Raw genomic sequence first — 57,187 nt, forward strand, 5'->3', positions numbered from 1 at the left:
CGTCTCGATGAGGCAGCAGCGCGGTGAACTGGTCCCACAACGGCTCGGTCAGCCATGATGGCAGGGTGGGCACGCGGCCTCCAGACGATCACGAAGCGTAGATAACTTCATGATCGGCAGGCCCGTACCCGCCCTCGCCCCCAGACACTCGACCGCGGCCAAGCTGTGACCAATCCGCGCGACCTCTAACTTCATGATCGGCAGGCCCGTACCCGCCCTCGCCCCCAGACACTCGACCGCGGCCAAGCTGTGACCAATCCGCGCGACCTCTTAGACGTCGTTTCAGAAGTGGTGGGCCCGGTTCTGCCGGTGACGGCGGGGCTGGCAGCATCGGCTGATGGTCGCGCCTCGTGTGTCTGAGAAGACGAAGATTTTCGAGTTGGAGATCGTCCTGACCGAGGTGGTGCCGGCGGTCCGGCGTCGGGTGCAGGTGCCGGGCGAGGTCGACTTGGCGGTGTTGCACGAGGTGGTGCAGTCAGTGATGGGCTGGACGAACTCTCATCTGCACGAGTTCGAGATCGTCGGGCGCCGCTACGGGATCCCAGACCCGGACTGGCCCGGACAGGATGTCGCCGACGAGACGAAAGAGAAGCTGTTTCGGCTGGTCAAGGCTGGTGACCGGTTCGGTTACGTCTACGACTTCGGTGACAACTGGGCCCACGAGATCACCGTCGAGGCGGTCGCGGCCGTCGAGCCGGGAGTGTGCTATCCGCGATGCGTCGCCGGGCAGGGGGCGTGCCCGCCCGAGGACGTCGGCGGGATCGGGGGGTATGAGGACTTCCAGGCCGTGCTCGCCGACCCTGACCATCCCGACCGCGCCGAGCGCCTGGAGTGGGCGGGCGGGCCGTTCGACCCGCACCGCTTCGACCCTGACGAGGCCGACCGGGCCTTGGAGTGGCTGGCCTGGCGGCCGCTGGCCCCGACCTCGTAGGCGAGTGCCTCAGCGAGGGCTGGGTCGACCATCACTTCGGCTTCGGCTTCGGCTTGGTGAGGCGGCGGTGGCAGATCAGGGCGCAGGCCAGCGATAACAGCGCGGTGATCGTGGATTCGGCGCGGTCGTAGCGCAGCGCGAGGCGGCGGAAGTCCAGCAGCCAGGACATGGTGCGCTCGACGACCCAGCGGACCCGCCCGAGCCGGGTGGAGTCCTCGATCCCGCGCCGGGCGATCCGCACCCCGATCCCACGCCCACTCAGGTAGCGGCGGCAGCGGGGATAGTCGTAGCCCTTGTCGGCGTGCACCTTGTCCGGCCGACGTCGCGGACGCCCCGGCTGTCCCGCCCGTTCGCGGACGCCGGGGTTGGTGTCCAGCAGCGGGGCGAGCATCCGACTGTCGTGGGTGTTCGCCCCGGTGACCAGCGCATGCAGCGGGAGCCCGCCTCGGTCGCAGAGCACGTGGTACTTGCTGCCCGCCTTCCCGCGATCGGTCGGCGAGGGCCCGGTGGCCTCGCCGCGGCGCTTGGCCCGCACGCTCACGCTGTCCACCGCCGCCCGCGACCAGTCCAGCAGGCCCTGCTGGGCGAGGCGGTCGAGCATCACCCGGTGCAGCTGGGCCCAGACCCCGGCCTGCTGCCACTGCCGTAGCCGCCGCCAGCAGGTCACTCCGGACCCACAGCCGAGCTCGGCGGGCAGCGCGTTCCAGCTGATCCCGGTCTTGAGCACGAACACGATCCCGGCCAGAGCGGCCCGATCCGGCACCCGCGGACGGCCTGTCCGTCCCCGCTTGTGCTTGCGCGGCTTGGGCAGCAGCGGCTCCACCAGCGCCCACAGCTCGTCGCTCACCAATCGCTCGACACAAGATCGCCGCGCCACGACCGGACATGATCAGCTACCAGCGCCGATCCACACAGGACCGACACGCCGACTTCTGAAACGACCTCTTAGAGGTCGCGCGGATTGGTTGGTGATCATGGACGTCGTGCAGGTCGGGCGTTCCAGCGGTGTGTGGTCCAGGCCTGCCGAATCAAGCTACGGAGTGTGACGATCGTGTCGGCGAGGTCGAAGAACGCGTCGACGACGATTTCTCGTCGTTCGTAGCAGCGCTGCAGCCGGTTGAAGCTGTTGTGCCAAGCGTTGGTCCGCTCGACGTGCCAGCGGCGGGTGGCCTGGATCGGCGCTTTCTCACCCTTGTGCGCGATCTCGCCGTGCAGGCCTCGTTCGGCCAGCGTGTCGCGGGTCTTGCCGGAGTCATAGCCGGCGTCGAGGTGCACGGTGATGTCGTCGGGCAGCGGGCCGAGAGCATCGAGGCGGTCGAGGGTGGGGCCCAGTAGCGGGGAGTCGTGCCGGTTGGCTCCGGCCAGGACTCGGCCCAGCGGGATGCCGTATCCCTCGACGAGCACCGAACGTTTCATACCCTGTTTGCGCCGGTCCACCGGCGACGGACCGGCGACCTCGCCGCCGCCGGGGGCCTTGGTGATGGCGCCATCGACGGCGATGTCGTGCAGCAGCAGACCGACGATGCGGTCGTAGGCGTCCAGGACGATCCGACGCAACTGGGCGAAGACCCCGAGCCTGATCCACTCGTCACGACGATCGCGGATGGTGGTCGCCGAGCAGGTGCTGTCAGCGATGCCCTCATACGAGCAGCCGAACCGCAGTACCTGCAGGAGCTTGTCGAACACGATCCGATCCGCGATCCGGCGGCGATGGCAGCCCAGCGGATGGGTGGGATCGAACTCGTCTCGATGAGGCAGCAGCGCGGTGAACTGGTCCCACAACGGCTCGGTCAGCCATGATGGCAGGGTGGGCACGCGGCCTCCAGACGATCACGAAGCGTAGATAACTTCATGATCGGCAGGCCCGTACCCGCCCTCGCCCCCAGACACTCGACCGCGGCCAAGCTGTGACCAATCCGCGCGACCTCTTAGAGGTCGTTTCAGAACGACTTGTCGAGTTTCCATTGACCCCTCGACGACAGATCAAACGGCAGGTCAGATAGCCGCTTGTCGTCTACAACAGACACGTCGACCTCGTTCTGAAATGACCTCTTATCCGCATAGGTGCCCAGCGGAATCGCCGCGCGCAGCGGGTCCGTCCACTCACCGCGTACCATCTGCGACTCGACCACGACCAGCCACTGCTCGGCGTCCCTCCTGCTCGGGAACGTCCGAGGAGCTGACCGCATCCGACCGTCCGGACCGTGGAAACGAGCCTGCCACCGCCCCGACGAGCGTTCACGGACGTTGCCGAAACGTCGGCGACCAGACTTGCCCGCCACCTACGCAACCCCGCCCAGGTTGCGCCGGATGCTGGCCACGGTGATCGCCTCAACCCGTCCGGCCCGCACGAAGTGCTCCAGGTCGACGACCGCAATCCGGACGTGGCTGCCGACCTTGTGGAAGGCGATACGTCGCTCGGCGACGAGGCGCCGGACGAACCGGACCGAGGTGTTCAGGTACTCCGCCGCCTCGACGACGGTCAGGTATCCGCTCACAGCCGGGGCTCCTCACGCTGCCTGGTCGGTAGTTGCCGAACGTTCGCCGTCGAGTGGTGAATTACCAGTTGCCATCAACGCCGCGTCGTAGTCGGCGCGCCATCGTTGGCGTTGATGGATCGCGTGTAGCAGTAGCACGGGGCGGGGTGGGACGTCGTTGTCGCCGGGGCGGACGGGTTCCCAGTCGAAGGGGCCGTCATCGACCGGGTAGGCGGGTGTCACTCCGGCGTGGTCGAGGAGTTGTCGAACGAACGCGCTCCGGTCGGCGCGGTGATCGGAGAGGGACTTGTTGGACCATTTACGCGACACGAGGACGCGGCGTCCGGCGATGCCGAGGTGTTCGGGCTTGTGCGCTTTGCCGGTGCAGTGACCGGGTGTCATCTCCGGGCGGGCGCCCTTCGGCTGAATGCCGTAGAGCAGCCAGATCGGGCAGCGCGGCGAACACGGTGTGATCGCCAGTTCGGCGGTGAGGCGGCGGGCGTGCTCGCGCTGGCGGGCGGTGGCCGACTCGTCGAGTCCAGCGGCGTGGCCGACGGACTTGGTCAAATATTTGGTCAGGTAGCCGATATGGCGTCCGGCTTCTTCGGTGCCGCCGAGGATGCCTTTGACGTGGACCTGGGGGCCGAAGACCACGGTGTGGGCAGGGGTGGTCAGGGCCTCGGGGTCGGTGGCCTCGTCCCAGGTGGGCAGGGGCTCGCGTGTCTGCGGGTCGACGAAGGCTTTGCGGTGGTGGTCCCAGCGGGGGAGCTGGTCCCCGCTGTAGACGAGTTCGTCGTGGGGCGGCCACCAGACCTGGTGGTAGGTGGCGGCGGTGATCGCGCGCAGCTCCGTGCGGGGGATGGTGCCGCGGATCGCGGCGTGGAAGTGCGGCGCACCCCGTTTCTGCGGCTCGACGGTCCCGAAGTACTGCACGTCCCAACCCACACAGCGCCGCGTGTTCTGCCAGAACCGATCCAGCAACTTCGGGAAGTGGATCGCATCCCGGGCAGCGCGGCGGTAGTCGTAGGTATCGGGGTCGAGGGCGGCGCCGTTGCCGTCGACACGCCCGTAGCTGTCGAGCGTGAGGGTGAGGAATGTGGAGGGCCGGTACTTGCCGCCGAACACCCGCCCGATCGTGCGGTCTTCGACTGGGCGGCGGGGAAGATTGGGGGCGTCTTGGCGACGGCGGGTGGTCCGGCGGACAGTCTGGGGTCGCGGGTCGAGCGGTGCCAACCGTCCCCGGACACCGAGGGCACGGAGTTCGGTGTCGATGTCCTCGACGATCTCGCGGATCTCGTCACACTCGGCCTGGTCGTTCTCGGACAGGGCGGCGGTGTAGGCGGTGTGGAAGTCCGCGCGGGCGGCCATCAACTCTTTCTGCGCGACGGTGGGGTCAGCGGGAGCAACGCTCGGTTCGTTCTCCAGGTGCCAGCCTTCGCGGCACTGGGTCATCCGCAATCGTCGGGCCTTGTCTGAGCACGGGCGGCACTGATCTTCCCGGGTCGACCCGCACGGGACGGGGACGACGTCGACCCGGCCGCTGCACTGGTCGATGCGCCGCATGGCCAGAGGGCGGACACACACCCCGTGGTCCTCGGCGAGCTGGACCGCGACGTCATCGGACAGGGCGAGCATCGCCTTCTGCGCCCGGGTGAGTGTGTCCTGATCGACCGGCTCCCGCACCGTCACGCTGTCGGTCACGGTGTCGGCGCTGTCGGTGTGAGTGTCGGTGGTGGTCATGCGGCATCCCCGATCTCGCGGTGGTTGACGGTCGGGTCGGGGAGGGCCAGGACCGGCGCCACCCCGGTGGTCGGGGAAGTGCGGGTGACGGTGTGGGTGACGAAGGCTTCCAGGTCTTTGACTGCGCCGTCAGACACCCACCCGGCCCGGATACGGAGGGGTTCGCGGATGCCGTCGCCGAACAGGTAACCGACCCCTGCCTCGTCTTCGCCGATCCGGTTCGCCCACGCACCCCGGTCGTAGGCGTGATCACCGAGGACCATCGACACATGAGACTTCGACACCACGCGCAGGCAGACCCGGCGGGGGAACAGCTCCCGCACCGGCACGGTGTCCTTCGTCGGCTCCTGCACATAGCCGCGCACGGTGTAGCCCAACGCCCGACCCTGGGTGGTCAACAGGGCGACGCGGTCGGTGATCGCCTCGCGGGTCTTGCGGTCCCCGCCGTAACGCAGCAGCGCACCGATCTCGTCGAACTCCACGATCTCCAACGGAGTCTCGGCCGTGACCGGAACGAGGCGGGTCGCCCCAGCATGAGCGCGCTTGCGGGCCTCCATCCCCTCGATGAGGTCATCGAGGAGGGCGAGGGCGTCCTTGGAGGTGACGGCGTAGCGGTGGAACACTCCGCGCCCGTAGGCCAGCTCCATGCCCTTGGGGTCGATCCCGTTGACCCGGACCAGACCGTCACGGATCGCCGGGGCCACCGACACCAGCGGCGCCCACATCAACGAGCCTTTCCCCGCACCGGTCGCCCCCGCAGCTAGGGTGTGTCCGCCGATCAACGACTGGTGCCAGTCGGTGCCGTACTCGGTACGACCCGACCACACCCGCGACAGATCAATCGCCGACCCGTCCAGGTCGGACAGGGTGTCCAGGCCTGGGGCGCGGACGATCCCGGCCAGCAGGTTGCGGCGCTGGAAATCGATCGACACCACATTCGGGGACAACTCCCGGACCTGGCACCGCCGCACTCCGCGTGCGACCGCGAGGGCGCGGGTGGCGGTGTCGAACTCTTCCGGGGTCTGCCCGGGCACCAGCCGGAGGCGGACCTCGTCCCACGACGGCCCCGACCGCACCCCCAGAATCCGGGGAAGCTGATCAGCCACCGGCCGTGACCGCGACACCGTTGGGATACGGCGCAACGGATTCACCGCCATGACCGTCGTCCCCACCCGGTCGGGGACTGTCAGGTTGCAGGAGCGCAGCCAGCGCGGCATCCGAGGCGCATACAGCGCCCAGCGCAGCCACCACCCCCGAAGACGACGCCCGGCGTGACGATCGAACGACAGCATCGATGTCCACCGCCACACTCCCAACACGGCGGCGACCGTCGCGATGGTGATCACGAGTGAGGGCCACCCGAGCAGCGAGCACCACACCACAGCGACCGCAGCGGTGATCGTGGTGCGCCAATGCCTGACCACCCACACCACGAGGATCACCGTGGCCTTGCCCGCCAGCCAGACGGTGACGAACACGATCGCGATCGTCGCCGCGCCTTCGGCGATGCGGCCGAGGAACTGCCCCAGCCAATGCAGACCGGCGAGCACCAGCACCGTCGCCAGACCGGCAACAACGAGAGACCCTGTCGTGCTCATCACCGGTCTCCGCGCTGTTCCGGGGAACGACGCGGCCCTACGACGACGGGTACGGGAACCAACACGAGCTGCCCACGATGATCACCACACCGCCGCACGCCCTCACCAGAGGTCTCGCTCAGCGGGATCAGGCACACCTCGCACCACACCGTGTCCTCCCCGGTAACGACACCGGTGGTCGTGTCGGGGCTCATGCCGCCCACCCCGACACCTGCGACGCCGGAGCCGCAGCCCGGCGGGCAGCGCGATACAGGCGGTACCGCTCCACCGGAGTCGTCGCGCCGACCACCCCGAATCGGCGTACCGGGTCCTCGACGACCAGAGCCTCCGCGAGACACTCCCGGCGGACCCGGCAACCAGCGCACACCCGCAGGGCAGGCTCAGCGGCCTCCGGACGAGTGCCAGCAGGGAAGAACAACTCGGTGTCCATCCCGCGGCACGCCGCCGTCTCGCGCCACCGGTGATCTTCAGTAGCCGCAGCGAGCCGGAGCCGCGCAGCAGGGGATAGAGAAATCTCGGTGTTCATCTATGCTCGGTGTCCTTCCGAGTCGATCGAGTGCCTGACAGGGCCACAACACAAGGCGAGGAAGACCGGTGGGGGAACCCGGAGCCAACGGGCTCCCCCACCAAACACAGCCGGTCAGGCAGCGTCCTGGTTCTTGCTCGCATGCCCACGCTGCGGACCCGGCGCGCGCATCCCCGCCGCGCGAAAGCTGTAGGCCACACGCGGACGGCCCCCCGTCTCCTGCACGTACGGGGTCACCGTGAGCTCGTCGAACTCCACCGGACGAAACGGCAACCCCGCAGCGATCTTCACCACCACCGTCTTCTCCGACCGCCGCGCCTCCGGGTCAGCGTCCAGCACCGACACCGACCACACCGGCAACCCCGACTCCTTAGAGGTCGTTTCAGAAGTCGGCGTGTCGGTCCTGTGTGGATCGGCGCTGGTAGCTGATCATGTCCGGTCGTGGCGCGGCGATCTTGTGTCGAGCGATTGGTGAGCGACGAGCTGTGGGCGCTGGTGGAGCCGCTGCTGCCCAAGCCGCGCAAGCACAAGCGGGGACGGACAGGCCGTCCGCGGGTGCCGGATCGGGCCGCTCTGGCCGGGATCGTGTTCGTGCTCAAGACCGGGATCAGCTGGAACGCGCTGCCCGCCGAGCTCGGCTGTGGGTCCGGAGTGACCTGCTGGCGGCGGCTACGGCAGTGGCAGCAGGCCGGGGTCTGGGCCCAGCTGCACCGGGTGATGCTCGACCGCCTCGCCCAGCAGGGCCTGCTGGACTGGTCGCGGGCGGCGGTGGACAGCGTGAGCGTGCGGGCCAAGCGCCGCGGCGAGGCCACCGGGCCCTCGCCGACCGATCGCGGGAAGGCGGGCAGCAAGTACCACGTGCTCTGCGACCGAGGCGGGCTCCCGCTGCATGCGCTGGTCACCGGGGCGAACGCCCACGACAGTCGGATGCTCGCCCCGCTGCTGGACACCAACCCCGGCGTCCGCGAACGGGCGGGACAGCCGGGGCGTCCGCGACGTCGGCCGGACAAGGTGCACGCCGACAAGGGCTACGACTATCCCCGCTGCCGCCGCTACCTGAGTGGGCGTGGGATCGGGGTGCGGATCGCCCGGCGCGGGATCGAGGACTCCACCCGGCTCGGGCGGGTCCGCTGGGTCGTCGAGCGCACCATGTCCTGGCTGCTGGACTTCCGCCGCCTCGCGCTGCGCTACGACCGCGCCGAATCCACGATCACCGCGCTGTTATCGCTGGCCTGCGCCCTGATCTGCCACCGCCGCCTCACCAAGCCGAAGCCGAAGTGATGGTCGACCCAGCCCTCGCTGAGGCACTCGCCTACGAGGTCGGGGCCAGCGGCCGCCAGGCCAGCCACTCCAAGGCCCGGTCGGCCTCGTCAGGGTCGAAGCGGTGCGGGTCGAACGGCCCGCCCGCCCACTCCAGGCGCTCGGCGCGGTCGGGATGGTCAGGGTCGGCGAGCACGGCCTGGAAGTCCTCATACCCCCCGATCCCGCCGACGTCCTCGGGCGGGCACGCCCCCTGCCCGGCGACGCATCGCGGATAGCACACTCCCGGCTCGACGGCCGCGACCGCCTCGACGGTGATCTCGTGGGCCCAGTTGTCACCGAAGTCGTAGACGTAACCGAACCGGTCACCAGCCTTGACCAGCCGAAACAGCTTCTCTTTCGTCTCGTCGGCGACATCCTGTCCGGGCCAGTCCGGGTCTGGGATCCCGTAGCGGCGCCCGACGATCTCGAACTCGTGCAGATGAGAGTTCGTCCAGCCCATCACTGACTGCACCACCTCGTGTAACACCGCCAAGTCGACCTCGCCCGGCACCTGCACCCGACGCCGGACCGCCGGCACCACCTCGGTCAGGACGATCTCCAACTCGAAAATCTTCGTCTTCTCAGACACACGAGGCGCGACCATCAGCCGATGCTGCCAGCCCCGCCGTCACCGGCAGAACCGGGCCCACCACTTCTGAAACGACGTCTTAGAGGTCGCGCGGATTGGTTGGTGATCATGGACGTCGTGCAGGTCGGGCGTTCCAGCGGTGTGTGGTCCAGGCCTGCCGAATCAAGCTACGGAGTGTGACGATCGTGTCGGCGAGGTCGAAGAACGCGTCGACGACGATTTCTCGTCGTTCGTAGCAGCGCTGCAGCCGGTTGAAGCTGTTGTGCCAAGCGTTGGTCCGCTCGACGTGCCAGCGGCGGGTGGCCTGGATCGGCGCTTTCTCACCCTTGTGCGCGATCTCGCCGTGCAGGCCTCGTTCGGCCAGCGTGTCGCGGGTCTTGCCGGAGTCATAGCCGGCGTCGAGGTGCACGGTGATGTCGTCGGGCAGCGGGCCGAGAGCATCGAGGCGGTCGAGGGTGGGGCCCAGTAGCGGGGAGTCGTGCCGGTTGGCTCCGGCCAGGACTCGGCCCAGCGGGATGCCGTATCCCTCGACGAGCACCGAACGTTTCATACCCTGTTTGCGCCGGTCCACCGGCGACGGACCGGCGACCTCGCCGCCGCCGGGGGCCTTGGTGATGGCGCCATCGACGGCGATGTCGTGCAGCAGCAGACCGACGATGCGGTCGTAGGCGTCCAGGACGATCCGACGCAGCTGGGCGAAGACCCCGAGCCTGATCCACTCGTCACGACGATCGCGGATGGTGGTCGCCGAGCAGGTGCTGTCAGCGATGCCCTCATACGAGCAGCCGAACCGCAGTACCTGCAGGAGCTTGTCGAACACGATCCGATCCGCGATCCGGCGGCGATGGCAGCCCAGCGGATGGGTGGGATCGAACTCGTCTCGATGAGGCAGCAGCGCGGTGAACTGGTCCCACAACGGCTCGGTCAGCCATGATGGCAGGGTGGGCACGCGGCCTCCAGACGATCACGAAGCGTAGATAACTTCATGATCGGCAGGCCCGTACCCGCCCTCGCCCCCAGACACTCGACCGCGGCCAAGCTGTGACCAATCCGCGCGACCTCTAAGACGTCGTTTCAGAAGTGGTGGGCCCGGTTCTGCCGGTGACGGCGGGGCTGGCAGCATCGGCTGATGGTCGCGCCTCGTGTGTCTGAGAAGACGAAGATTTTCGAGTTGGAGATCGTCCTGACCGAGGTGGTGCCGGCGGTCCGGCGTCGGGTGCAGGTGCCGGGCGAGGTCGACTTGGCGGTGTTGCACGAGGTGGTGCAGTCAGTGATGGGCTGGACGAACTCTCATCTGCACGAGTTCGAGATCGTCGGGCGCCGCTACGGGATCCCAGACCCGGACTGGCCCGGACAGGATGTCGCCGACGAGACGAAAGAGAAGCTGTTTCGGCTGGTCAAGGCTGGTGACCGGTTCGGTTACGTCTACGACTTCGGTGACAACTGGGCCCACGAGATCACCGTCGAGGCGGTCGCGGCCGTCGAGCCGGGAGTGTGCTATCCGCGATGCGTCGCCGGGCAGGGGGCGTGCCCGCCCGAGGACGTCGGCGGGATCGGGGGTATGAGGACTTCCAGGCCGTGCTCGCCGACCCTGACCATCCCGACCGCGCCGAGCGCCTGGAGTGGGCGGGCGGGCCGTTCGACCCGCACCGCTTCGACCCTGACGAGGCCGACCGGGCCTTGGAGTGGCTGGCCTGGCGGCCGCTGGCCCCGACCTCGTAGGCGAGTGCCTCAGCGAGGGCTGGGTCGACCATCACTTCGGCTTCGGCTTGGTGAGGCGGCGGTGGCAGATCAGGGCGCAGGCCAGCGATAACAGCGCGGTGATCGTGGATTCGGCGCGGTCGTAGCGCAGCGCGAGGCGGCGGAAGTCCAGCAGCCAGGACATGGTGCGCTCGACGACCCAGCGGACCCGCCCGAGCCGGGTGGAGTCCTCGATCCCGCGCCGGGCGATCCGCACCCCGATCCCACGCCCACTCAGGTAGCGGCGGCAGCGGGGATAGTCGTAGCCCTTGTCGGCGTGCACCTTGTCCGGCCGACGTCGCGGACGCCCCGGCTGTCCCGCCCGTTCGCGGACGCCGGGGTTGGTGTCCAGCAGCGGGGCGAGCATCCGACTGTCGTGGGTGTTCGCCCCGGTGACCAGCGCATGCAGCGGGAGCCCGCCTCGGTCGCAGAGCACGTGGTACTTGCTGCCCGCCTTCCCGCGATCGGTCGGCGAGGGCCCGGTGGCCTCGCCGCGGCGCTTGGCCCGCACGCTCACGCTGTCCACCGCCGCCCGCGACCAGTCCAGCAGGCCCTGCTGGGCGAGGCGGTCGAGCATCACCCGGTGCAGCTGGGCCCAGACCCCGGCCTGCTGCCACTGCCGTAGCCGCCGCCAGCAGGTCACTCCGGACCCACAGCCGAGCTCGGCGGGCAGCGCGTTCCAGCTGATCCCGGTCTTGAGCACGAACACGATCCCGGCCAGAGCGGCCCGATCCGGCACCCGCGGACGGCCTGTCCGTCCCCGCTTGTGCTTGCGCGGCTTGGGCAGCAGCGGCTCCACCAGCGCCCACAGCTCGTCGCTCACCAATCGCTCGACACAAGATCGCCGCGCCACGACCGGACATGATCAGCTACCAGCGCCGATCCACACAGGACCGACACGCCGACTTCTGAAACGACCTCTAATACTCCAGCCGCACTTCGTTAGCTGAGCTGTCTTCGTCGTCGATAGTGGCTTTCGCGGGCTCGGTGTTGGTGGCGACGTCGCCAGGTCGACCAGGCCCAGCACGGCGCCTGGGTGGGAATGTGGATCAGAGGTGCCAGGAGACGTCGGATCTCGGCGAGGGTGAGCGGGATGAGCCCGTGATCAGGTCTTTTGGGGCGATCGCCGCGGTGACCGAGAGGTAGGCGTGGGCGAGAATAGCCAGGGTGACGTGGCGGTACCAGGCGTCGTAACGCCGCACTTGATAGTGGTCGAGCCCGACCTCGTTCTTCGCGGTCTGGAAGCACTCCTCGATCGCCCACCGCGTGCCGGCGACGCGGATGAGATCGTCGTCGGTGGTGCCGGGCGGGCCGGCGCACAGGTAGTAGGCCAGATCGGGCTCCTCGCCGGCGGAGAGCTGTGTGTCGGTGAGGATCTGACGTCGGACCAGTAGCCATCGGCCCCATCCGGCCGGGGCGTTCTCGGGCGGATACAGCGAGGCCACGGCCCAGTCGTAGAAGCGTTCTCCCTTCACACCCGGACCGGCTGAGCGGCGCTTCCACGCCCGTCCGGGAGCGCGGGCGACCAGGTCGTCGGCCCGTCGTGAGCCGCTGATCTGACAGATGTCGGCGTCCAGGGACAACGGGACGGACTGGCTGCGCGGAACCGCGACGACGTAGCCGATCCGGCGCTGCTCGCACCAGGTGCGGAACTTGTAGTCCTGCCCGTATGCCTCGTCCGCGGTCACCCATCCTGCGGGAACCCCGGCATCGAGGGCACGGCCGAGCATTTCCTTGGCCAGCGTGGCCTTGGTGGCGAACTCGATCTCCTCAGGCACCGCCGCGGCTCGGCAGCGTTCCCGATCACCGGTCCAGGACTTGGGCAGGTAGAGCTCGCGGTCGATCAACGTCCGGCCCTTGCTCGTGGCATAGGCACAGAAGACTCCGAGCTGGCAGTTCTCCACCCGCCCGGCAGTGCCCGAGTACTGGCGCTGCACCCCCGCCAACTTCGTCCCCTTCTTCAGGAACCCGGTCTCATCGACGATCAGCACCCCACCGGACTCGCCGAGGTGCTCGACGACGTAATCCCGCAGGTCATCACGGACACCGTCGACATCCCAGGTCGCGGAGTTGAGCAGCCGCTGCATCCCATCCGGAGTCGTGTCACCGGCGACCTCGGCCAGCGTCCACCCGTTCTTCCCCGCCAACGGCGCCAACAACCCCCGCACATACGCCCGCGCCCGACGCCGCGGTTCCGTCCGGAAGAACCGGCCCGCCACCAGCCCGAACAGCCCATCCAGGCCACCGGCCCACGCCTCGAGATCCTCCTCCACCTGCACAAGATCGAAGCTTAGCGCACATCAACATCACAAACTGCGGCTGGAGTACTAAGAGGTCGTTTCAGAACGACTTGTCGAGTTTCCATTGACCCCTCGACGACAGATCAAACGGCAGGTCAGATAGCCGCTTGTCGTCTACAACAGACACGTCGACCTCGTTCTGAAATGACCTCTAAGCCTGATCGCCGAGCACCATCGACACATGGCTCTTGGAGGCGACGCGCAGGCAGATCCGGCGGGGGAACAACTCCCGCACCGGGACGGTGTCCTTCGTCGGTTCCTGGACATAGCCGCGCACGGTGTAGCCCAGGGCGCGGCCCTGGGTGGTGAGCAGGGCGACGCGGTCGGTGATCGCCTCGCGGGTCTTGCGGTCCCCGCCGTAACGCAGCAGGGCACCGATCTCGTCGAACTCCACAATCTCCAACGGCGTCTCCGTGGTGATCGGGACCAGTCGGGTCGCCCCGGCGTGCTCGCGCTTGCGGGCCTCCATGCTCTCGACAAGATCATCGAGGAGGGCGAGGGCGTCGCGGGAGGTGACGGCGTAGCGGTGGAACACCGCTCGCCCGTAGGCCAACTCCATGCCTTTCGGGTCGATCCCGTTGACCCGGACCAGGCCGTCACGGATCGCCGGGGCCACCGACACCAGCGGCGCCCACATCAGCGACCCCTTGCCCGCGCCGGTGGCCCCCGCGGCCAGGGTGTGCCCGCCGATCAGCGACTGGTGCCAGTCGGTGCCGTACTCGGTACGACCCGACCACACCCGCGACAAGTCCACCGCCAACCCGTCCAGATCAGATACAGCGCCGAGACTCGGGGCGCGGACGACCCCGGACAGCAGGTTGCGGCGCTGGAAATCGATCGACACCACATTCGGTGCGAGTTCGCGGACCTGACAACGCTGCACCCCCCGTGCCACGGCCAGGGCACGGGTGGCGGTGTCGAAGGACTCCGGGGTTTGCCCCGGCACCAGCCGGACCCGGACCTCGTCCCACGACGGCCCCGAGCGCACCCCGAGGATCCGGGGAAGCTGATCGGCCACCGGCCGCGACCGGGACAGGGCCGGGGTACGACGCAACAGATTCACCGCCGCGATCGGTGCCCCCACCCGGTCGGGGACCGTGAGGTTGCAGGAGCGCAGCCAGCGGGGCATCCGAGGCGCATAGACCGTCCAGCGCAGCCACCAGGCACGAAGGCGCTGCCCGGCATAGCGATCGAACGACACCAGCGAGAACCATCGCCACACCGACAGCGCAAGGACCGTCGCAGCACCGGTGACCACCAAGGAGGGCCCACCGAGCAGCCAGCACCATCCGACGACACCGACCACCGTGGTCGTGGTGCGCCAGTGCCGGGCCACCCACACCGCGACAATCACCGCGGCCTTGCCCGCCAGCCACACCGCGACGAACACAACCGCGATCGTCGCCACGCCCTCGGCGATCCGACCGAAGAACTGCCCCAACCAACGCAGACCAGCCAGCGCTACCAGCGTCACCAGCCCGGCCAGGACCAGAGAACCCGACGTGCTCATCGACGGCCCCCGGCCTGGTCCGGGGAACGACGCGGACCCACGACGACCGGCACCGGGACCAACGCGAGCTGATCCCGATGATCACCACACCGACGCCCGCTCTCCCGGGGTACATCGCTCAACGGGGTCAGGCACACCTCGCACCACACCCCAGTGACGACACCGGTGGTCGTGTCAGTGCTCATGCTGTCGGGATTCATGCCGCAGCCCTACCCGGCAGGGAGGTGACAGCGGCTGCGGTGCGGCGGGCAGCGACACGAGCCGTGCGATGCAGACGGTGCCGCTCCGCTGGGGTCGTACCCCCGACAACACCGAAGCGGCGGGCCGGGTCCTCCACCAGCAACGCCTCCACCAGACATATCCCACGAACCCGGCAGCTGCGGCACACCTCCAACGCGGGCTCGGCAGCCTCCGGACGAGCGTCGGCGGGGAAGAACAGCTCGGTGTCCATCCCACGACACGCCGCGGCCGCAGCCCACCGGCGACGTTCAGCACCGGTCAGAGCCTGGAACACAGGTACAGGACGGACTGGAAAAATCTCGCCGTTCATCTAGAATCAGCGTCCTTCCACGTTGGTTTCAGGTTGATCAACTGCCTGGCAGGGCAGCAACACACAACACGGAAGCCCCCCCGTGGGGGAGCCCGCCACTAACGGGCTCCCCCAGACACGAGCCTTCGCAATCCAGATCAGGCAGCGTCCTGAGCCTTGGCGCCATGTACCCGCTGCGGGCCCGGGGCGCGCATCCCCGCCGCCCGAAAGCTGTAGGCCACACGGGGGCGACCACCGGTCTCCTGCACGTAGGGGGCCACAGTGAGCCCGTCGAACTCCACGGGTCGAAACGGCAACCCCGCAGCAGCCTCCGGCGGCACCGGCTGATGCGACGCAGCGATCTTCACCACCACCGTCTTCTCCGAACGACGGGCCTCCGGATCGGCGTCCAGCACCGACACCGACCACACCGGCAGACCAGACTCCTTGTCCACCTGCTGCACCGGACGCCCCGGCGACGACTTGTCGAAATCCCGCACCGCCTCCACCTCCGACACGATGAACGCCCCCTGCGGGAACACATCACCCATCGCCACCACGAACCTGTTGCTGCGTGCCATCAGGCACCTCCTTGATCATTGATTAAGATCAGAGTAGATCGACCTGTGTCAGTATTCAATCCTCCGCTCGAGTGACCTATGTCGGCCTAAGCTGGAGTACAGTAGCCTGGAGCTGTGGATCCCATCACGAGCCTCGCCGCCTACCAACAAGTCGCAGAGGCGATCAAGGCAGAGATCAGGTCCGGCCACCTTCGCCCCGGCCAGCGACTTCCGAGCAACCGAGCGCTCTCCAAGCAGTACGAAGTTGCTCTCGGCACTGCACAGAAAGCGCTGAAGATGCTCGAAGATGGCGACTGGGTCACCACCACACCCGCAGTGGGCGTCTTCGTGGCGGCCACACCCGGGCACGAAGATCCGTCTACCACTCAGGCTCTTGCAGGTCGCGTCGAGCAGATCCAGGACGCGCTCGAATCCTTGCGGGAACGAGTACGTCGCCTCGAACGAGGAGATCGATAAATGTCATGCAACAATCTTGCATGCACCATCAACTGCCACGGCAGTGTCACGCTGGGTGTCAAGCCGGTGACACGGTGATGAGCGGTCGTCACCAACGCATCACCTAGCACCACTTCCGAGACAGCGAGACAAAGGAGGTCACTAGTGTCGCGTAAACGATGTTCTTTGACCGGGTCGGCAGTGGTTGAGTAGGTGGTCTGCGGGTTTGGTCCAGATGAACGGGTGGCAGCGTTCGTTCCAGCCGTCGATGAACCGGCCGATCGCGCCGATCAGTTCTCTGACGCTGCCGAAGCTGCCACGGCGAATGGCCTGGCGGGTGATGACCCCGAAAAAGACCTCGACCATGTTCAGCCACGATCCCGAGGTCGGGGTGAAGTGCAGGGTGATCCGCGGGTTGCGGGCCAGCCAGGCCTTCACTGCGGGGTGCTTGTGGGTCGCGTAGTTGTCCACCACCAGGTGCAGCTTGCGCCGCGGGTAGGCCTTCGCGACCTGCTTGAGGAACCGCAGGAACTCCTGATGGCGATGCCGCGGCAGGCACGCCTGCTCGACCCGCCCGGTCGCGACCTCTAACGCCGCGAACAGCGTGGTGGTGCCGTGACGGACGTAGTCATGCGTCCGTTTCTCCGGGATACCGGGCATGATCGGCAGGATCGGCGCTGTCCGGTCCAGGGCCTGGACCTGGGATTTCTCGTCGACGCAGAGCACGACGGCCTTGTCCGGCGGGTTCAGATACAACCCGACGATGTCGCGGACCTTGGCTTCGAGCTCGGGATCGGTGGAGAACTTGAACGTCTCGGACTTCCACGGCTGCAGCCCCCACCGCCGCCAAATCTTGCCGATCCACACGTGGGAGATCCCGAGCTCGGCACCGAGCAGCCGTGACGACCAGTGCGTGACTCCGAGCCGCTCAGGCGGCGGTTCCAGCGTGGCGAGCACGACCGCGACCTCGTCGATCACCGGCGGCCGGCCCGCCTTGGGCCGGTCGGCCAGCCCGGCGATCCCCTCAGCGGCGTAACGCTTCTTCCACCCGATCACCGTCGCCTTCGACGCCCCGACCAGTGTGACGATGTCCTTGACCGCCACCCCGTCCGCGGCCAGCAACACGATCCTGCCCCGTCGGGCCAGTCCCGCCGAAACCGACGAGGAACGCAGCCAGGACTCCAACACCTCGCGGTCGGCGGCCGGAACGTCCACGGTCACAGTCAACGGCACAGCTCATGATCCCGTAAACCAGCCCGTGAGTAAAGTAACCTAGTTACCGCAACACTAGTGTCCAGCAACACTCCAGAGTGGGCGCGACGTATTCGCGCCCTTCGCGAGGCCCGTCAATGGTCGCAAGCTGAGGCTGCCGAGCAAATGCGGCGCCACGCCACTGCCCCTCTGCCCGGCCCCGATCACTTGCTACGGCGCTGGAAGGCGTGGGAGCGTGGAGAAAACCGTCCCAGCCCCCACTATACCCCTCTAATCTCCGCGACACTGCAAACCGTCTCCACCTCACTGTTTCGCGTCGAGGAAAACTCTGAATCGAACACTGCGATCATCAACGCAACCGGAATGGACACGATGGAGATCGTGTCGAGGCTCCAAGAGTCCTCAGTCAACGCTGCGACCATCAACGCCCTTAAAATAACAGTCGATCGCCTCTGCTCCGAGTATGCACACAGTCGACCCGGCGAGCTCCTCACGGAAGGTCGCCAATGGCTACGGCGCATCGTTGAAATGCAAGAGGGCCGACTCAGTTTCAGTCAGAGGCGCGAGACTCTAGAATTGGCCGGATGGCTCGCACTGCTCGTCGGCTGCCTTGAATACGACATGGGCGACAAGCGGGCAGCCGAGGCGACCCGCCGCGCAGCACTCCACCTCGGCCAGGAAGTCGAGAGCGCCGGAGTCTTGGGCTGGTCCCACGAGATGCGAGCCTGGTTCTCGCTCACCTCCGGGGACTACCGAGGAGTTGTCGCAGCAGCACGGTCTGGAGCTGAAGCAGCGGGCAATCATTCGGTCGTAGTCCAGCTCGCTGCTCAAGAAGCCAAAGCTTGGGCGCGCATGGGAGGCCGCAAGGAGATGGACACTGCGCTTGAGCGCGGGCGAGTGCTCCTGGAATCGCTGCCCTACCCGGAAAACATCAACAACCACTTCGTTGTAGACCCTCTGAAGTTTGACTTTTACGTCATGGATTGCTACCGGAAAGTCGGAGAGGATAGGCTCGCAAGCGCGCTCGCGGACGAGGTAATACATGGTGCTGTTGATTTCAACGGAGCCGAGCGAGCGCCGATGCGCATAGCGGAAGCCAAAGTGACTCTCGGGGTCGCAGCTGCACGGGCCGGCGACCTTGAAGGAGCCATTCTCCTCGGTCGCCAGGCTCTCAACGGCGAAAGGAAGTCGCTCCCCTCCCTCGCGATGGTCTCCCAAGACCTCGCTGGCGTCCTCGCAGATCGCTTCAGTAACGCCCCGGAGGCGGCTTCCTACCTCGACCAGCTCCAGGAGATAAAGCGTAACCCCTGAGCATATTTCAGGACAGAATCCCACGGTCCTCGGTCCCCGACTTCAGCTCCTGATGACACACCGCAACGTCGCAATTGAGCGCACCGTACGTAGCTTCTCGTCATGCGCAGCATTGCCGAATTTGCCTTTAGAAGATCAAGGCGCCGCCTCCGGCGGCGCGGGGGCGGCCACGCCGCCCCCGCCGCTCGCTCACTACACCTCCGGCCCGTTCGCGGCGGCGGGTTCGGCTACCCGACCCCAAACCGCCACGCAGGCGCCTGAACCCCCAGAAAGACACCCCGGCACACCTGCACCATGGACACCGCCGACGATGGCACTGCACCCAGCTCCACGCCGCACTGGTCGTCGCGCCGACGTCGATGCCGGACGGACCGTCGTCCGACTGCTCTGAGAGCCAGGCGTGCCACCCGGGATGCCTCCGGCGGCCGGGCTCCGCCCGGACCCAACACGGCTCGGAGATCAGGGGGAGTGCGGCAGGGCTGGTGATCTCCTCACAGCGCACCGAGACGGCAACCAGGTCGAGGGGGTGGGGTGCAAGGCTGGAACCCGTACCTTGCACCCCACCCCCTCGACCTGGCAGGGACAAGCCTGCGCCGCGAGGAGATCACCAGCAGGAGCCGACGTGGTACAGGAGAACCACCCCGTAGGGATCAGCAACGTAGCAACAAGCCAGCAACAAGCAGGGGTCAGCGACGGTCAATCCGGGGCACCGCTGACCGAACCGATCCCCAGGTCAGAGCTATATTTGGAATCGTTTCCGCCGCTTCCCAAGCTGAATACGCGGGTTCGATTCCCGTCATCCGCTCCAGACACGGAGGCCCAGGTCAGCGGCAGATTCACCGCCGAGCCTGGGCCTTCGTCGTGTCCGGGGAACGATCCCGTCCCCGTGCGAACGGACGACGCTCGATCATGGGGTCAGAGCGCGCGCGGCACGTCCCCGCGGGAGACCCACCAGGCCCCGATCCCGGCCGCGGTGAGCAGCGGGACGAGCACGAGCACCGCGGGACCGGCGAACACCGCGACCACGCCCAGGGTGACCGCCGTGGTCCCGGCACCGAGGCCGCTGGCCACGGCCAGCGCCGTCGCCCGCTCGCCGACCGGCTCCCCGGCCACCCAGGACAGGGTGCGGGCCACACCGGCGACGAACAGCGCGAGCACGATCCCGGCGACCACCGCGGCCGGCGGCAGCGCGGCACCCGCCGCGAGCACGACCGGGATCGCGAGCGCGGTCAGGACGGCGGACAGCAGGGCATGCAGGGATCGCCGCAGCGGCGGGACGGGGGGTGTCACGTCTCCCTATTGTGCAGGGTCTGACCTGCGGTTTCGATGTAACCTGCGCGACCCTCAGCAGAGCCGGGCCGCGTAGCCGGCGCCGTAGTACTCCTCGATCTTCTCCAGCGGCTCGTCGGGGCGGGCGAGCCGCTTGGCGAGCTGCGCGGTGGAGGGCAGCGCGTCCGGCGCGGGCCAGCTCGTCGTCGCCCACAGCTCGGAGCGCAGGAAGGCCTTGGGGCAGTGGACGTAGACCTGCTCGATCGCGACCTCGCAGGCGAGCAGCGGCCGGCGGCCCTTCACGGCGAGCTCGTCGAAGTACGGCGCGTCCCGGACGAGCCGGGCCCGGCCGTTGATGCGCAGCGTGTCGTTGCGGCCCGGCACCAGCAGGATGACGCCGACGTGCGGGTTCTCCAGGACGTTGCGCCAGCCGTCGACGCGGCCGTTGCCGGGCCGCTCCGGGATCGCGACCGTGCGGTCGTCGACGACGTGCACGAAGCCGGCCGGGTCGCCCTTCGGGGACACGTCGCAGGTGCCGTCCCGGCCCGACGTCGCCAGCAGCAGGAACCGGGACTCCGCCAGCCAGGCGCGGTGCACGTCCACGAGGTGGTCGCGCTCCTTCGCCAGCGCGGGCGCGACGGGCTGCCCGGTGATCTCCTGCAGCTCGGCGAGGGTGCGGATCTCGGTGCCGTGCGCGTCGGAGGTCATGGACCGACGGTAGGCGCGAGCCGGGGCGGTGCCCAGACGATTCCGGTCACGGACGTCCGACGGCGGCCCGGCGGGCCGAGCGCCCGTCCGGGACCGGACGGACCCACCGGCGAGGCGCCGGCCCACCGCACGGGCGGCAGGAGGGCTACGGCAGGAGGGCTACGGCAGCACCGGTCAGCCCAGCACCGGCGTCATCCCCGGCTCCCGCCCGGTCCCGGCCAGGGCGAGTGCGGTGTCGTCCTCCCAGCCCGCGACGGCGTCGGGACCCGCCAGCCGGGTCAGCGTCTCCCGCACCACCGCGAGTCCCGAGGCGGGCGGTGCCGGCGCGTCCGGCAGCGCGACGGTCATGTCGAGATGGTGCACCACGACCTCGACGACCCAGGTGCCGACGAAGTCCCCGACCTCGAGGACGTGTCCCTGGAACTCCAGCCGGTACGGCGCGTCGAGGTCCGCGACGAGCCGGCGCAGCCCGCGCAGCGTCGTCCCGACGTGGGCCACCTGACCGGTCGGGCGGGCGTAGGCGGCCGCGACGGCGCGGGCGAAGCGCTCGTGCGCCCAGCCCGGCCGCTCCGCCCCGGGCAGCGGAGCGGTCCAGTAGCTCGCGAGGTCGGCGTCGGCGGCGCGGTCGGTACGGGCGGGGAACCCGGCGAGCATCTCGACCAGCCCGAGGTGCAGGTGGGCCAGCACGTCCGCGGCGAGCCACCCGTGGCACCGGCTGCGGGCGTGCAGATCGGTGTCGTCGACGTGGTCGAGCAGCGCCGCCAGCCCGTCGAGCGCGTCGAGGAACGCGGGGCGGGCGACGTCGAGCGGGTAGGCCGTCACCAGAGGTCCGCTCCGGCCCGGGACGCCGGCGGCTCGCCGGCCGCGGCCATCTCCTCGGCCACCCGCATCAGCTCGGTGTTGACCGGGGTGGCGATCCGGTGCGCCGCACCCAGGGCCACGATCTCGCCGTTGAGGTACCGCGCCTCGATCGAGCCGGTCCCGCGCCGCAGGCTCTGCCACGACGACGATCCCTGCCGGGTCGCGCCCGCGACCGGCCGCTCGGTGATGATCCCCTCCCGGCGGACGCGGTCGTCGTCACCGGTCCGGGCGGTGATCCCCGCCGCGGCGAGGACGGCCGTGCCCTCCGCGGTCGCGACCTCGACGAGGCGGGGCGCGTCCGGGTCGTCGAGCCCGCAGACGGCGTCGACGGCGTTGCCCAGGTTCGTGAGCAGCTTGCCGTACTTCGCGGCCATCACGTCCGGGTCGGCGCGGGAGGAGAACCCGGCAGCGGTGAGGTCGGCGGCGATCGCCTCGGTGGTCGCGTCGACGCCGGAGGGGAAGCGGCCGACGTCGAGCACCCCCGGGATCGGCGAGGACGACGCCACGACGACGCCCGGCTCGTAGTGTTCGGCGGGCAGGATCACCAGCATCGCCTGCACCCGGTCGGTGCGGCGGGCGGCGAGCCGCTCGTTCGCGACACCGTTCTGCGCGCACACGACGGTGATCCCGGGCGCCGCCTTGAGCAGCGCGGCCAGCGGCGGCGGGGTGTCCTGGGACTTGACCGCGAGGATCGCGACGTCGTCGGGGGTGGGGCGGGCCTCGCCGACCGTGCCCACGGCGGGCACCGGGTGGACCGTCGATCCCTCCGGGGTGTCCAGCCGCAACCCGCGCTCGCGGATCGCGTCGAGGTGCGCCCCCCGCGCGACGGCCACGACGTCCCTGCCCGCCGCGTGCAGCCGCGCCGCGATCGTCCCGCCGACGGCCCCTGCCCCGATCACCACGTAGCGCACGACGACGATCCTGGCTCAGCCGTCGCGCGCACGCAGCACCGACGGCGGGGCCTTCCGTCGCCACGCCTCCTCGACGAGCTCCGCGAGCTGCCCCGCGTCGACCCGGTCGAGATCGACGAGGATCGAGCCGTGGCCGTCGTAGTGCGGGGTGGTGGAGTACGCCGGGTCGCCCGACGCGAGCAGCGCCTCCTTCTCCTCGAGCGAGCACATCAGCACCAGCGCGCCCTCGGCCTCGGTGCGCAGCCGGGCGAAACCCCTGCCACGGACCTTCAGCGCCGGCGTCCGGTACCAGGTCGACTCCTCGACCTCCGGCAGTCCGGACCCGATCCGCACCACGTCGTCCCAACTCGGCATGCGGACAGGGTGCCCCCGGCGGGGGGGCACCCGTCGTGGAGGAATCAGACCAGATGGGTCGCGAGGAACCGGTCGACGGCGGCGCGACCGTCGGCGACGTGCGGCTCGGTCTTCCACCGCTCCACCAGCTCCGCACCCGGCGCGAGCCCGGCGAGGCGGCGCGACACCGGCTCCGGGTGGAAGTCGTCGGTCCCCATGAGGACCAGCCACGGCGTCGCGACGTGGGCGAGCGCCTCGTCGGGGACGGAGTAGAGAATCCCCCCGCCGCCCCACATGTTCGTGCGGAACGCGGCCCAGTCGTCGTCGGGGACCCCGGGGTGGTCGGCCTCGATCCCCGCGCGCCAGCTCTCGAAGCTCTTCTCGAACAGGTGCTGGTTGTCGGCGCGGCCGATGGGCTGCAGCGCGACCGCGGCCCGGACGCGCTGCGGGGCGGTGACCAGCAGGTTCGCGATGAAGGCGCCGCCGATGCACATGCCGAGCACCGCGCACTCGGAGACGCCCAGGTGGTCGAGCAGGGCGAGCTGGTCGGCGGTGTAGGTGTCCCAGCCGTCGCTGCCGTGGACCTCGGCGACCGAGGAGCCGGCGTTGCGCTGGTCCATCGCGATGACGCGGTGGCGCTGCGCGAGGTGGGTGACCGGGTTCCAGGGGGCGTTGTCCCAGGCCGCGACCGTCGAGTTCATGCCCCCGGGGCGAGCAGCAGGACCGGGAACCCCGTGCCGTGCTCCTCGTAGTGCAGGGTCACGCCGGGGCGCTCGAACGAGGGCATGGCCCGAAACTAGGCCACCCGCGGGGGAGTCCGCTTCTCCGGACGGCGTCGCGCCAGGATCGAGGTGCCGTAGACGACGAGCGCCAGGCCGAGCAGCAGCAGCCACCACAGACCGGGGCGGACGGTGTCGTCGAGCAGGGTGATGCCGACCAGCCCGGGCACGACGACCTGGGTGACCATGTAGAGCGCGGTCACCGTGGAGACGTCACCGAGCTGCAGCGCACGGGCGTAGTTGTACAGGCCGGTCAGCGCCATCCCGACCAGGATGTACACGAGCGGCTCGCGCAGCAGGCTCCCCAGGTCGACGCCGTCGGAGACGTGCATCGCGCGGATGCAGACCGAGCCGCCGCCGAGCCCGAGTCCGGCGAGCACCGCGGACGGCCACGGCTTGGTCGAGTTCGTGATCGCCAGCGTGACCGCCATGATCACGACGAGCGCCGCGATCAGCACGGCGACCGTCGTCCCGTGGCCGGTCAGGGCCTGCTTGCGTTCGGTCCCCGCACTGCCGGCGACGAACGCGAGCCCGAGCATGCTGGCGCCGATCGCGAGCCGGTGCACCGGTCGCAGCCACTCGCCCCGGAAGTAGCGCGCGTAGAGGGCGGTCATCGCGATCGCCCCGGCGAGCGTCGCCTGCACCGCGAAGATCGGGATGAACTGCAGCGCGACGACCATGCAGAGCCAGGTCACGATGTCCATGCCGATGCCGCCCAGGAAGCGGGGACGGGCGAGCACGGCGCTGGTACGCCCGCCCTGGTTCGCCGCGTCGGCCTGGAGGATGGCGGCGACGGTGCTGCAGAGCATCGCGAACACCGCGAACAGCATCCCGATCAGCACGGGCGGGCCCGGGTCAGGTCACGGGCAGCACGCGTGAAGATCGGCACCGCCCGATTGTGACGTACCGCTACCGGGTGCCGGCCGGGCGGGCGTCCGACGGAGCGGGTCGCTGCTCGGGCAGCGACGCGGGCATCTCGAAGAAACCGCTCATGAGACCGCTGCCGGGCTGCTCGTGCCCCGGACCGGCCGCCTGCCAGGGGGACGTGCCGCCCTGGGTCGCCGCCCGGCGCTCGGCCAGCAGGGCCCGCGGGCGCTCGGTGAGGACCAGGATGCCGACCGTCAGGGCCACCCCGACGAGCAGCGGTCCCCCGACCACCAGGATCGGCCAGCCCACCACGACATACGCGAGCAACAACGCACCCGCCGCCATGCCGATGACTGCCCCCGCCAACCGCGTCACCACGCGCCCCTCTCACACCGTCCCCGAACCGCGACGAGCAGTGTTTTACCACCTCGGAGGGGGTGGACACGGTCGACGCGACGCGGCAGCGGTCACACCTTCGGGCACCACGGTGTCGCATGGGTCCGTGGGGCCGAGCCGGCGTGGGGGCTCCCGTGTCCACGCCGGCCCGGCGGTCCGAATCATCCCGCTCCGGTGTCCGGCCCGGACGGGGTGGGGGTCACTCCGCGCTGTCGTCGCAGCGCAGAGGGTGATCGATGGTCGATTCCCTGTCGGACAGGACGATCACGCGACGCCGGCCGGGGTGGTCGACGCCGGCGCCGGCGCGGTGGTCGTCGGACCCGGGACCGGGGTGGCCGGGTCGGTGCTGGGCGGGGTGGTGACCGGCGGGGTGGTCGGGTCGGGGGTGCCCTCGGCCGGGGTGCTCGGGCCCGGGTCGGTCACCGGCGGTGCCGTGACCGGCGGGGTCGACACCACCGGGGCCGGGGGCGCCGGAGCCGGAGCTCCCGGCGCGGGGGCGGCCGGCGCGGGGGCCGGGGCGCCGGCGGCGACCGGCGCGGCCGCGCCCACGGCGGGCCGGGCCGCCGTACCGCCGGTGGCCGCGCCCCGCGAGGCACCGGTGCCGGCGGCGGCCGCCTGCGACCCACCTGCGGGGCCGCCCGCGGCCGGTCCGGCCGCGACCCCCGCGGGGGCCGCTCCCGGGGCGACCGGGGCCGGTGCGACGGCCGGCGAGCTCAGCACCGGGGCCGCGCTCAGCTCACCGATCCCCGGGCTCGCCGTGGGCCAGAACAGCAGCGCACCCGCGATGGCGGCGACACCGGCCAGGCCACCGGCGCCGATGGCCAGGCGCTGCCGGGTGACCGTGGTGCGCCGGGCGGCGGCCGGCGCGTCCCGGGTGACCAGGGTGTCCGGAACGGGCCGCTCCGGCCGGGCGCCGGGCGGGGCGTACGCCTGTCCGGCCCCGAGGACCGACGTCCGGACGGGGGCGGGGGGTTGCGCCGTACGGGCGCGGGGGACCGCGGGCAGCGGACCGGTCGGCGGCTCCGGGTCGAGCAGGGCGACGGCCCCGGCGACCGTGACGGGCTGCGCGGTCCGCTCCCGCTCACCGCGGGCCGGCCAGGCCGCGGCGGTGCGCTCGGTGCGCTCCGTGTGGTCGGTGGTGTCGGCACCGGGCCGGTCCCAGGGGCTGCGACCGGCCGGGTCGACGGGCTCGCGCGGCGCAGGGACGCCGGTGAGCGGCGCCATCCGGACACCGGGCCAGGAGGTCCCCGCGCCCGGTGCGACGGCCAGCGCGGCGCCGCGGGCGGCGTCGGCGACCGGGTCGGCGACGACGGCGACCGGGCGGCCCAGTGCCGCCGAGACCGCCTGCACGACGACCGGCATCCGGGCCGCGCCGCCGGCGAGCAGCACCTCGGCGTCCGGGGCGGCCGCGACGACGTCCTGCACCAGGTCGGTGACCGGCTCGAGCAGGGGACGGGTGAGCTCGTCGAGGTCGGAACGGTGGATCCGGACCGCGGTGCGCAGGCCGGGCAGCTCCACCGGGACGGTCGCCACGGTGTCGCGGGACAGCAGCTGCTTGGCGGCGCGGCACTCGTCGCGCAGCACGGTCAGGGCGGCGACCGTCCGCGGGTCGTCGGGGTCGAGCGCGTCGAACGCGGCGGCCGTGGCCGGCGAGGAGGACCGGACGAAGGCGAACACCGCGTCGTCGACGTCGGCACCACCGGTCCGGCAGGTCAGCGTGCGGCCGAGCCCGTCGGGCAGCACCCCGGGCGCGGCCGCGGCCAGCACGGTCGCGGTGGTCCCGTTGCCCCCGAGGTCGACGACGGCGAGCGGCCCCCCGGCCGGCGCCACGGCGCGGTGGGCGAGGGCGACGGCCTGCGGCGCGGTCACCAGGGAGACGGTCAGCCCGCGGCGGCGCAGGGCGGCGGCCAGCAGGTCCCGCTTGTGCCGGCCCCAGCCCACCGGGCAGGTGACGCCGATCCGGGACGGCGGGCCACCGTGCCGGGCCGACACCTCGTCGACCAGCACCCGCACCAGCCGGGCGCACAGGTCCTCGGCCGCATAGGCGAACCCGCCCAGCGACAGGGGGGTCGGGTCCCCGACCCGGTCGAGGAAGCCGCGCGCGACGCGGTCCGGGTCCGCCGGGGCCCGGCGCAGGGCGGGCCCGCCGCACAGCAGGTCGCCCCCCGGCGTCGCGACGAGCACCGCCGGGAGCACGTCGCCCCCGTCGCGACCGCCCAGCCGCACGGGCTCCGCGGCACCGCCCGTGCGCAGCACGGCGGCGGTCACCGAGGTCACCCCCAGATCGATCCCGAGCAGGTACGACATCACTGCTCTCCCCTCGTCGAACCGGCGCGCCGGCGTGGTCCTCTCGCCAGACCCATCGGCGGGGACCGCGCCGGTGTTAGCCCGTGCGGCGCAGCAGATCGAGGTTGGGGACCGATCCCCTAACGGCCCCCCCACGGACCCGGAGCGATCCCCGATGGCCGGACCGCCCGGCGCCCCTAGCTTTCGTCGTCAACACCGGTCGTCGCCGACGGACCGGTCACCCCGAGGTCACCGGAGGCCGTCATGGCGGAGAACATCTCGCTCGTCGAGTTCATCAAGCTGCTGCTCGGCAGCGGCTCGGAGAGCATCCAGGTCCGCGACTGGTTCGAGAAGGACCCGAACGCGGCCCTGCACTACTACGGCCTGTCGGAGCTGTCGCCGGAGGACATCCGCGACGCGATCGTCATCGCCCAGGACAACGACACCGTGTCCTTCGACCGCAACTACGACACCGGCTTCAGCTGGGACTCGGGCAAGGGCGGCTGGGGCTGGAGCGAGGGCAAGGGCCACGGCGAGCACGGCCACAAGACCGCGGCCTCCCACGAGAACGTGCACGTCAAGGACGTCTGGCACACCCAGAACATCGACGACCGCGACACCATCGTCGACAACTCGGTGAACCAGAACATCGACACCCACGGTGGCGACTTCGACCAGGACATCGACATCCGGTCGACCACCGCCTCCGGTGACGGCGCCGTGGCCGTCGGCGGCGACAACAACGCCCCGGTCACCACCGGCAACGGCAACGTGGTGGGCGAGGGCAACCAGGTCGTGGCCGGCAACGGCAACACCACCGCCTTCGGCGAGGGCTCGGCCTACAAGACCGGCGACATCTCCGCGAGCAAGGGTGGCGCGGTGTCCCTGGGCGGCGACGCGACCGGCTCGCACGACGCCGACGGGTCCTTCAACACGACCCACAACGAGTCGCACTCCTCGGTCGACATCGACGACTCGTACAACACCGACTCCAGCACCGAGACCCACACGTCGGTCGACGACCACAGCCACACCGACATCGCCTCGCACAACGACGTCGACCTGTCCGTCGGCTGACCCACCGCACCGCCCGGTGACCGGGCCGGGCCGCCCCCGACCCCGGCCCGGTCACCACCTCCCGCACCACCCGAACCCTCCGCCGCGCGCCCGAGCCCGGCGGCACCCCAGAGGAGAACGCCATGTCCGTCGAGAAGTCGCTGATCCAGTTCATCCTGGACCTGCTGAAGGACCCGAAGCTGCTGGCCGAGTTCAAGGAGGACCCGCACGGCCTGCTCGCGCAGTGCGGCCTGTCCGAGGTCTCCGCCGAGGACGTCCGCGACGCCCTGGTCCTGGCCCAGGACAACGACGACGTGTCGTTCGACCGTGACTACAACACCGGTGGCGGCCACGGTGGCGGCCACCACCACACCCCGCCGCCGCCGCCCGTGCACCACGGCGACGACCCGGTCAAGTACATCGACAAGTACGTGACCAACAACCACTACACCACCAACATCGACGACCGCGACACCATCATCGACAACTCGGTGAACCAGAACATCGACACCGGCGGCGGCGACTTCGACCAGACCATCGACACCACGACCACCGTCGCCTCCGGTGACGGCGCCGTGGCCGTCGGCGGCGACAACAACGCCCCGGTCACCACCGGCGACCACAACGTGGTCGGCGACGACAACCAGGTCGTCTCCGGTGACGACAACACCACCTCGTTCGGCTCCGGCTCGGCCTACAACACCGGCGACATCTCCGCCGACAAGGGCGGCGCGGTCTCCCTGGGCGGCGAGGCCACCGGCTCGAACGACGCGAGCGACTCGTTCAACAAGACCCACAACGAGTCGCGCTCCTCGGTCGACATCGACGACTCGTACAACTCGGACGACAGCCAGTACACCGAGACCCACGTCGACGACCACAGCCACACCGACGTCCTCTCGCACAACGACGTCAGCGCGTCCGTCCTCTGATCCGGTAGCGCTGCTCCGGGCGGGTCAGTACGTTCGACCGCCCGGACCGGCCGGCCCCGGTCACCCACCCGTGGGTGACCGGGGCCGTCGCCGTTCGTGTATCCATGACGGCAACGTGACGGACGGTGCCGCGCACCGTCCACGAGGTGACCGGGGGGAAGCAGTCGTGGCGGTGCCGGAGGCGGTCGCGCTCGTCGACCTGGCCCTCAAGGCGGTGACCGCCTACGACCGCCCCGACCTGGCGCCCCGGCTGCAGCAGGCGAAGGCCCGCCTCACCGACCCGGTCGTGCGGGTGCTGGTCGTCGGCGAGTTCAAGCAGGGCAAGAGCCAGCTGGTCAACGCGCTGGTCAACGCCACCGTGTGCCCCGTCGACGACGACATCGCCACCGCCGTGCCGACGCTCGTGCGCTACGGCGAGGAGACCTCGGTGACCCTGGTGCGCGAGGCACCCGACCCCGGCGGTGCGCCGACCGAGAAGGCCGAGCGGACCGTCGTCGGGCTGGACCAGCTCGCCGAGCACGTCTCGGAGGCAGGCAACCCGGGCAACCGGGCCCACCTCACCCGCGCCGAGGTCACGCTGCCCCGCAAGCTCCTGCAGAGCGGGCTGGCCCTCGTCGACACCCCCGGTGTCGGCGGGCTCGGGTCCGCGCACGGCGCCGCGACGATGTCGGCCCTCCCGACCGCGGACGCGGTCCTGCTGGTCTCCGACGCCAGCCAGGAGTACACCGCCCCCGAGCTGGAGTTCCTGCAGGCCGCGCGCAAGCTCTGCCCGAACGTCGCCTGCATCGTGACCAAGACCGACCTGTACCCGCACTGGCGCCGCATCGTCGACCTCGACCAGGGGCACCTGCGCTCCGCCCGGATCGACGCCGAGCTGCTGCCGGTCTCCTCGGCGCTGCGGCTGCACGCGGCCCGCACCCAGGACCTCGACCTCATCGCCGAGTCCGGGTTCCAGGCCCTCACCAGCTTCCTGCTGCGCCGCGTCGTCGGCGCCGCCGACGACCTGGACCGCCGCTCCACCAGCCAGGACGTGCTCGTCACCTGCCAGGCCCTGGAGGCCACCATGCGGGCCGAGCTGATGTCGCAGAACGACCCGGAGAAGGCGGGTCAGCTCGCCCGCGAGCTGGAGGCCGCCCGGTCGCGCGTCGACGGCCTGCGCCAGCGGTCCGCGCGCTGGCAGACCACGCTCACCGACGGCGTCGCCGACCTCATCGCCGACATCGAGTACGACCTGCGCGACCGGCTGCGCGCGGTCTCCCGCGACGCCGAGCAGCTCCTCGAGGACGCCGACCCGGCCGACATCTGGGAACAGTTCGCCGAGTGGTTCCACAAGCAGGTGGCACACGCCGTCGCGCAGAACTTCGTCTGGACGACCGAGCGGGCCCGCTGGCTGGCCGAGCAGGTCGCCGAGCACTTCGCCGAGGCCGTCGACGTGACGCTTCCCGAGCTGCGCGTCGCGGGCGGCTCGGTGGCCGGCCTGGTGGACCCGCTGGAGATGCCCGCGGACGAGAAGTTCGGGATCGGGCAGAAGCTGTTCGTCGGCGCCCGCGGCGGGTACGGCGGCCTGCTCATGTTCGGTCTGGCCTCCACCTTCGCCGGCTTCTTCCTGCTCAACCCCGTCTCGGTCGGCGCCGGTCTGCTGTTCGGCGCCAAGACCGTGCGCGACGAGAAGAAGCGCATGAAGCAGCGTCGTCAGGCCGACTCCAAGAACGCGGTGCGCCGGCACATCGACGAGGTCACCTTCCAGGTCGGGAAGGACTCCCGGGACAACCTCCGCCGGATCCAGCGCGACCTGCGCGACCACTTCACCACCATCGCCGACGAGCTGTCCGAGGCGCTGAAGGAGTCCGTCGCGGCCGCGCAGACGGCGTTGAAGGACGACGTCGAGCGCCAGCAGCGCGTCGCGGACCTGGAGGCCGAGCTGGAGCGCGTCACCGGCCTCGCCGAGCGGGCCAGGGCGCTGGCCACCGCCGCGGGCACCGGGGGGCCGGCGTGAACGCACTGACCGAGCAGACCCGTGCGCTGCTGCGCCGCACCCTGGACGCCTACGGCGACTCCCCGCAGGCCGCGGGCTGGCTGCGCCACCACCTCGACCGGTTCGACGAGCCGCTGCGCGTCGCGATCGCCGGGAAGGTCAAGGCCGGCAAGTCCACGCTGCTCAACGCCCTGGTCGGCGAACGGATCGCGCCCACCGACGCGGGGGAGTGCACCCGCATCGTCACCTGGTACGCCGACGCGGCCGCGCCGGGCGTACGGATGCACCTGCGCTCGGGCGCGGACCGTCCGCTCACCCTGGCCCGGCGCGACGGCGCGCTGCAGATCGACCTGCAGGGCACCCGGGTGGAGGACGTCGACCGGCTGCACGTCGACTGGCCCTCCCAGCACCTGCGGCGCACCAATCTCATCGACACCCCCGGCATCGGTTCGCTGACCGCCGACGCCGCCGGCCGGGCCGGGGAGTTCCTCACGCCCGAGGACACGCCGTCGCCCGCCGACGCCGTCGTCTACCTGATGCGCCACCTGCACGCCGGCGACGTGCGCTTCCTCGAGGCCTTCCACGACCGCGGGGTCGCCCGCGCGACCCCGGTGAACACCATCGCGGTGCTGTCGCGGGCCGACGAGATCGGCGTCGGCCGGCTCGACGCGCTGATCTCGGCCCGCCGGATCGCCCGGCGCTACCGCGGGGACGACAAGCTGCGCGGGTTGTGCCAGACCGTGGTCGCCGTGGCCGGGCTGCTCGCCGAGACCGCCCGCACCATGCGGCAGGACGAGTACGTCGCGCTCACCGAGCTGGCCGCGCTCCCGCGGGCCGACGTCGAGGCGCTGCTGCTGTCGGCCGACCGGTTCGGCCGCACCGACCTCGACCGGCCCGACGCCGCCACCCGGATCGCCCTGCTGGAGCGGTTCGGTCTGTTCGGCGTCCGGCTCGGGACGACGCTGATCCGCCAGGGTGTGAAGGACCCGACCGCGCTGGCCGACGACCTGGTGCGCCGCTCGGGTCTCGACGAGCTGCGCTCGGTGCTCGACACCCAGTTCTCCGAGCGTCGCGACCTGCTCAAGGCCCGCTCCGCGCTGCTCGCGGTCGACCTGGTGCTCACCCGCGAGCCCCGTCCCGCGACCGCGTCGCTGCGGGCCGAGGTGGAGCGGATCCTGGCCGGGGCGCACGAGTTCGTCGAGCTGCGCGCGCTGGCCGACCTGCGGGCCGGGAAGATCGTGTTCCCGCCCGAGGCACTCGCCGACGCCGAACGGCTGCTCGGGGGCGAGGGCGGCTCGGCCGCCGCCCGGCTGGGGCTCGACGGCACCACGGGCCCGCGCGAGGTGCACGACACGGCCTCCGAGGCGCTGCGCCGCTGGCGACGCCGCGCGGAGAGCCCGCTGACCGGGCGGGCCTCGGCTGAGGCCGCGCGGATCGTGGTGCGGTCCTGCGAGGGGCTGCTCGCCGAGGCCGCCCGCCCGCACGCCCACCACTGAGGCCTACCCGCGCCCGCCCAGGATCCGGCGGAGCTCGTCGAGCAGCTCGCTGCGGCCGCCCACCCCGAGGCGCTGGCGCATCCGGGCCACGTGGTGCTCGACCGTCTTCGCCGAGATGAACAGCGCCTCACCGATCTCGCGCTGCGTGCGTCCCTGCACGACGAGCTCGGCGACCTCCAGCTCCCGCTCGGACAGCAGACCGGACACCGGCTGCTCCGGCGCGACCTCGGCCGGCGCCGGGGCCGGGGCGGCGGCCGCGGCGGCGCGCTCCTCCGGCTCCGGTCCCGGGCCCTCCGCGGGCCCGGGGTCGGACCCCGACCGCAGGTCGGTCCCGGCGGCCTGCAGGGCCCGCGCGCAGGCCAGCAGCGCGGACACCGCACGCCGGTCGCCGGTCCGCAGGGCCGCCTGCCCGGCGAGGCGTCCGCCGTCGAAGGAGAGGCCGACGGCGTGCAGCCCACGGGCTGCGGCCTCGACCTCGGCCGCGTCGACCCGGTCCTCCAGCACACCCACCCAGTGCGGGGCCGCCGTGGCCATGGCGTGGGCGAAACGGCTGCCGCAGGCGGCGCTCTGCAGCTCGCCGGAACGGGCGCGGGCGGCCTCGACGTCGTCGGTCAGCACCGCGGCCTGCAACCGCGCCCAGTGCAGCGGGGCGGCCCAAAGCGCGGGCCTGCCGAGCCGGTCGAGCAGCGCGTCGGCCTCGGCGAGGTGCGGGGCCACCCAGCTCTCCTCCCGCAGCCGCGACGCCGCGGTCACCAGCTCGCCGAGTGGCTGCAGCACGTAGAGGTCGACCGGGTGGCGGACGATCGCCTGCCGGGCCCGGGTCCAGGACCGCATCAGCCCGCCGAGGTCGGACTGACGACGGGCGATCGCGACCTGCAGCGCGGCGGCGAGGAACTCGTCGCGCGGTTCGAGGGGGCCGTCGCCGGCGTCGACCGCGGCGAGCCGCTCCGAGGCCGTCCCGGTCGCGCCGCGCAGCAGCGCGATCCAGCCGAGCAGCAGCCGGTGCCGGGCGCGGGCCGGTGCCCCGCCGAGCCCGGTGTGCAGGGCGCGGTCCAGCACGGACGCGGCGACGTCGAACTCCCCGGTGTGCACCGCCACCAGTGCGGCGAGCGCGGCCGGGGTGTCGGGGAGCAGCGCGGCGCCGTGCGCGGTCTCCAGCAGCCCGGCGGCACGGGCGAGACCCGACAGCGCGGCGGTGGGCGATCCCTCGACCGAGTCGAGCACACCGCGGGCGGTGAGGTCGTCGGCACCGTCGACGAGGGTGGGCGCGCGACCGGCGACGAAGCCGGTGCCACCGGTCTCGACGACGGCGCGGGCCTCCTCCAGCGCACCGGTCCCGACCAGGACGGGGACGGCCGCCGCCGGCGGGCGCTCCCCGGACACCGCGGCGGTCCACCGGTAGAGCTCCGCGCTGCGCGCCAGCAACCCCCGCCGGGCGAGGACGGCGGCCGCGACGGATCCGGCGCGGACGGCGTCCTCGGCCTCGACGGCGTCGGTCGCCGACAGCACCGAGTCGGCGTGGCCGAGCGCGCCGTCGAGGTCCCCGGCGACCAGGTGCGCCTGCGCCCGCGGCGCGGCGACGGTCAGCGGGGGTGCCCCCGCGGCGACGGCCTCGGCGTAGAACCGGACCGCGTCCGGACTCTCCGCGCGGGCCGCCTCGGCCGCGGCGGCGGTGAACACCGCGGCGGTCCGCTCGCCGGTGGCCCCGGAACCGCGCAGGGTGCGGGCGACGGCGAGCACGCTCCCGCCGCGGTCGAGCTCGATCTCGGCGAGGTGGCGGCGCAGCTCGGCCCGCCGGGCCGGCGCGACCCGGGTGCGGATCGACTCGGCGACCAGCGGGACGACCCGGCCGTCCGGCGTGCAGAGACCGGCGGCGATGGCCCGGCCGGACAGCTCGTCGAGCTCGGCGATCTCGGCGCCGACGCCGACGCCCGCCGCGTCGGAGATCCCGAGCAGGGGGACGAGCACCTCGCCGTCGACCGGGGCGCCGAGCGCGAGCGCGGTCACCAGCTCGACCACCCGGGGGTCCTCGGCGTCGACGGCGTAGCCGATCTGCTCGGCCAGATGGGGTGGCACCGGGCCGCCGACCCGGCCGTGGGCGAGCAGCCGGTCGACCAGTACCGGGGAACCCGCGGAGCGCTCGGCCACGACCCGGACGGCCTCATCGGAGATCCGCACCCCGACGACGCGGGCGGCCCGGGCGGCGATCCCGGCGGCGTCCAGCGCGCCCAGGACCAGCGGGGGCGCGGCGGCGGCCAGGGTCGCGCCGAGCCGGGCCAGTGCACGGCTCCGGAGCCACGGCCGGAACGCGACGACCAGGCGGGCGTCCGGGAGGCCGGCGCGCCCGCGCAGCTCGGACAGTTCGTCGTCACCCAGCTCGTGGGCGTCGTCGACGACCGTCACGTCCTGCCCGGCGCCGGCGTCGGCCCACGTCCGGGTGAGCTCGCGCAGCACGGTGGACTTGCCCGCCCCGGCCGGGCCGGTGACGGCGACCAGGCGCGGTGCCGCCGGATCCTCGGCGACCGCCCGGACCAGTGCCACCGAGGCGGGGGACCCGGCCAGCGGGCCGGCCTGCGCCGCGGGGGTGGGGGACGTCGTCGGTGCCGCCATCCTCGTCCGCCCCTCCGGTCGCCCGATCGGGTCGCCCGATCGGGGACGGCCGAGGCTATCGGGTGCGGCGTCCGGTTCCCCCGCCGGACCCGGCAGGATCACCGGAGTGCGTGAACACGTGTGGGCCGTCGTACTGGCGGGTGGCCGCGGGCTCCGCTACGGCAGGCTGAAGCAGTTCGACGAGCTGGCCGGCTCCCGGCTGGTCGACCACACCGTCGCCGCCGCGCGGCGCACCTGCGACCGGGTCGCCCTGGTGCTGCCGTCCGGTGTGGACTGGGACGGGGAGCCGGTCGACGCGCTCGCCGTCGGCGGGGACCACCAGTCGGAGTCCCTGCGGGCCGGGCTGGCCGTCGTACCCGGCGGGGCGACGATCCTGGTCCTCGCCGACCCCGCGCACCCGCTCGCCGTCGACCGGATCTTCACCGACGTCGTCGACGCCGTGCGGGCGGGCTCCGACGGGGCGGTGCCGGTGGTCCCGCTGCTGGAGGTCGTGCAGCGGGTGCGCGACGGCGTCGTCGTCGACACCCTCCCCAAGCAGGACGCGGTGGTCACGCAGTCGCCGCAGGCGTTCCGCGCGGACGTACTGCGCGCCGCGCACGCCGACGCGCCCCGGCCGGTGGAGAACTCCGGGATGCTCGCCGCGCTCGGCCACCGTGTCGTGACGGTGCCGGGGGACCCGGCGAACCTGCACGTGGCGAGCCCGGAGGACCTGGCCGTCGTCCGGCGCCTGGTCGGATGAGCGTGCTCCTCGCCCACACCCCCCGTCCCGGTTCGCACGAGCGGGCCGTTCGTCCCGAAGGTTCGTACGAGGGGCCCGCTCGTGCGAACCGGGCGGGGTGGGCGCGGGGCGGGCGGGCGCGGGGCGGGCGGGCGCGCGGTGGGGCGGGCGCGGGCGCGGGGTCAGACGGCGAGCAGCTCGGTGGCGGTCAGGCCCAGCTCGTCGAGGGTGGCGCGCACCTCGCCGGTGTAGACCGGGTTCATCAGCAGCACCGACCGTGGAGGTGCGTCGAGCAGGTCCCGGGGCGCGCGGATCGGTAGCCCGAGCCCACCCATGAACCGGCCCTGCAGCCCGGGGTTGATGTCGACGACCGCGCCGACCGCGCCGGTGCCCTGCGCCCCGCCCTCGACCACGTTGAGAAAGGTCAGCCCCTTCGCCCCGCCGCCCCAGACGATCACCTCGTCACCGGCCGCGGCCCGCTCGCCGAGCCACCCGCGCCAGCGCCCGACCTGGTCCGACACCCGGGTCGCGAAGTCCCGGCAGGCGCTGCGCAGCGCATCGCGCAGGTGGGGCTCCAGCGCGGGCGTGCCCGGCTCGCCGTCCGGCCCGGCCTCGGCGACGACGTACTGGTCGGCGTAGGTCAGCCGCACCGCCGGCTCGGCGAAGCCGACACCGGTCAGGAAGGTGCGCATCGTGGCCGGGGTGAAGTAGGAGCAGTGCTCGTACTGCAGGTCCCAGAACGCGCCCTGGTCGAGGATCCGGCCCAGGTCGGGGACCTCGGCGAGCAGCGCCCGCGCTCCGCCGCGCCGCAGCCCGGCGTGCAGCTCGGCGCCGAAGACCGCGAGGTCCGGGACGTGCTCCAGGGTGTGCCGGCAGACCAGCGCCGCGGTGCCCGGCTCGACCTGGTCACGGGCGAACTCCGCGGGGACGGCGGTGAGCCGGTCGGTCAGCTCCGGGCGGACCCGCTGCGGCACGAAGTGCGGGTCGATCCCGGTCACCCGGCCCACGCCGGCACCGAGCAGCCCGGCGGCGAAGTCACCGGACCCGCACCCCACCTCGACGACGTGCTCCCCGGCCAGTCCGAACCGCGCCACCCAGTCCGCGGTGATCTCGGCGGCGTAGGCGGCGAAGCGCGGCGAGTGGTGCTGGGACTCCTCGTGGTCGCCGGTGTAGTCGAGCAGGCCCGGGTCGAAGTCGCGGTTGAACACCAGCCCGCAGCGCTCGCACAGCACGAGAACCTGGTCCCCGGTGGCGACGGCCCGCGCCGAGACCGGGTCGGCCAGTACCGCGGTGCCGTGCACCGGCAGGCCGGTCGCGGAGAAGAACGGGTCGCTCGCGGGCGCGTCGCACGCGGGGCAGCGGTTCAGCACCGGGCGAGACTAGCGACCCGGCGTCACCCGTCCGTGCGTGCTGTCCGTCGCACGGGGAACCCGGGAACGCCGGGCGTCCGGCTGCGCGGAGGCCCGGGACCGACCACCGTCGGCGCCCCGGCCACGGTGCCCGGCCCCGGCACGGCCGGCGGCACCGGCCGGACGGTCCTCAGCGGTTCAGCACGCCCTGCGGGTCGTGGGCGTCGGGGACGGCACTGCCGGAGGTGCCGAGCAGCTTCTGCCACTGCGGGTGGTCGACGACGTCGGGCACGCTCTCCACCCGGCGCGCCGCGGCGAGCACCTCGACGGCGCGGGCGGCGTCGCCCTCGGCGCCGGTGCGCACCGTGCGGGCCAGCTCCGGCCAGGTCTCCCCGCCGAGCAGGCCGTTGACGTCGTCGGCGCGGTGCGCGCGCTGGAAGTCGCCGACCGCGGCCGCCGTGCGGTCGTCGAACCGGCCGTCGGGCGTCCCGCGCAGCGACCCGGCGTCACGCAGCAGGTACTGGGCCGCCTCGACCACCGGGCCGCGGTCGCCCGTGCGCAACAGCGGCCAGCCCGCCTTGGTCGCCTCGGTGCGGGACAGGCGCCTGCCCAGCAGTCCCGCCACCTCGCGGCGCAGCCGGGGCAGCGCGGCGTAGAGCCGGTCGCCCGGGCAGATCGTGTTGCGGTAGTCGCGGTGGCCGTAGAGCTCGCTGGGGGCGATGCCGTAGCGCAGGCAGATGTAGGCGCAGGTGACGCGCAGCGAGTTCCACAGCGCCGGGGTCGGGTCGGCGCCGATGTAGGTGCCCTCGTTCTCGATCCCGATCGCGATCACGTTCTGGCCCGGTGAGTGGGCCCCCTCGACGACGCGGCGGCCCCCGTTGAGCTCGCCGAGGCTCCAGAGCCTGCCCTCCATCACGTGCCCGCCGCGCGAGATCGTGAAGTGCTGCCCGGAGTCGAGCCAGCCGTTGCGGTCCATGTGGTAGTTCTGGATCGCCCGGACCATCCGGTGCGCGGCACCGACGCTGTAGTCGGTCGTGTTCGCACCGGCCGTGTGGTGCACGAGGATCCGGATCGGGCGCCGGTCCCAGATCTTCGGCGAGAACTTCGGCCTGCGCGCGCCCCAGTCGGCGCAGCGGGCGATGAACGGGATCGGGACGGCCTCGGCGTGCGGTCCGGCGCCGGCGGGCCCGGGCGTCCCGTCCGGACCCCGGACCGTCGACGGGCCGGGCACGGGATCGGTGGCGGGCGGGCCGGGCTCCGGGGTCGGCGTCGGCCCGGCGAGCGCGCGGCCGGGGAGCACCAGGCCTGCGCCGGCGACGGCCCCTCCGACCAGCAGTCCGCGGCGACTCCAGCTCTGTCCCGGCTCGCCCATCGCTGCTGCCCCCCCATCGGCGGCACCGTGCCGGCACCGCCCCGTCACACACGCCACATCCGTCCCGTGCGACTCCGCATTCTCTCCGTTCACGACGAGAGCGCGGCGCGGACGCGCCGGTCGAGCGCGTCACACGGGTGGGCGGTCCCTGACCCGCACCGTCACCCTTGCTCCGGTTACCGGTGAGTAATACTCTGGAGTCAGTTACCGGCCGGTAAGTCGATCGGCCCTGGCACGAACGGCGGTGAAGGACGGATGGGCCACTACAAGAGCAACGTGCGCGACCTCGAGTTCAACCTCTTCGAGGTGTTCGAGGTGCAGGACCATCTCGGGACGGGACCGTTCACCGACGTCGACGTCGACACCGCCAAGGGCGTGCTGTCGGAGCTGTCGACCGTGTGCACCGGTCCGCTCGCCGAGCACTACGCCACGATCGACCGCAACCCGCCGGTCTTCCACCCCGAGGACCACACGGTCACCACGCCGCAGGAGCTCAAGGACGCGTACAAGGTCCTCTGGGACGGCGAGTGGTGGCGGCTCGGACTGCCGAACGAGCTGGGCGGCATGGGCATCCCGCCGTCGGTGCAGTGGGCCGCCGCCGAGCTGATGTGCGGCTCCAACCCGGCCATCTTCATGTACATGGCCGGCCCGAACTTCGCCTCGATCCTCTACAAGAACGGCAACGAGGAGCAGAAGCGCTGGGCCCAGCTGATGATCGACCGCGGCTGGGGCGCCACGATGGTGCTGACCGAGCCGGACGCGGGCTCCGACGTCGGCGCCGGCCGGACCAAGGCGATCCAGCAGGACGACGGCACCTGGCACATCGAGGGCGTGAAGCGCTTCATCACCTCGGCCGAGCAGGACTTCACCGAGAACATCATGCACCTGGTGCTCGCCCGCCCCGAGGGCGGAAAGCCGGGCACCAAGGGCCTGTCGCTGTTCCTGGTGCCGAAGTTCCACTTCGACGCACAGACCGGTGAGCCGGGCGAGCGCAACGGCGCCTTCGTCACCAACGTCGAGCACAAGATGGGCCTCAAGGCCTCCACCACCTGCGAGCTGACCTTCGGTGCCCACGGCACCCCGGCCGTCGGGTGGCTGCTGGGCGACGTGCACGACGGCATCGCCCAGATGTTCCAGGTCATCGAGTACGCCCGGATGATGGTCGGCACCAAGGCCATCGGCACCCTGTCGACCGGCTACCTGAACGCGCTCGAGTTCGCCAAGGAGCGCGTGCAGGGCGCGGACCTGACCACGATGACCGACAAGACCGCGCCGCGCGTCACGATCACCCACCACCCGGACGTCCGCCGCAGCCTGATGCTGCAGAAGGCGTACGCCGAGGGCATGCGCGCGGTCTACATCTACACCGCGACCTTCCAGGACCGGGTGCGCCTCGGCGACGAGGGCAGTGGGATCAGCACCGAACTGGCGGAGAAGGTCAACGACCTGCTGCTGCCGATCGTGAAGGGCGTCGGCTCCGAGCGCGCCACCGAGCAGCTGGTGCAGTCGCTGCAGACCCTGGGCGGGTCGGGCTTCCTGCAGGACTACCCGATCGAGCAGTACATCCGGGACGCCAAGATCGATTCCCTGTACGAGGGCACCACCGCGATCCAGTCCCAGGACTTCCTGTTCCGCAAGATCGTCCGGGACAACGGGCAGGCGCTCGCGCACGTGGCGGGCGAGGTGCAGGCGTTCGTCGACTCCGACGCGGGCAACGGCAGGCTCAAGGAGGAGCGCGAGCTCCTGCGCACCGCGCTCACCGACGTGCAGGGGATGCTCGGCACGCTGACCGGCTACCTCTACGGCTCCACCAAGGACGTCACCGAGCTGTACAAGGTCGGCCAGCACACCGTGCGGCTGCTGATGGCGGTCGGCGACCTGCTCGTGGGCTGGCTGCTGCTGCGTCAGGCGACCGTCGCGCTCGCGGCGCTGGGCACCGACGGTGTCTCCGCCAAGGACCGTGTCTTCTACGAGGGCAAGGTCGGCGTGGCGACCTTCTTCGCGAAGACCGTGCTGCCCCGCCTGACGTCGGACAAGGCGATCATCGCGAACGCCGACAACGAGCTCATGCAGCTCGACGAGGCATCGTTCTGATCCGGCTCCGGTGACGAAGGGCCCCGGGCGCGGACTCCCCGCCCGGGGCCCTTCCTCGTCCCGTGCCTACTGGGCGATGTAGCTCTCCAGCTGCTCGCGTTCCTGCTCCAGCATGTCCATCCGGGCCTTGACCAGGTCACCGATCGACACGATCCCGGCCAACGCCCCGTCCACGACGACCGGCAGGTGCCGCACCCGGCGGTCGGTCATGACCCGGGCGAGGTCGCCGACGCCGTCGTCGGGCGAGCAGGTGACCACCTCGGTGGTCATCACCTCGGCCACCCGTGCGTCGAGCAGCGCGGCGCCGTGGCTGTGCAACCGGCGCACGACGTCCCGTTCGGAGACGATGCCGACCAGCCGGTCGCCGTCGACGACGGGCAGCGCGCCGAGATTCCGCTCGGCGATCGCCCGCAGCACCTCGGCCACCGGATCCTCCGGTGCCACGGTGCTGGTGCCGCTGCCCTTGCTCCTCAGGACGTCCGCGATGCGCATGGGGTACCCCGATCCCTCGCTGTCCGACGACTGGAGGGATCAGGGTACGAATGTGACCTGGCTCTCGTCATCCCCTGACGGGGACGATCACCGGATCAGCCGCCGCACTGCACGATCGGCTGAGGGTTGTACTTGACCGTCCGCGTCTTGCTGGTGGTCTCCCCGGTCTGCACGTTGCGCAGCGTCCGGGTGTCGGTCGCGGTGAAGCCCGGCGAGCCCTGGCTGGCGCTGCACGGCTGCCCGGCCGGGATGTTGACCACCTGCGGCTCGGTCGGGTTGGTCCGCGGTCCGGTCGCGGAGGTGACCTCGTACATCTTCTGCCCGACGAACGACACGGTCACGTTGCTGGGCGTCCACGTCGTGCGGATCAGCACCGGGGTCGGGCCGTCGTTGCGGAACTTGACGTCGATGAGGTCGTTGAAGACCGTCGCCTCCCGCGCCACCGGGTAGCGGCTGATGTAGTAGCTGTGTTCCTTGTGCTCGATGTCGGTCATCCCGGCGAAGTACGACGCGTTGTACAGCGTGGTCGCGAGCTGGGAGACACCGCCGCCGACGCCGCGTGCCGGGTGGCCGTCCTCGATGATCCCGGCCTCGACGTAGCCGTTGGCCGCGTTGCGCGGGTTGCTGACGCCGTTGAGGCTGAACGTCTCACCGGGCTGCACGATCTGTCCGTTGATCGCCTCGGCGGCGCGCTTGATGTTCTGCCCGGAGTCGGCGGCGAACCCGCCGGTGGTGAACGTCGAGATCTCGGTGGCGTTGCCCAGCGACTCCAGGTCGGCCGTGGTGATCTCGGCCGGCTTGTTCGCGTAGACCGCCGCGACGGTGCGCTCGCCCTGGCCGGTGAGGATCGGCAGCACGTTCGCGAAGGTCGCGTCGTAGTCGATACCGCGCCCGTCCTGGGACGGGACGACCCGCGGCGGGGTCGCGGCGAAGTCGAGCTGGGCGTCGACACCGGGCTTCTCGGTGCTCGCCAGCTGCGGCTGCGCGACGTCCTCGAGGGTCTTGTTCGCGATCACCGGCTTCAGCTTCACCGGGCCCTCCGGGTCCGCGGTGAAGCTGAGCGCGGTCGTGATGTCCTCCGGGGTGATGGTCGCGTTCGCGCCCTCACCGGTGATCGTCAGCGGGCCGGCGACGGCCGGCCTGGCCACCTCGTCGATGGCCTTCTGCACGTCGGCCGGAGTGGTGACGGCCTGCTCGATGATCAGCGGGAGCTGCACCGGCTCGCCGGAGGCCCACTGCTCCTCGACGACGCCGACGGCGGCGTCGACGTCGAGCTGCTGGCCCGGCTCCGGGGCCACCGGGGTCGGGGTGACGCCCTGCCACTGGACCGAGCCCTCCTTGGGCTCCTTCATGACCAGCGGGGCCATCTGCTCCAGCGCGGTGCGCACGGCGCGGTCGTCCGCGGAGTTGACCACACCGACCTCGCGGGTGGTGAAGAACGACGAGATCCGGGTGACCGGGTTCAGCGGCTGCTCGCCCGCCTCGTCGAGGGTGCGCGCGTAGTCGACCTGCAGGCCCGCGGCCCGGGGGTCGATCTCGGAACGGACCTCGCCCGCCTGGACCGGCACCGGCGCGGAGGAGCGCGGCTCGATCGCGGCCTGCAACGTCTCGGTGGCCTGGGCCCGCGACATGCCGCCGATCTCCTGACCCGCGACGACGACGCCGCGCGGCACGCTGCCGGAGCTGAGCGCGAGGTCACCGACGTAGCCGAGGACGAGCACGCCGAGCGCGGCGGCCGCGACGATCAGGCCGACCGGGCGCGTGCGCCGCGGGCCGTCACCGTCCTCGCCCGGACCGCCCTCACCGTGTCCGCCGCCGTCACCGGGGCCACCGGGGCCACCAGGACCCCCGGGGCCGCCGGGCCCGCCCGGACCGGTCGCGCCCGCGGCGCCCGCCGCACCGGCGCCGAGGACCGCGGTGCCCGCGCCGGGGCCGCCGTCGGTGTGGATACGTGCGGTCTGCTCGGCGGCGCCGCCCTCGGGTGGCGTCGCGGACGCGGCCGGGGTGACCCGGGGCAGGACCTGGGTGCGCTGCTCGCTGAGCGGGGCGACGCGCACGGTGCTCTGCCCGTCGGGGGTGGCGGGCCCCGGGCGGGTGGCGTCCGGCGGGGCGGCCGGCCGGGGACCGGGCTGCGGCGCGACCGGGGCCGTGGGCGCCGGGGCACCGGCGGGCGGGGCGGCCGCGTCGGGCTCCTGGCGGGGCGTCGCGCCGGGCTGCTGCGGGGCGGGGGACGGCGGCCGCGGAGCCGGCGAGGGCGGGGCCTCGGGGGTGGTCGCCTGCCCGACGACGGTGCGGGCCGCGGGTGACTCCGGCGGCGCCTGCTCGGCGGCCTCGGCCGGGTCCGCGGGACCGGCCCCGTCGGCCTGCCCCTCGGTGGCACCGGGCGACACGGCGCCCTGCGATGTCGCGGGACCCTGCGGCGTGACGGGACCCTGCGATGTGACGGGACCCTGCGGCGTGGCGGGGGCCCCGGCGGCCGGACCGGGCGAGGGACGGCGGGCGGGCATCACGGGGCGACCGGCGCCGGCGGCGCCGCCGTCCTGCGGGTCTCCCGTCTCCGGCGCGGACGTCACCGGCTGCTCGTCCGCATCGCCGGACGAGGGGGGGGGCGCTCGGGCATGACGTGGGACTTCCTTTCCGCACTGCCATCGACTCTGTCATCGAGACCGGTGTCGTCGCCTGCGTCGACACCACCGTCGAACCGGGGTGGGTCGCGGATCCGTGCGGACCGGCGCGACCCGGGGTGATCAGAGGTAGAGACCTGTCCCGTGCGGGCTGGCCTCGGCGGCCACCGCGTGCAGGTCCCGCTCACGCATGACCAGGTGCCCGACGCCGCCGATCTCGACCTCGTACTGGTCCTCCGGAGCGAGCAGGACACGGTCACCGGCCTTCACCGTGCGCACGTGCTGTCCCACCCCGACCACCTCCCCCCAGACCAGACGCTTGGCGACCTGCGCGGTTGCCGGGATCACGATTCCGGCCGAGCTCCGTCGCTCGCCGGACCCCTCGACCCTCTTGATCATGACCCGGTCGTGGAGCATCTGGATCTCGAGTTTGGGCTCGACCACCGGGCCGATGCTACGGGTGACCCCCGACGCTCCCGGCGGCGCCCGGCGCAGGCGAGAAGGTGCCCCGAACGTGGAACGCCCCGCGGCGCAACCGAGTCGGGGGTCGGGTGGCGCCGCGGGGCTCAGCAGGGGATTCGCGCCGACCCGAGGACGTGTTACACCGCAACCAGTTTTCACTCGTCCGGCGCAGTGGAGGCTCAGGTGTTGGCGAGCAGATACCGCCCGAAGTGCGGCACGGTGAACGCGATCTGGCCGCGCTGGGCCGAGAACACGAGCCCCTTCTTCAGCAGGCTGTCGCGCGCCGGGGACAGCGACGACGCCCGCCGGTCCAGGTGCTTGGCCACCAGCGACGTCTCGACCGGGTGGTCCTCGCCGTCGGTCAGCTCGGCCATCGCGCGCAGGTACTCCCGCTCCGCGGGCGTCGCCCGCTCGAACCGGGACCCGAAGAAGCCGACCGCCAGCTCGGCCTCCGCCTCGGGGGCGGCCATCTCGACGTCCTTCACCCCGATCGGGCTGGTCGGCGCCGCGTCCCAGGCGGCCTTGCCGTAGGCCTGCACGAAGTACGGGTAGCCGCCCGAGCGGACGTAGAGGTCGTCGAGGGCCTCCTGGTCGAAGGTCGCCTCCTCCCGCTCGGCCGGGGCGATCAGCGCGAAGTCGGCGTCCTTGCGGTCCAGCCGGTCGATCCGCGAGTACTTGAACAGCCGTTCCGAGTACGACTTCGACGCCGAGAGCACCGCGGGCAGGTGGGGCAGACCCGCACCGACGACGACCAGCGGCACCCGCGCCTGGGACAGCTCGTGACAGGCGGCGCAGAGCGCGGAGACGTCCTCGGGCCGCAGGTCCTGCATCTCGTCGATCAGCAGCGCGATCCCGGAGCCGACGTCCTGGGCCAGCTCGGCGACCTCGGTGAACAGCTCGACGAGGTCGATCTCGATGTCTCCGGAGTCCGCGCGCCCGTTCCGCACCGGGACGTCGATCCCGGGCTGCCAGCGCTCCCGCAGCTTCGTGCCCTCCGGCGAGGACCGCAGGGCGAACGCCTTCAGCACCCCGAGCACCTCGTCGATGCGCTCGGGGGCCCGGTGCCGGACCGCGAGGTCGCGGATCGCCCGGTGCAGCGCCGCGGACAGCGGGCGGCGCAGGTCGGCGTCCGGGCGGGCCTCGATCTTCCCGGCGCCCCAGCCGGCGTGCATCGCCATCGAGCGCAGCTCACCGAGCAGGACCGTCTTGCCCACGCCGCGCAGACCGGTGAGCACCAGGCTCCGCTCCGGGCGACCGCGGGCGACCCGCTCCAGGACGATCTCGAAGGCGTCCACCTCGCGGTCCCGTCCGGCCAGCTCGGGCGGGCGCTGCCCGGCGCCGGGGGCGAACGGGTTGCGCACCGGGTCCATACCAGGACGGTATCCGCCGATCTTCGGAATTCCGTAGACGAGCACGGCGTGTCGCCCCCCGCCACCCGGCCGGCCCAGCGCCGGCAATGGTCACCCACCGTGGTCGGCGGGCCCGCCAGGACCGGTTCCGGGGTCGCCCGTGCGGTCCGGCGCGAACGCACCGTACGACCGGCGACGGCCGGGGGCGCCGCGGCCGTCACGATCCGGTGGCCCGCGCACGGTGACCTTCCGCGACCGCCTCCGACCAGCGACACTCTGCTGTGTGCACCACCCTGTCGCACGTGACAACGCCCGGGAGGAGAGCGCTGTGGGCCGACACCGCGGACGGCACCGCGCCGACCGGATGCATCACTCGACGCTGCGAATGAAGCCGATCACTCTGCGTCGCCGACGGCTGGAGAGCCTGCGCATCCTGCTCGCAGGAGCGCGCCCCGGCTGGTGAGGGGACGGCGGGGGTGCCCCGAACGCCCCCGCCGTACCTCGCACCCGGACCGGCGGTACCCGGCCCGTCCTCCGAGCCCCGGTGCCGCCGCGGCGCCCGGGGGACGGGTGCCGCGGGATCGCGCCGGTGCCGGAGCGCGGACCCGGCCGCCGTGACCGGCCTGCGCCGCGTCCGGAGCCGGTCAGGTCCGGTCGGGACCGTCCACGACCTCGCCGTCGACGACCGGGCCGCCGCTCGCGGCGGGCCCGCCGATGCGCGGGTACGCGGTCGCGGCGCGCGGCTCGGTGACGGTCTCGCCGTCGACGACGGTGGCGCCGTAGCGGATCCGTGCGGTGCGCAGGCTCGGTGCGGCCCGCTCCGCGGCGTTCACCAGGCGCCGCCGGACCAGGGCCCGGGTCGGCGGGAACACCAGGGCGAGGCCGACCACGTCGGTGATCAGACCCGGCAGGAAGATGAGGACGCCACCGGCGGCGACGAGCAGCCCGTCGGTCGCCTCCTCGTGGGCCAGCTTCCCGCGCTGCACCGCGGTGGCGAGCGCGCGGGCGGCGCGCAGCCCCTCCCGACGGGCGAGCAGGAGTCCGACCACGGAACCGGCGAGCAGGACCAGCAGGGTCCAGCCCAGCCCGATCCACGCGATCAGCCCGGCGAGCGCGACGATCTCGAGCACGACGTAGAGCAGCACGAACGGCATGCCCGTACAACGCACGGGCACGCCGTTCTGCTCCCGGATCGCCCGAATTCCCCGGATTCGCCCGCCGGGGCCGCGCGCGGCGGTCCCCCCGGTCACCAGGTGAAGGCGACCCCGGGGTCGTGCAGGACTGCGCCGACGTCGGCGAGGAACCGCGATCCCTCGGCACCGTCGACGAGCCGGTGGTCGAACGACAGCGCGAGCCGGCAGACGGTGCGCACGGCCAGCTCGCCGTCGACGACCCAGGGCGCGGGCTTGATCGAGCCCACCGCGAGGATCGCGGCCTCGCCGGGGTTGATGATCGGGGTCCCGGTGTCGACGCCGAACACACCGACGTTCGTGATCGTGAACGTCCCCCCGGCCAGGTCGGCCGGGGCGGTCCGGCCCGCACGGGCGGTGTCGGTGAGCGCCGTGAGGGCCTCGGCCATCCCGCGCAGGTCGAGGGTGTCGGCGTCGCGGATCGTGGGGACGACGAGGCCGCGCGGCGTCGCGGCGGCGATACCGAGCCGGACGCGAGCGTAGTAGACGATCTCGCCGGCGCGCTCGTCCCAGCTGGCGTTGATCACCGGGGTCCGCGCGGCGGCCAGGCAGGCGGCCCTGGCGACGAACGCCAGCGGGGTCAGCTTGATCCCGGCGAACTCGCGCGAGGCCCGCAGCCGGTCGCGCAGGGCCATCATCGCGGTGACGTCGACGTCGAGGAACTCGGTGACGTGCGGCGCGGTGAACGCGCTCGCGACCATCGCGGCCGCGGTGGCCTTGCGGACACCGCGGATGGGCTCCCGCCGGTCCTCGGTGGGACGGGAGGTGGTCCCGCCCGCCGCGGCGACGCCCGGCCCGGTCGCGACGTGCGGCGCGGCCCCCGGGGTCGCGGCGGCCGTCACCGGAGCCCCCGTCCCGGCGACGCCCCCGGCCGCGGCGCCCGCCGTACCGGGGCCCCCGGCGGCGGCGGACCCGGCCACGGGCGCCACGGCCGACGGGGTGCCGACCCCCGGCGCACCGGTGGCGGCGACGTCCCCGGCGCCCCCCGGCCCGGCGCCGGCGGCCCCGGACGCGGCGGCGTGCACGTCGTCGCGGGTGATGCGGCCGTCCCGACCGGTCCCCGGCACCGCCCGCAGGTCGACGCCCAGCTCCCGCGCGAGCAGACGGACCGGCGGCGGGGCGAGGGGGACCTGGGCGGCCCGCAGGCCTGCCGCGTCGCCCCCGGCCCCCGCACCGGTGCCCCCGGACGGGCCGGTGGCCGGCACCGGAGCCGCCTGCTCGGGGGACCCGAGCGCCTGCTGGGGGGACGGAGCCCCCTCCTGACCGGTTCCCACTCCACCCGCGTCCCCGGCACCGGCCGCGCCGCCGGTGTCCCCGGCGGGAGCGGTGTCCACGGCGGGAGCGGTGTCCACGGCGGGAGCGGTCGACGCAGCCGGGACGGTGTCCCCGGCCGGGGCGTCGCCGCCCGCGCCGCGCCGGGGCCGACGCCGGGCGGAGCCCTGCCGCGGCCCGTACCCGACCAGCGTCGCGATCCGCCCGTCCCTGCCTGCCTCCCCGATCTTCGCGCCGCCCTCGCCCGGGGCGTCCGGTGCGGCCGCGGGGGAGCCGGTGTCGATCGCGATGATCGGTGTCCCGACGGCGATCGTCACGCCCGGCTCGGCGAGCAGCTCGGCGACCGTCCCGGCCCACGGCGACGGCAGCTCCACCGCCGCCTTCGCCGTCTCGATCTCCACGATGACGTCGTTCACCGCGACCGTGTCGCCGGGCGCGACCCGCCAGCCGACGATCTCGGCCTCGGTGAGGCCCTCGCCGACGTCGGGCAGCGTGAAGTACTCAGGCATCTGCGGTCCTCACCAGGCCAGGGAACGGTCGACGGCGTCGAGCACCCGGTCCAGGTCCGGCAGGTACTCGTCCTCCAGCCGCGACGGCGGATAGGGCGTGTCGAACCCGGTCACCCGCAGCACCGGCGCCTCCAGCGAGAAGAAGCACTCCTGCTGGATCCGGGCGGCGACCTCGGAGGTCACCGAGGACTCCGCGGGCGCCTCGGACACCACGACCAGACGACCGGTCCGGCGCACCGAGTCCACGACCGGGCCCAGGTCCAGCGGCGACAACGAGCGCAGGTCGACCACCTCGAGCTCGCGGCCCTCCTCGGCGGCCGCCGCGGCGGCGTCGAGACAGGTCCGCACCATCGGGCCGTAGGTGGCGACGGTGAGCGTCGAGCCGGCCCGCACCACCCGGGAGGAGTGCAGCGGGTACGCCGACGCCAGGTCGGTGCCCTCGAGCTCGCCCTTCTCCCAGTACCGGCGCTTCGGCTCGAAGAAGATCACCGGGTCGTCGGAGACGATCGCCTGCTGGATCATCCAGTGCGCGTCCGACGGGGTCGAGCAGCTGACCACCTTCAGCCCCGCGACGTGCGCAAACAGCGACTCGGGGGACTCGGAGTGGTGCTCGACCGCACCGATCCCGCCGCCGTAGGGGATCCGGACGACGACCGGCACCGGCACCCGGCCCTGCGTCCGGTACCGCAGCTTCGCCAGCTGGGACACGATCTGGTCGTAGCCGGGGAAGACGAACCCGTCGAACTGGATCTCGCAGACCGGGCGGAACCCGCGCACCGCGAGCCCGATCGCGGCGCCGATGATCCCGGACTCCGACAGCGGGGTGTCGAGCACGCGCTGCTCGCCGAAGTCCTTCTGCAGCCCGTCGGTGATGCGGAAGACGCCGCCGAGCCTCCCCACGTCCTCGCCCATGATCAGGACCTTGGGGTCGCGCTCCATCGCGGCGCGCAGGCCGTCGTTGAGTGCTCGGGCCATCGTGGTCGGCACGGCTCAGCCCTCCTGGTCGACGAACGACGCGTGGTAGGCCAGGAACTCCTCGCGCTGGCGCTCCACCGTCGGCGACGCCTCGGCGTAGACCTGCGAGAACATCCGCTCCGGACCGGGCTGGGGCATGGCCCGGCAGAAGGCGCGCATCCGCTCGCCCAGCGCGTCGGCCTCGGCCTCGACGGCGTCGAAGAAGTCGGCGCCGACGCCGTGCCGCCGGGCCAGATGCACCCGGACCCGCTCGATGGGGTCCTTGAGCTTCCACAGCTCGACCTCGTCGGCCAGCCGGTAGCGGGTCGCGTCGTCGGAGGTGGTGTGGGAGTCCATCCGGTAGGTGAACGCCTCGATCAGCACCGGGCCGTTGCCGGTGCGGCACTCGTCGAGTGCCCAGCGGGTGACGGCGAGGCAGGCGAGCACGTCGTTGCCGTCGACGCGGACGCCGGGGAAGCCGTAGCCGCGGGCACGCTGGTAGAGCGGCACCCGGGTCTGGCGCTCGGCCGGCACCGAGATCGCCCACTGGTTGTTCTGGCAGAAGAAGACCAGCGGCGCGTCGTAGGCCGCGGCCCAGACGAAGCCCTCGTGCACGTCGCCCTGGCTGGTGGCGCCGTCACCGAAGTAGCAGATGGTGGCCTCACCGGTCTCGCGGTCGCCCACCTTGGACTCGAAGCGCTGGCCCATCGCGTAGCCGGCGGCGGTGAGGCACTGGTTGCCGATGACGATCGTGTACGGATGGAACCGGGTCGCGACCGGGTCCCAGGTGCCGTGGTCGGTGCCGCGGAAGATGCCGAGCAGCTCGGTCGGGTCGACCCCGCGGCACCAGGCGACGCCGTGCTCGCGGTAGCTGGGGAAGCACATGTCCTCGGGCGCGAGCGCACGGCCGGAGCCGACCTGCGCGGCCTCCTGGCCCAGCAGCGGGACCCACAGCCCGAGCTCACCCTGACGCTGCAGCGCGTTGCCCTCGCGGTCGGCGCGCCGGACCAGGACGAGGTCGCGGTAGAGCGACTGCAGGTCCTGCGCCGTGATGTCGGCGGTGTACCGGTCGAAGCGCTCGTCGTGGACGCGCTCCCCCTCCGGGGTGAGCAGCTGCACGAGCTCCGGTCCGCCCTCGTCGACGCCCTTCAGCCCGGCGACGACCTGGTCGTGGCTGGGCCGCGACCGCGGGTCGGTCGGTATCCACGCCTGGGGTTCGTCCACGGCAGACCTCCTCGGTCGCACCGGGCGGGGTCACGCCCGGAAGCGTCGGCTCCGGGACCGTGCGGGTGGTGCGGGCCCGGGACGCGCTGGCGCGTCACCGCCGATCCTGGCACGCCACCGGCCCCGAGGAGAACCGGTGCCGCGCAGGTCGACGGGTGGACGACGGACCATCGGACGTCCACATACGACGGTCCCGGCACCCGGCCGGGACCGTCGTGGGCGGCACTCAGGCGCCGTGCGGACGCTGCGGGTCCGGCGGCGGGAACGCCGGGGGCTGCTGCGGGGTGCGCTGCGTCGGCGCGTCCGCACCACCCGCCGGGTACGGCGGGTTCCCCGCGGCCGGGCGGCCCGGGGCGGGCGGGGTGGTGCCCGGCGCGCCGTAGCCGTAGCCGGGCTGCGGGATGCCCGCGGCGTCCTTCGCCTTGCGGGCGGCACCGGCGATCTGGTTGGTGTACCTGCCCTTGGTCTGCTTGTCGACGAACTGGGCGGCGGAGTCGAGGGCCTTGCCCGCCTTGTCCGGGTTGGACCGGGCGTAGCGGCGGGCGGCCTCGACCGCTCCGGCCAGGACGGTGAGTCTGCGGAACAGCGACATCGTCGAGGACCTCCGTGACGAATGCGGCACCGCGTCGGACCGCGGCGCTGGGTCGTCGCACCAACAGTAGGCGAACGGGCACGGACCGGCGCGGCGTTCCACCGTCGTGGGACGAGCACGTAACGGATCGGCCGTGCGGGCGGCGCGGACCCGCCGACAGGTGGCAGGATCCCCGCCGTTCGACCCCGCCTCACCTGGAAGGCAACCGCATGACGACCGCGAGGACCCGCAGTGTCCGCTCCCTGACCGGGATCGCACTGTCCGCACTGACCGCACTGGTCCTGACCGGCTGTGGTGCCGGCGGCGACGGCAGCGGGGGAGGTGGCTCCGCCGGGGCCACCGGCACCGACGCACCGATCCCGGCCGTCGCCAAGGACGACCGGCTCGCCGCCCTGGTCCCCGACGAGGTCAAGCAGGACGGCACGTGGGTCGTCGGCACCGACCCGACCTACCCGCCGAACGAGTTCACCGCGCCCGACGGCACGACGATCATCGGCATGGAGGTGGACCTCGGCAACGCCGTCGCCCAGAAGCTGGGGCTGACCGCGAGGTTCGAGCAGAGCCAGTTCTCCGGGATCATCCCGGGCATCACCGGCGGTCGCTACGAGGCGGGCATCTCGTCGTTCACCATCAACTCCGAGCGCACCCAGGTCCTCGACATGGTCGGCTACTTCTCCGCGGGCACCAGCCTCGCGACCCGTAAGGGGAACCCGGACGGGATCGACCCGAACGACCTCTGCGGCAAGGCGATCGGCGTCCAGCAGGGCACCGTGCAGGTCGAGGACGTGCAGGCCCGCAGCACGAAGTGCACCGACGAGGGCAAGCCGGCCGTCCAGATCACCGAGCTGCAGGCGCAGACCGACGTGACGCTCGCGCTGAACTCGAACCGGATCGTCGCGATGCTCGCCGACTCCCCGGTCGCCGCCTACGCGCAGACCACCACCGACGGTGCGGTCGAGGTCGTCGGCGAGCCCTACGACACCGCGCCGTACGGCATCGCGATCAAGAAGAACGACGGGCAGTACGCGCAGGCCGTGCAGGGCGCGGTCCAGTCGCTGATCGACGACGGCACCTACCGGCAGATCCTCGACAAGTGGAACGTCGGCAACGGCGCGATCCCCACGTCCTCGGTGAACGGTGGCTGAGCCGGCGACCACCGGCGCCCGCCCCGAGCCCCGCGACGCGATCGGGGTCCGGCACCCCGGACGGTGGGTCGCGATCGCGGTGCTCGTGGTCCTGGGCGCGATGCTGGTCAACTCGCTGCTGACCAACGAGAACTTCGGCTGGCCGGTGGTCGCGCAGTACCTGTTCGCGGCCCCGGTGCTGAACGGGCTCGCGAACACCCTGGTGCTGACCGTGCTGTCGATGCTGATCGGCATCGTCGGCGGGATCGGGCTGGCGGTGATGCGGCTGTCGCCGAACCCGGTGCTGTCCGGGGTGTCCGGGGTCTACCTGTGGCTGTTCCGCGGCACCCCGCTGATCGCGCAGCTGCTGTTCTGGAGCTTCCTGTCCTCGCTCTACCCGAACCTGTCGCTGGGCATCCCGTTCGGCCCGGAGTTCGTCGTGTTCGACACGAACTCGCTGATCACGCCGTTCCTGGCGTGCCTGCTGGGCCTCGGGCTGAACGAGGCCGCCTACATGGCCGAGATCGTGCGCGGCGGGATCCAGTCCGTCGACCAGGGCCAGAGCGAGGCCGCCGGGGCGCTCGGCATGACCCGCGCGCAGACCCTGCGCCGGGTCGTCCTCCCGCAGGCGATGCGGGTGATCATCCCGCCGACCGGCAACGAGACGATCGGCATGTTGAAGACGACGTCGCTGGTCGTCGTGATCGGCTACACCGACCTGCTCACCTCGGTGCAGCGGATCTACTCGACGAACTTCCAGACCATCCCGCTGCTCATCGTGGCCGCGGCCTGGTACCTGCTGCTGACCTCGCTGCTCACCGCCGGGCAGCGCGTCGTCGAACGCCGCTACGGCCGCGGTGTGGCCGGGGCGGTCACCGAGGCGACCCCGCTGGTGCGACTGTTCTCGTTCCGGACCGGAGGGAAGACCTCGTGACCCCGATGGTGCGGGCCGAGTCCGTCGGCAAGAGCTTCGGCGACGTCGAGGTGCTGCGCGGCGTGGACCTCGTCGTCGAGCCGGGGCAGGTGTGCTGCGTGATCGGGCCGTCCGGCTCGGGCAAGTCGACCCTGCTGCGCTGCATCAACCACCTGGAGACCATCGACACCGGACGGCTGTGGGTCGACGGTGAGCTGATGGGGCTGCGCGAGGAGAACGGGAAGCTCTACCGGCTCCGCGACTCCGCGCTCGGCCGGCAGCGCCGCGAGGTCGGCATGGTGTTCCAGCGCTTCAACCTGTTCCCGCACCGCACCGCGGCGGAGAACGTGATGGAGGCGCCGGTCGTCGTACGCCGCGAGTCCCGGGCGGCCGCGCGCGAGCGGGCGGTCGAGCTGCTCACCCGGGTCGGGCTCGGCGACCGCGCCGACGCCTACCCCGCGCAGCTGTCCGGCGGGCAGCAGCAGCGGGTCGCGATCGCCAGGGCGCTGGCCATGCGGCCCAAGCTGATGCTGTTCGACGAGCCCACCTCGGCGCTGGACCCCGAGCTGGTCGGCGAGGTCCTCGACGTGATGCGCGAGCTGGCCCGCGAGGGCATGACGATGGTCGTCGTGACCCACGAGATGGGCTTCGCCCAGGAGGTCGGCGACAGCCTGGTCTTCATGGACGACGGCCGCATCGTCGAGTCCGGGGACCCGCGGGCGGTGCTGTCCGACCCGCAGGAGGACCGCACCCGCGCGTTCCTGTCGAAGGTGCTCTGAACGGTCGGGCGCGGGCCGCGCCCGGGGTTAGCATCCGGGGATGTTCACCGCGGTGGCCTCCTCGTTCGACGAGTGGAGCGCGATCGCGGACACCGGTTTCGTCCCGCTCCGGGTCCGGCCGCCGGTCACCGGGCCGTCCGGGTTCCACGGCGAGATCACCGGGTGCCCCGTCGACGGCCGGGTGGGGGTGTCCCGGATCGCCGCCGCCCCGTGCCGGATGACCCGGTCCGGGTCGACGGACGACGCACCGGACACGCTCTTCCTGTCGATCCAGCGCAGCGGCGCGCTACGGGTGACCCAGGCGGGGCGGGTCGCCAGGGCCGTCGCCGGGGAGGCCGTGCTGTACCGCAGCCGTGACCGGCTGTCCCTGGTCTGCGAGGAGTCCACGTCCTGCGTGACGGTGCAGGTGACCGGGGAGTGCGCGGAGCTCGGCGGAGCGGCCGTGGCCGCCGGGCTGGCGCGGACCATCCCGGCCGCGACGCCGGCGCTGCGTGTGCTGGCCGCGACCCTCGGCCCGCTCGGGCGGACCGCCGGCGACCTCGACCCCGTCCCGGCCGCCCGGATGTCGTCCGCGGTGCTGGAGATGCTCGGCGCCCTGCTCGGCTCGCTCGGCGGCACCGAGACGCTCCCGACCGGCCCGGTCGCCCTCGCCGCGACGATGCAACGGTTCGTCCTGGACCACCTCACCGACCCCGATATCTCCGTCGACACCGTCGCGCGGCGCTTCGGGGTCTCCGGCCGCCACGTCACCCGGGTGTTCGCCGACGCGGGCCGCCCGCCACCCGCCACGTTCCTGCGCGAGGAGCGGCTGCGGCGGGCCGCCCGGCTGCTCGACGGGGAGCACCGCCCGACGGTCGCCGCCGTCGCCGCCCGGTGCGGGTTCGCCGACACGACGACCTTCACCCGGGCGTTCCGGCGCCGGTACGGGGTCACCCCGGGAGCGTGGGGCCGCCCGGGTGAGGGGTCCCCGCGGCGGTGAGCACCGTGGTGAGATCGGCGGCGATCCCGGCGGCGTCCCGGGTGTCCGGCCAGAACCGGACCGGGGTCGCGGCGGGGTCGAGCAGGTAGGTCATCGCCGTGTGCGCGACGTCGTAGCCCGTCGGGGTGTCGCGGCGGCGGGTGAAGACCCGGAACGCCGCGGCCGCGTCGGCGGTCTGCTCCGCGGTGCCGGTGAGCCCGGTGAACCGGGGGTGGGTGGACCCGAGGTGGCTCCGCAGCCGGTCCGGGGTGTCCCGCCCGGGATCGACCGTGATGTAGAGCGGGACCACGGCGGCGGCCGTCCCGCCCAGCCGGTCGAGCACGTCGTCGAGCAGGCTCAGTGCGCGGGGGCAGACCACCCGGCACGCGGTGAACCCGAACCGGACCAGCTGCCAGCGCCCGCGGTAGCTCGCCTCGGTGACGCCGACGCCGTGGTGGTCCACCAGGGAGTAGGTGGCGCGGATCGGCGGCCCGGTCACGGTCACGGCGCGGCCACCAGGTCGAGCGCGGGACCGTCCGGCACGTCCACCACCGACGGGGTGCGCGGGGTGAGCTCGGCGCCGCCCAGCCGCAGGCGGGCTCCGGACGGGAGACCGGCCAGGGTCACGGTGCCCCCGCCCGGGACGGTCCGGTCGCGGCGCAGGCGGGCGTGCAGCACGCCGTCGACGACCTCGGCGCGGGCGACCTCCACGTCGCGGTCCACCGCGGCGAGCCGGGGCGCGTCGTGGTGCCCGGGCGGCCAGGGGTCGCGGTAGAGGTCCCGCAGGCCGTCCTCGACGTTCAGCCGCGCGTAGCCGAGCAGGACGTTGCCGGTCATCGGCTCCACCTCGGTGCGCCGGCCGTCGGCGTCGCAGGGGGTGTCGTCGCGCGGGTAGTACAGGCCACCGTCGCGCCGGGCCGGGGCCATGAACCGGTCCGCGTGGGCGAGCAGTCCGTCGAGGGTCTCCCGGTCGCCCATCTCCGAGGCCCAGGCCGCGACCCAGCCGAAGTCGCAGGTGTCGGACACGACGGTCTGTCCCATGACCTGCCGGGCGGGCGCGGAGGGCACCGAGAGCGTCCCGTCGGGACCGGGGGTGAGGAAGTCGGCGACCTGACGCGCGTAGTGCCGGCGCACGAAGTCGCCGTTCCAGGTGTTCATCAGCGCGCCGCACCAGGCGTCGACCCAGGGGGACGGCCGTTCGTTGGGGCGCACCTCGCCGGTGTCCTGGGAGATCATCATGGCGTAGTGGCCGGAGCCGTCCAGCCGGCCGAAGTCGGCCCACGCCCGCTCGTAGCCGGCCACGACCTCGTCGGCGCGGGTGCCACCGGTGATCTGGTCGTGCAGCCGGAACCCGATGATCGCGGGCTGGTTGCAGATCTGGAACACGCAGTTCGGCTCGCACGCCACACCGAGGTAGCCGCTCTCCACCATCAGCCAGTACAGGTGCTCGGTCAGGGAGTCCCGGTCGTAGGCGAACCGCTTCTCCGGCCCGCCCCAGAAGAACGACCAGTGCCGGAACGTGAGCGAGCCGGGGGCGGCGAAGTGGTCCGAGCCGAGGAGCTGGTCGTGCAGCGCGGCGCAGGACTGCACGTACGCCGAGTACATGATGTTGTCCCGGGCGACCGGGTCCCACTGCTCGGTGTAGCCGTCGGAGAGGTGGGCGTTGAAGACCGAGCCGCCGCGGGACACGTCGCGCCAGTAGAGCCACACCTCGGGCAGGAGCAGCTTCTCGACCAGCCTGCGGATCGTGGGGCCGAACAGGCCCGGTGCCGCCGGCAGCCGGTGCCGGTGGGTGAGGGCGAGCCCGTAGACCATGTAGGCGAGCTGGAAGCGGAGGCCGCCGAAGTCGTCCTGGCTCACGCCCTTGCCCTGCATCAGCGACCAGTCGTTGGGCAGCTGCCGGGACAGGTTGTCCCAGTGCCGCAGGTGGCCGAGCTGCTCGCTGGTCCGGA

The 57,187-nt window shown here is 72.2% G+C and carries 54 protein-coding genes and 1 pseudogene (2 of these 55 running past the window's edge); 15 read left to right on the forward strand and 40 right to left on the reverse strand.

Annotation, left to right across the window (positions count from 1 at the left end; all coding sequences use genetic code 11):
* Positions 1-73: the beginning of an IS5 family transposase gene (locus tag KPF47_RS05950; RefSeq protein WP_224386276.1), read on the reverse strand. 770 nt of this gene lie to the left of the window's left edge; 73 of the gene's 843 nt are visible here — the first part of the coding sequence; its start codon is at positions 71-73; the stop codon falls past the left edge of the window.
* A 264-nt stretch (positions 74-337) separates the two neighbouring features.
* Between KPF47_RS05950 and KPF47_RS05955 the strand changes: the two genes are divergently transcribed.
* Positions 338-931: a plasmid pRiA4b ORF-3 family protein gene (locus KPF47_RS05955; RefSeq protein WP_224386178.1), complete on the forward strand. Its 594-nt coding sequence runs from the start codon at positions 338-340 to the stop codon at positions 929-931.
* Positions 932-962: 31 nt separating this feature from the next.
* Here KPF47_RS05955 and KPF47_RS05960 read toward each other — a convergent pair whose 3' ends face one another.
* The 8 genes from KPF47_RS05960 to KPF47_RS05995 form a co-directional block, all read right to left on the reverse strand.
* On the reverse strand, positions 963-1,808 hold the full coding sequence (locus KPF47_RS05960) for an IS5 family transposase (RefSeq protein ID WP_224386179.1): 846 nt from the start codon (positions 1,806-1,808) through the stop codon (positions 963-965).
* Between the two features lie 95 nt (positions 1,809-1,903).
* Positions 1,904-2,746 (reverse strand): IS5 family transposase, encoded by an 843-nt coding sequence (locus KPF47_RS05965; protein ID WP_224386276.1) that lies wholly within the window; start codon positions 2,744-2,746, stop codon positions 1,904-1,906.
* A 125-nt stretch (positions 2,747-2,871) separates the two neighbouring features.
* Entirely contained in the window at positions 2,872-3,120 is a 249-nt protein-coding gene (locus KPF47_RS05970; RefSeq protein WP_224387524.1) for a hypothetical protein, read from the reverse strand.
* Positions 3,121-3,213: 93 nt separating this feature from the next.
* Complete coding sequence (locus KPF47_RS05975; RefSeq protein ID WP_224387525.1) at positions 3,214-3,429, reverse strand: helix-turn-helix domain-containing protein; 216 nt, start codon at positions 3,427-3,429, stop codon at positions 3,214-3,216.
* A 12-nt stretch (positions 3,430-3,441) separates the two neighbouring features.
* On the reverse strand, positions 3,442-5,148 hold the full coding sequence (locus KPF47_RS05980; protein WP_374108800.1) for a replication initiator: 1,707 nt from the start codon (positions 5,146-5,148) through the stop codon (positions 3,442-3,444).
* The gene (locus KPF47_RS05985) at positions 5,145-6,746 is read right to left on the reverse strand and encodes an FtsK/SpoIIIE domain-containing protein (RefSeq protein WP_224387526.1); all 1,602 of its coding nucleotides are present in this window, start codon (positions 6,744-6,746) and stop codon (positions 5,145-5,147) included. Before KPF47_RS05985 ends, KPF47_RS05980 begins: the two co-directional genes overlap by 4 nt.
* A gap of 190 nt (positions 6,747-6,936) precedes the next feature.
* The gene (locus KPF47_RS05990) at positions 6,937-7,272 is read right to left on the reverse strand and encodes a WhiB family transcriptional regulator (RefSeq protein ID WP_224387527.1); all 336 of its coding nucleotides are present in this window, start codon (positions 7,270-7,272) and stop codon (positions 6,937-6,939) included.
* Positions 7,273-7,386: 114 nt separating this feature from the next.
* Complete coding sequence (locus tag KPF47_RS05995; RefSeq protein WP_224387528.1) at positions 7,387-7,617, reverse strand: hypothetical protein; 231 nt, start codon at positions 7,615-7,617, stop codon at positions 7,387-7,389.
* Positions 7,618-7,713: 96 nt separating this feature from the next.
* Between KPF47_RS05995 and KPF47_RS06000 the strand changes: the two genes are divergently transcribed.
* Complete coding sequence (locus KPF47_RS06000; RefSeq protein ID WP_224387494.1) at positions 7,714-8,553, forward strand: IS5 family transposase; 840 nt, start codon at positions 7,714-7,716, stop codon at positions 8,551-8,553.
* Positions 8,554-8,584: 31 nt separating this feature from the next.
* Here KPF47_RS06000 and KPF47_RS06005 read toward each other — a convergent pair whose 3' ends face one another.
* Complete coding sequence (locus KPF47_RS06005; RefSeq protein ID WP_224386178.1) at positions 8,585-9,178, reverse strand: plasmid pRiA4b ORF-3 family protein; 594 nt, start codon at positions 9,176-9,178, stop codon at positions 8,585-8,587.
* A 91-nt stretch (positions 9,179-9,269) separates the two neighbouring features.
* A complete protein-coding gene (locus tag KPF47_RS06010; protein WP_224386276.1) occupies positions 9,270-10,112 on the reverse strand; it encodes an IS5 family transposase in 843 nt (280 codons plus the stop codon).
* Between the two features lie 180 nt (positions 10,113-10,292).
* On the opposite strand from KPF47_RS06010, the pseudogene KPF47_RS06015 reads away from it, so the two are divergent.
* Positions 10,293-10,885, forward strand: a pseudogene (locus KPF47_RS06015) (plasmid pRiA4b ORF-3 family protein).
* A 31-nt stretch (positions 10,886-10,916) separates the two neighbouring features.
* Here the strand turns inward: KPF47_RS06015 and KPF47_RS06020 are convergent.
* From KPF47_RS06020 to KPF47_RS06040, 5 genes are all read right to left on the reverse strand, one after another.
* Positions 10,917-11,756 (reverse strand): IS5 family transposase, encoded by an 840-nt coding sequence (locus KPF47_RS06020; RefSeq protein WP_224386569.1) that lies wholly within the window; start codon positions 11,754-11,756, stop codon positions 10,917-10,919.
* 196 nt (positions 11,757-11,952) lie between these two features.
* The gene (locus KPF47_RS06025; RefSeq protein ID WP_374108801.1) at positions 11,953-13,176 is read right to left on the reverse strand and encodes an IS701 family transposase; all 1,224 of its coding nucleotides are present in this window, start codon (positions 13,174-13,176) and stop codon (positions 11,953-11,955) included.
* Positions 13,177-13,354: 178 nt separating this feature from the next.
* Positions 13,355-14,713: an FtsK/SpoIIIE domain-containing protein gene (locus KPF47_RS06030; protein ID WP_224387529.1), complete on the reverse strand. Its 1,359-nt coding sequence runs from the start codon at positions 14,711-14,713 to the stop codon at positions 13,355-13,357.
* Positions 14,714-14,909: 196 nt separating this feature from the next.
* A complete protein-coding gene (locus KPF47_RS06035) occupies positions 14,910-15,263 on the reverse strand; it encodes a WhiB family transcriptional regulator (protein WP_224387530.1) in 354 nt (117 codons plus the stop codon).
* A 137-nt stretch (positions 15,264-15,400) separates the two neighbouring features.
* Entirely contained in the window at positions 15,401-15,823 is a 423-nt protein-coding gene (locus KPF47_RS06040; protein ID WP_224387531.1) for a plasmid replication, integration and excision activator, read from the reverse strand.
* A 114-nt stretch (positions 15,824-15,937) separates the two neighbouring features.
* Here KPF47_RS06040 and KPF47_RS06045 point away from each other — a divergent pair, with 114 nt between their 5' ends.
* Entirely contained in the window at positions 15,938-16,279 is a 342-nt protein-coding gene (locus KPF47_RS06045; RefSeq protein ID WP_224387532.1) for a GntR family transcriptional regulator, read from the forward strand.
* Between the two features lie 141 nt (positions 16,280-16,420).
* Here KPF47_RS06045 and KPF47_RS06050 read toward each other — a convergent pair whose 3' ends face one another.
* Positions 16,421-17,485 carry an IS630 family transposase gene (locus KPF47_RS06050; RefSeq protein WP_255658826.1) on the reverse strand — a complete coding sequence of 355 codons (1,065 nt, stop codon included), beginning with the start codon at positions 17,483-17,485 and terminating at the stop codon, positions 16,421-16,423.
* Positions 17,486-17,842: 357 nt separating this feature from the next.
* On the opposite strand from KPF47_RS06050, the gene KPF47_RS06055 reads away from it, so the two are divergent.
* Positions 17,843-18,781 carry a hypothetical protein gene (locus tag KPF47_RS06055; RefSeq protein ID WP_224387533.1) on the forward strand — a complete coding sequence of 313 codons (939 nt, stop codon included), beginning with the start codon at positions 17,843-17,845 and terminating at the stop codon, positions 18,779-18,781.
* Positions 18,782-19,696: 915 nt separating this feature from the next.
* Here the strand turns inward: KPF47_RS06055 and KPF47_RS06060 are convergent.
* The 9 genes from KPF47_RS06060 to KPF47_RS06100 all read right to left on the reverse strand — a co-directional run bounded on the left by KPF47_RS06060 (position 19,697) and on the right by KPF47_RS06100 (position 27,212).
* On the reverse strand, positions 19,697-20,071 hold the full coding sequence (locus KPF47_RS06060) for a hypothetical protein (protein ID WP_224387534.1): 375 nt from the start codon (positions 20,069-20,071) through the stop codon (positions 19,697-19,699).
* A gap of 54 nt (positions 20,072-20,125) precedes the next feature.
* On the reverse strand, positions 20,126-20,758 hold the full coding sequence (locus tag KPF47_RS06065; protein WP_224387535.1) for a pyridoxamine 5'-phosphate oxidase family protein: 633 nt from the start codon (positions 20,756-20,758) through the stop codon (positions 20,126-20,128).
* 174 nt (positions 20,759-20,932) lie between these two features.
* Entirely contained in the window at positions 20,933-21,580 is a 648-nt protein-coding gene (locus KPF47_RS06070; RefSeq protein ID WP_224387536.1) for a maleylpyruvate isomerase N-terminal domain-containing protein, read from the reverse strand.
* Positions 21,577-22,530, reverse strand: a complete 954-nt coding sequence (locus tag KPF47_RS06075) for a ketopantoate reductase family protein (protein ID WP_224387537.1) — start codon at positions 22,528-22,530, stop codon at positions 21,577-21,579. The genes KPF47_RS06070 and KPF47_RS06075 overlap by 4 nt, the downstream gene beginning before the upstream one ends.
* Positions 22,531-22,545: 15 nt before the next feature.
* Positions 22,546-22,884 carry an MmcQ/YjbR family DNA-binding protein gene (locus tag KPF47_RS06080; RefSeq protein WP_224387538.1) on the reverse strand — a complete coding sequence of 113 codons (339 nt, stop codon included), beginning with the start codon at positions 22,882-22,884 and terminating at the stop codon, positions 22,546-22,548.
* 44 nt (positions 22,885-22,928) lie between these two features.
* On the reverse strand, positions 22,929-23,564 hold the full coding sequence (locus KPF47_RS06085; RefSeq protein ID WP_224387539.1) for an alpha/beta fold hydrolase: 636 nt from the start codon (positions 23,562-23,564) through the stop codon (positions 22,929-22,931).
* A gap of 95 nt (positions 23,565-23,659) precedes the next feature.
* The gene (locus KPF47_RS06090) at positions 23,660-24,484 is read right to left on the reverse strand and encodes a hypothetical protein (protein ID WP_224387540.1); all 825 of its coding nucleotides are present in this window, start codon (positions 24,482-24,484) and stop codon (positions 23,660-23,662) included.
* A gap of 67 nt (positions 24,485-24,551) precedes the next feature.
* Complete coding sequence (locus KPF47_RS06095; RefSeq protein WP_224387602.1) at positions 24,552-24,875, reverse strand: hypothetical protein; 324 nt, start codon at positions 24,873-24,875, stop codon at positions 24,552-24,554.
* Positions 24,876-25,169: 294 nt separating this feature from the next.
* Positions 25,170-27,212, reverse strand: coding sequence for an Hsp70 family protein (locus KPF47_RS06100; protein ID WP_224387541.1), 2,043 nt, complete (start codon positions 27,210-27,212; stop codon positions 25,170-25,172).
* Positions 27,213-27,455: 243 nt separating this feature from the next.
* Here KPF47_RS06100 and KPF47_RS06105 point away from each other — a divergent pair, with 243 nt between their 5' ends.
* The 4 genes from KPF47_RS06105 to KPF47_RS06120 all read left to right on the forward strand — a co-directional run bounded on the left by KPF47_RS06105 (position 27,456) and on the right by KPF47_RS06120 (position 32,650).
* Positions 27,456-28,268: a hypothetical protein gene (locus KPF47_RS06105; RefSeq protein ID WP_224387542.1), complete on the forward strand. Its 813-nt coding sequence runs from the start codon at positions 27,456-27,458 to the stop codon at positions 28,266-28,268.
* Between the two features lie 122 nt (positions 28,269-28,390).
* On the forward strand, positions 28,391-29,179 hold the full coding sequence (locus KPF47_RS06110; RefSeq protein ID WP_224387543.1) for an IniB N-terminal domain-containing protein: 789 nt from the start codon (positions 28,391-28,393) through the stop codon (positions 29,177-29,179).
* Positions 29,180-29,345: 166 nt separating this feature from the next.
* A complete protein-coding gene (locus KPF47_RS06115) occupies positions 29,346-31,175 on the forward strand; it encodes a dynamin family protein (RefSeq protein ID WP_224387544.1) in 1,830 nt (609 codons plus the stop codon).
* On the forward strand, positions 31,172-32,650 hold the full coding sequence (locus tag KPF47_RS06120; protein ID WP_224387545.1) for a dynamin family protein: 1,479 nt from the start codon (positions 31,172-31,174) through the stop codon (positions 32,648-32,650). Before KPF47_RS06115 ends, KPF47_RS06120 begins: the two co-directional genes overlap by 4 nt.
* A gap of 3 nt (positions 32,651-32,653) precedes the next feature.
* On the opposite strand, the gene KPF47_RS06125 is transcribed toward KPF47_RS06120, so the two are convergent.
* Positions 32,654-35,260 carry a helix-turn-helix transcriptional regulator gene (locus KPF47_RS06125; protein ID WP_224387546.1) on the reverse strand — a complete coding sequence of 869 codons (2,607 nt, stop codon included), beginning with the start codon at positions 35,258-35,260 and terminating at the stop codon, positions 32,654-32,656.
* A 106-nt stretch (positions 35,261-35,366) separates the two neighbouring features.
* On the opposite strand from KPF47_RS06125, the gene KPF47_RS06130 reads away from it, so the two are divergent.
* Positions 35,367-35,999, forward strand: coding sequence for a 2-C-methyl-D-erythritol 4-phosphate cytidylyltransferase (locus tag KPF47_RS06130; protein WP_224387547.1), 633 nt, complete (start codon positions 35,367-35,369; stop codon positions 35,997-35,999).
* A gap of 161 nt (positions 36,000-36,160) precedes the next feature.
* On the opposite strand, the gene KPF47_RS06135 is transcribed toward KPF47_RS06130, so the two are convergent.
* Entirely contained in the window at positions 36,161-37,348 is a 1,188-nt protein-coding gene (locus tag KPF47_RS06135) for a class I SAM-dependent methyltransferase (RefSeq protein WP_224387548.1), read from the reverse strand.
* 169 nt (positions 37,349-37,517) lie between these two features.
* Positions 37,518-38,699, reverse strand: a complete 1,182-nt coding sequence (locus KPF47_RS06140) for an N-acetylmuramoyl-L-alanine amidase (protein ID WP_224387549.1) — start codon at positions 38,697-38,699, stop codon at positions 37,518-37,520.
* Between the two features lie 255 nt (positions 38,700-38,954).
* Here KPF47_RS06140 and KPF47_RS06145 point away from each other — a divergent pair, with 255 nt between their 5' ends.
* Positions 38,955-40,793 carry an acyl-CoA dehydrogenase gene (locus tag KPF47_RS06145; protein WP_224387550.1) on the forward strand — a complete coding sequence of 613 codons (1,839 nt, stop codon included), beginning with the start codon at positions 38,955-38,957 and terminating at the stop codon, positions 40,791-40,793.
* A 66-nt stretch (positions 40,794-40,859) separates the two neighbouring features.
* On the opposite strand, the gene KPF47_RS06150 is transcribed toward KPF47_RS06145, so the two are convergent.
* The 9 genes from KPF47_RS06150 to KPF47_RS39910 form a co-directional block, all read right to left on the reverse strand.
* Entirely contained in the window at positions 40,860-41,285 is a 426-nt protein-coding gene (locus KPF47_RS06150; protein WP_224387551.1) for a CBS domain-containing protein, read from the reverse strand.
* Positions 41,286-41,380: 95 nt separating this feature from the next.
* On the reverse strand, positions 41,381-43,675 hold the full coding sequence (locus KPF47_RS06155) for a VanW family protein (RefSeq protein ID WP_224387552.1): 2,295 nt from the start codon (positions 43,673-43,675) through the stop codon (positions 41,381-41,383).
* Between the two features lie 357 nt (positions 43,676-44,032).
* Positions 44,033-44,353, reverse strand: a complete 321-nt coding sequence (locus KPF47_RS06160; protein WP_224387553.1) for a co-chaperone GroES — start codon at positions 44,351-44,353, stop codon at positions 44,033-44,035.
* 197 nt (positions 44,354-44,550) lie between these two features.
* Positions 44,551-45,741 (reverse strand): ATP-binding protein, encoded by a 1,191-nt coding sequence (locus tag KPF47_RS06165; protein WP_224387554.1) that lies wholly within the window; start codon positions 45,739-45,741, stop codon positions 44,551-44,553.
* Positions 45,742-46,364: 623 nt separating this feature from the next.
* Positions 46,365-46,895, reverse strand: coding sequence for an FxsA family protein (locus tag KPF47_RS06170; protein ID WP_224387555.1), 531 nt, complete (start codon positions 46,893-46,895; stop codon positions 46,365-46,367).
* A 71-nt stretch (positions 46,896-46,966) separates the two neighbouring features.
* A complete protein-coding gene (locus tag KPF47_RS06175; RefSeq protein WP_224387556.1) occupies positions 46,967-48,691 on the reverse strand; it encodes a dihydrolipoamide acetyltransferase family protein in 1,725 nt (574 codons plus the stop codon).
* Between the two features lie 9 nt (positions 48,692-48,700).
* Positions 48,701-49,666 carry an alpha-ketoacid dehydrogenase subunit beta gene (locus KPF47_RS06180; protein ID WP_224387600.1) on the reverse strand — a complete coding sequence of 322 codons (966 nt, stop codon included), beginning with the start codon at positions 49,664-49,666 and terminating at the stop codon, positions 48,701-48,703.
* 15 nt (positions 49,667-49,681) lie between these two features.
* Entirely contained in the window at positions 49,682-50,869 is a 1,188-nt protein-coding gene (gene pdhA / locus KPF47_RS06185; protein WP_224387557.1) for a pyruvate dehydrogenase (acetyl-transferring) E1 component subunit alpha, read from the reverse strand.
* Between the two features lie 226 nt (positions 50,870-51,095).
* Positions 51,096-51,461 (reverse strand): antitoxin, encoded by a 366-nt coding sequence (locus KPF47_RS39910; RefSeq protein ID WP_308015334.1) that lies wholly within the window; start codon positions 51,459-51,461, stop codon positions 51,096-51,098.
* Positions 51,462-51,670: 209 nt separating this feature from the next.
* Here KPF47_RS39910 and KPF47_RS06195 point away from each other — a divergent pair, with 209 nt between their 5' ends.
* The 4 genes from KPF47_RS06195 to KPF47_RS06210 are packed head-to-tail and all read left to right on the forward strand — an operon-like array spanning position 51,671 to position 55,256.
* Positions 51,671-52,606, forward strand: coding sequence for an ABC transporter substrate-binding protein (locus tag KPF47_RS06195; RefSeq protein WP_224387558.1), 936 nt, complete (start codon positions 51,671-51,673; stop codon positions 52,604-52,606).
* On the forward strand, positions 52,599-53,519 hold the full coding sequence (locus KPF47_RS06200) for an amino acid ABC transporter permease (RefSeq protein WP_224387559.1): 921 nt from the start codon (positions 52,599-52,601) through the stop codon (positions 53,517-53,519). The genes KPF47_RS06195 and KPF47_RS06200 overlap by 8 nt, the downstream gene beginning before the upstream one ends.
* Positions 53,516-54,277: an amino acid ABC transporter ATP-binding protein gene (locus KPF47_RS06205; RefSeq protein ID WP_308015335.1), complete on the forward strand. Its 762-nt coding sequence runs from the start codon at positions 53,516-53,518 to the stop codon at positions 54,275-54,277. The genes KPF47_RS06200 and KPF47_RS06205 overlap by 4 nt, the downstream gene beginning before the upstream one ends.
* A gap of 40 nt (positions 54,278-54,317) precedes the next feature.
* Positions 54,318-55,256, forward strand: coding sequence for a helix-turn-helix domain-containing protein (locus KPF47_RS06210; RefSeq protein WP_224387560.1), 939 nt, complete (start codon positions 54,318-54,320; stop codon positions 55,254-55,256).
* Here KPF47_RS06210 and KPF47_RS06215 read toward each other — a convergent pair.
* Both KPF47_RS06215 and KPF47_RS06220 read right to left on the reverse strand, forming a co-directional pair.
* Positions 55,207-55,740: an SCO family protein gene (locus KPF47_RS06215; protein ID WP_224387561.1), complete on the reverse strand. Its 534-nt coding sequence runs from the start codon at positions 55,738-55,740 to the stop codon at positions 55,207-55,209. The two genes, KPF47_RS06210 and KPF47_RS06215, sit on opposite strands and share 50 nt — an antisense overlap.
* Positions 55,737-57,187, reverse strand: the 3' portion of a protein-coding gene (locus KPF47_RS06220) for a hypothetical protein (RefSeq protein WP_224387562.1). The gene runs 13 nt beyond the window's last position; the window shows 1,451 of its 1,464 coding nt (coding positions 14-1,464); the start codon falls outside the window, past its right edge — the gene reads right to left on this strand; its stop codon occupies positions 55,737-55,739. Before KPF47_RS06220 ends, KPF47_RS06215 begins: the two co-directional genes overlap by 4 nt.

It is taken from the genome of Pseudonocardia sp. ICBG1293 (assembly GCF_020131355.1).
In the GTDB taxonomy this organism is placed as follows: Bacteria; Actinomycetota; Actinomycetes; order Mycobacteriales; family Pseudonocardiaceae; genus Pseudonocardia.

Bases quoted from the DNA above. Each gene is read 5' to 3' on its own strand.
- KPF47_RS06110 (WP_224387543.1), top strand. From the start codon at position 28,391: ATGTCCGTCGAGAAGTCGCTGATCCAGTTCATCCTGGACCTGCTGAAG.
- KPF47_RS06005 (WP_224386178.1), bottom strand. From the start codon at position 9,178: ATGGTCGCGCCTCGTGTGTCTGAGAAGACGAAGATTTTCGAGTTGGAG.
- KPF47_RS06100 (WP_224387541.1), bottom strand. From the start codon at position 27,212: ATGTCGTACCTGCTCGGGATCGATCTGGGGGTGACCTCGGTGACCGCC.
- KPF47_RS05985 (WP_224387526.1), bottom strand. From the start codon at position 6,746: ATGAGCACGACAGGGTCTCTCGTTGTTGCCGGTCTGGCGACGGTGCTG.
- KPF47_RS06195 (WP_224387558.1), top strand. From the start codon at position 51,671: ATGACGACCGCGAGGACCCGCAGTGTCCGCTCCCTGACCGGGATCGCA.
- KPF47_RS05990 (WP_224387527.1), bottom strand. From the start codon at position 7,272: ATGAACACCGAGATTTCTCTATCCCCTGCTGCGCGGCTCCGGCTCGCT.
- KPF47_RS05980 (WP_374108800.1), bottom strand. From the start codon at position 5,148: ATGACCACCACCGACACTCACACCGACAGCGCCGACACCGTGACCGAC.
- KPF47_RS06175 (WP_224387556.1), bottom strand. From the start codon at position 48,691: ATGCCTGAGTACTTCACGCTGCCCGACGTCGGCGAGGGCCTCACCGAG.
- KPF47_RS39910 (WP_308015334.1), bottom strand. From the start codon at position 51,461: ATGTCGCTGTTCCGCAGACTCACCGTCCTGGCCGGAGCGGTCGAGGCC.
- KPF47_RS06030 (WP_224387529.1), bottom strand. From the start codon at position 14,713: ATGAGCACGTCGGGTTCTCTGGTCCTGGCCGGGCTGGTGACGCTGGTA.
- KPF47_RS05955 (WP_224386178.1), top strand. From the start codon at position 338: ATGGTCGCGCCTCGTGTGTCTGAGAAGACGAAGATTTTCGAGTTGGAG.
- KPF47_RS06125 (WP_224387546.1), bottom strand. From the start codon at position 35,260: ATGGCGGCACCGACGACGTCCCCCACCCCCGCGGCGCAGGCCGGCCCG.
- KPF47_RS06145 (WP_224387550.1), top strand. From the start codon at position 38,955: ATGGGCCACTACAAGAGCAACGTGCGCGACCTCGAGTTCAACCTCTTC.
- KPF47_RS06040 (WP_224387531.1), bottom strand. From the start codon at position 15,823: ATGGCACGCAGCAACAGGTTCGTGGTGGCGATGGGTGATGTGTTCCCG.
- KPF47_RS06150 (WP_224387551.1), bottom strand. From the start codon at position 41,285: ATGCGCATCGCGGACGTCCTGAGGAGCAAGGGCAGCGGCACCAGCACC.
- KPF47_RS06105 (WP_224387542.1), top strand. From the start codon at position 27,456: ATGGCGGAGAACATCTCGCTCGTCGAGTTCATCAAGCTGCTGCTCGGC.
- KPF47_RS06085 (WP_224387539.1), bottom strand. From the start codon at position 23,564: ATGAACTCGACGGTCGCGGCCTGGGACAACGCCCCCTGGAACCCGGTC.
- KPF47_RS06180 (WP_224387600.1), bottom strand. From the start codon at position 49,666: ATGGCCCGAGCACTCAACGACGGCCTGCGCGCCGCGATGGAGCGCGAC.
- KPF47_RS06055 (WP_224387533.1), top strand. From the start codon at position 17,843: ATGGAGATCGTGTCGAGGCTCCAAGAGTCCTCAGTCAACGCTGCGACC.
- KPF47_RS06140 (WP_224387549.1), bottom strand. From the start codon at position 38,699: ATGGGCGAGCCGGGACAGAGCTGGAGTCGCCGCGGACTGCTGGTCGGA.
- KPF47_RS06065 (WP_224387535.1), bottom strand. From the start codon at position 20,758: ATGACCTCCGACGCGCACGGCACCGAGATCCGCACCCTCGCCGAGCTG.
- KPF47_RS06035 (WP_224387530.1), bottom strand. From the start codon at position 15,263: ATGAACGGCGAGATTTTTCCAGTCCGTCCTGTACCTGTGTTCCAGGCT.
- KPF47_RS05970 (WP_224387524.1), bottom strand. From the start codon at position 3,120: ATGCGGTCAGCTCCTCGGACGTTCCCGAGCAGGAGGGACGCCGAGCAG.
- KPF47_RS06210 (WP_224387560.1), top strand. From the start codon at position 54,318: ATGTTCACCGCGGTGGCCTCCTCGTTCGACGAGTGGAGCGCGATCGCG.
- KPF47_RS06080 (WP_224387538.1), bottom strand. From the start codon at position 22,884: ATGCCGAGTTGGGACGACGTGGTGCGGATCGGGTCCGGACTGCCGGAG.
- KPF47_RS06165 (WP_224387554.1), bottom strand. From the start codon at position 45,741: ATGGACCCGGTGCGCAACCCGTTCGCCCCCGGCGCCGGGCAGCGCCCG.